Source organism: Streptomyces flavofungini (assembly GCF_014650815.1).
In the GTDB taxonomy this organism is placed as follows: domain Bacteria; phylum Actinomycetota; class Actinomycetes; order Streptomycetales; family Streptomycetaceae; genus Streptomyces; species Streptomyces flavofungini.
This window is the reverse complement of the sequence record NZ_BMVR01000005.1, coordinates 1-57,454: the sequence shown is the minus strand read 5'-3', so window position 1 is coordinate 57,454 and position 57,454 is coordinate 1. Positions and strand designations below refer to the sequence as shown.

Annotated in this window: 53 protein-coding genes and 2 pseudogenes; 35 read left to right on the top strand and 20 right to left on the bottom strand. The window is 71.8% G+C overall.

Features of this window, described 5'->3' with window-relative positions; all coding sequences use genetic code 11:
* Positions 1–120 precede the first annotated feature (120 nt).
* The 11 genes from ygfZ to IE274_RS13595 all read right to left on the bottom strand — a co-directional run bounded on the left by ygfZ (position 121) and on the right by IE274_RS13595 (position 7,748).
* A complete protein-coding gene (gene ygfZ, locus IE274_RS13640; protein ID WP_190115989.1) occupies positions 121–1,086 on the bottom strand; it encodes a CAF17-like 4Fe-4S cluster assembly/insertion protein YgfZ in 966 nt (321 codons plus the stop codon).
* Positions 1,087–1,143: 57 nt separating this feature from the next.
* Positions 1,144–1,599 (bottom strand): Fur family transcriptional regulator, encoded by a 456-nt coding sequence (locus tag IE274_RS13635; protein ID WP_190115988.1) that lies wholly within the window; start codon positions 1,597–1,599, stop codon positions 1,144–1,146.
* 16 nt (positions 1,600–1,615) lie between these two features.
* Positions 1,616–2,188, bottom strand: coding sequence for a heme-binding beta-barrel domain-containing protein (locus tag IE274_RS13630; protein ID WP_190115987.1), 573 nt, complete (start codon positions 2,186–2,188; stop codon positions 1,616–1,618).
* Positions 2,189–2,420: 232 nt separating this feature from the next.
* Positions 2,421–2,678 (bottom strand): DUF3099 domain-containing protein, encoded by a 258-nt coding sequence (locus tag IE274_RS13625; protein WP_190115986.1) that lies wholly within the window; start codon positions 2,676–2,678, stop codon positions 2,421–2,423.
* Positions 2,679–2,760: 82 nt separating this feature from the next.
* Entirely contained in the window at positions 2,761–3,048 is a 288-nt protein-coding gene (locus IE274_RS13620; RefSeq protein ID WP_030362227.1) for a DUF1416 domain-containing protein, read from the bottom strand.
* Positions 3,049–3,123: 75 nt separating this feature from the next.
* Positions 3,124–3,969, bottom strand: coding sequence for a sulfurtransferase (locus IE274_RS13615; RefSeq protein ID WP_190115985.1), 846 nt, complete (start codon positions 3,967–3,969; stop codon positions 3,124–3,126).
* 209 nt (positions 3,970–4,178) lie between these two features.
* On the bottom strand, positions 4,179–4,259 hold the full coding sequence (locus tag IE274_RS40375) for a putative leader peptide (RefSeq protein WP_350893136.1): 81 nt from the start codon (positions 4,257–4,259) through the stop codon (positions 4,179–4,181).
* 220 nt (positions 4,260–4,479) lie between these two features.
* Positions 4,480–5,232, bottom strand: coding sequence for an LmeA family phospholipid-binding protein (locus IE274_RS13610; RefSeq protein ID WP_190115984.1), 753 nt, complete (start codon positions 5,230–5,232; stop codon positions 4,480–4,482).
* Between the two features lie 129 nt (positions 5,233–5,361).
* The gene (locus IE274_RS13605) at positions 5,362–6,615 is read right to left on the bottom strand and encodes a hypothetical protein (RefSeq protein WP_190115983.1); all 1,254 of its coding nucleotides are present in this window, start codon (positions 6,613–6,615) and stop codon (positions 5,362–5,364) included.
* Positions 6,616–6,625: 10 nt separating this feature from the next.
* Entirely contained in the window at positions 6,626–6,880 is a 255-nt protein-coding gene (locus IE274_RS13600; protein ID WP_190115982.1) for a MoaD/ThiS family protein, read from the bottom strand.
* 22 nt (positions 6,881–6,902) lie between these two features.
* Positions 6,903–7,748: an alpha/beta hydrolase gene (locus IE274_RS13595; RefSeq protein ID WP_190115981.1), complete on the bottom strand. Its 846-nt coding sequence runs from the start codon at positions 7,746–7,748 to the stop codon at positions 6,903–6,905.
* Positions 7,749–8,074: 326 nt separating this feature from the next.
* Here IE274_RS13595 and IE274_RS13590 point away from each other — a divergent pair, with 326 nt between their 5' ends.
* The 8 genes from IE274_RS13590 to abc-f all read left to right on the top strand — a co-directional run bounded on the left by IE274_RS13590 (position 8,075) and on the right by abc-f (position 17,691).
* Positions 8,075–8,911, top strand: coding sequence for a response regulator transcription factor (locus tag IE274_RS13590; RefSeq protein WP_190115980.1), 837 nt, complete (start codon positions 8,075–8,077; stop codon positions 8,909–8,911).
* A gap of 23 nt (positions 8,912–8,934) precedes the next feature.
* Positions 8,935–9,978 (top strand): LacI family DNA-binding transcriptional regulator, encoded by a 1,044-nt coding sequence (locus IE274_RS13585; protein WP_190115979.1) that lies wholly within the window; start codon positions 8,935–8,937, stop codon positions 9,976–9,978.
* A gap of 95 nt (positions 9,979–10,073) precedes the next feature.
* A complete protein-coding gene (locus tag IE274_RS13580) occupies positions 10,074–11,444 on the top strand; it encodes a M14 family zinc carboxypeptidase (protein WP_190115978.1) in 1,371 nt (456 codons plus the stop codon).
* A gap of 55 nt (positions 11,445–11,499) precedes the next feature.
* Positions 11,500–12,102, top strand: coding sequence for a TetR/AcrR family transcriptional regulator (locus tag IE274_RS13575; RefSeq protein ID WP_190115977.1), 603 nt, complete (start codon positions 11,500–11,502; stop codon positions 12,100–12,102).
* Between the two features lie 302 nt (positions 12,103–12,404).
* Positions 12,405–13,520, top strand: a complete 1,116-nt coding sequence (locus IE274_RS13570; protein ID WP_190115976.1) for a S1C family serine protease — start codon at positions 12,405–12,407, stop codon at positions 13,518–13,520.
* A 129-nt stretch (positions 13,521–13,649) separates the two neighbouring features.
* Positions 13,650–14,408 carry a response regulator transcription factor gene (locus tag IE274_RS13565; protein ID WP_190115975.1) on the top strand — a complete coding sequence of 253 codons (759 nt, stop codon included), beginning with the start codon at positions 13,650–13,652 and terminating at the stop codon, positions 14,406–14,408.
* The gene (locus tag IE274_RS13560; RefSeq protein WP_190115974.1) at positions 14,405–15,820 is read left to right on the top strand and encodes a sensor histidine kinase; all 1,416 of its coding nucleotides are present in this window, start codon (positions 14,405–14,407) and stop codon (positions 15,818–15,820) included. Before IE274_RS13565 ends, IE274_RS13560 begins: the two co-directional genes overlap by 4 nt.
* A gap of 182 nt (positions 15,821–16,002) precedes the next feature.
* A complete protein-coding gene (gene abc-f, locus IE274_RS13555) occupies positions 16,003–17,691 on the top strand; it encodes a ribosomal protection-like ABC-F family protein (protein WP_372446996.1) in 1,689 nt (562 codons plus the stop codon).
* Between the two features lie 13 nt (positions 17,692–17,704).
* On the opposite strand, the gene IE274_RS13550 is transcribed toward abc-f, so the two are convergent.
* A complete protein-coding gene (locus IE274_RS13550; protein WP_190115972.1) occupies positions 17,705–18,928 on the bottom strand; it encodes an LmeA family phospholipid-binding protein in 1,224 nt (407 codons plus the stop codon).
* A gap of 91 nt (positions 18,929–19,019) precedes the next feature.
* Entirely contained in the window at positions 19,020–20,855 is a 1,836-nt protein-coding gene (locus tag IE274_RS13545; RefSeq protein ID WP_372446997.1) for a bifunctional metallophosphatase/5'-nucleotidase, read from the bottom strand.
* Between the two features lie 186 nt (positions 20,856–21,041).
* Between IE274_RS13545 and mshD the strand changes: the two genes are divergently transcribed.
* The 12 genes and pseudogenes from mshD to IE274_RS13485 all read left to right on the top strand — a co-directional run bounded on the left by mshD (position 21,042) and on the right by IE274_RS13485 (position 34,861).
* Entirely contained in the window at positions 21,042–21,977 is a 936-nt protein-coding gene (gene mshD / locus IE274_RS13540; RefSeq protein WP_190115971.1) for a mycothiol synthase, read from the top strand.
* A 138-nt stretch (positions 21,978–22,115) separates the two neighbouring features.
* Entirely contained in the window at positions 22,116–22,598 is a 483-nt protein-coding gene (locus IE274_RS13535) for a GntR family transcriptional regulator (RefSeq protein WP_190115970.1), read from the top strand.
* A pseudogene (locus IE274_RS13530) lies at positions 22,595–23,534 on the top strand (ATP-binding cassette domain-containing protein). The gene IE274_RS13535 and the pseudogene IE274_RS13530 overlap by 4 nt, the downstream one beginning before the upstream one ends.
* Positions 23,531–24,505 carry an ABC-2 membrane transporter-related protein gene (locus tag IE274_RS13525; RefSeq protein WP_190115969.1) on the top strand — a complete coding sequence of 325 codons (975 nt, stop codon included), beginning with the start codon at positions 23,531–23,533 and terminating at the stop codon, positions 24,503–24,505. The pseudogene IE274_RS13530 and the gene IE274_RS13525 overlap by 4 nt, the downstream one beginning before the upstream one ends.
* 97 nt (positions 24,506–24,602) lie before the next feature.
* Positions 24,603–26,996, top strand: coding sequence for an RNA degradosome polyphosphate kinase (locus tag IE274_RS13520; RefSeq protein ID WP_372446998.1), 2,394 nt, complete (start codon positions 24,603–24,605; stop codon positions 26,994–26,996).
* Entirely contained in the window at positions 26,977–28,188 is a 1,212-nt protein-coding gene (locus IE274_RS13515; RefSeq protein ID WP_372446999.1) for a CHAD domain-containing protein, read from the top strand. The genes IE274_RS13520 and IE274_RS13515 overlap by 20 nt, the downstream gene beginning before the upstream one ends.
* Positions 28,185–28,613, top strand: a complete 429-nt coding sequence (locus IE274_RS13510) for an NUDIX hydrolase (RefSeq protein ID WP_190115968.1) — start codon at positions 28,185–28,187, stop codon at positions 28,611–28,613. Before IE274_RS13515 ends, IE274_RS13510 begins: the two co-directional genes overlap by 4 nt.
* 351 nt (positions 28,614–28,964) lie before the next feature.
* A complete protein-coding gene (pstS, locus tag IE274_RS13505; RefSeq protein ID WP_190115967.1) occupies positions 28,965–30,086 on the top strand; it encodes a phosphate ABC transporter substrate-binding protein PstS in 1,122 nt (373 codons plus the stop codon).
* 104 nt (positions 30,087–30,190) lie between these two features.
* The gene (gene pstC, locus IE274_RS13500) at positions 30,191–31,216 is read left to right on the top strand and encodes a phosphate ABC transporter permease subunit PstC (RefSeq protein ID WP_190115966.1); all 1,026 of its coding nucleotides are present in this window, start codon (positions 30,191–30,193) and stop codon (positions 31,214–31,216) included.
* Positions 31,213–32,292 (top strand): phosphate ABC transporter permease PstA, encoded by a 1,080-nt coding sequence (gene pstA, locus IE274_RS13495; RefSeq protein WP_190115965.1) that lies wholly within the window; start codon positions 31,213–31,215, stop codon positions 32,290–32,292. Before pstC ends, pstA begins: the two co-directional genes overlap by 4 nt.
* A 56-nt stretch (positions 32,293–32,348) precedes the next feature.
* Positions 32,349–33,125 carry a phosphate ABC transporter ATP-binding protein PstB gene (pstB, locus tag IE274_RS13490; protein ID WP_190115964.1) on the top strand — a complete coding sequence of 259 codons (777 nt, stop codon included), beginning with the start codon at positions 32,349–32,351 and terminating at the stop codon, positions 33,123–33,125.
* Positions 33,126–33,421: 296 nt separating this feature from the next.
* The gene (locus IE274_RS13485; RefSeq protein ID WP_190115963.1) at positions 33,422–34,861 is read left to right on the top strand and encodes an FG-GAP-like repeat-containing protein; all 1,440 of its coding nucleotides are present in this window, start codon (positions 33,422–33,424) and stop codon (positions 34,859–34,861) included.
* 107 nt (positions 34,862–34,968) lie between these two features.
* On the opposite strand, the gene IE274_RS13480 is transcribed toward IE274_RS13485, so the two are convergent.
* Together IE274_RS13480 and IE274_RS13475 are read right to left on the bottom strand one after the other, a co-directional pair.
* Entirely contained in the window at positions 34,969–35,967 is a 999-nt protein-coding gene (locus tag IE274_RS13480) for an inorganic phosphate transporter (protein ID WP_190115962.1), read from the bottom strand.
* A gap of 9 nt (positions 35,968–35,976) precedes the next feature.
* Positions 35,977–36,597, bottom strand: coding sequence for a DUF47 domain-containing protein (locus IE274_RS13475; RefSeq protein WP_190115961.1), 621 nt, complete (start codon positions 36,595–36,597; stop codon positions 35,977–35,979).
* Positions 36,598–36,764: 167 nt separating this feature from the next.
* Between IE274_RS13475 and IE274_RS13470 the strand changes: the two genes are divergently transcribed.
* A complete protein-coding gene (locus tag IE274_RS13470; RefSeq protein ID WP_190115960.1) occupies positions 36,765–37,133 on the top strand; it encodes a metal-sensitive transcriptional regulator in 369 nt (122 codons plus the stop codon).
* 83 nt (positions 37,134–37,216) lie between these two features.
* On the opposite strand, the gene IE274_RS13465 is transcribed toward IE274_RS13470, so the two are convergent.
* A complete protein-coding gene (locus IE274_RS13465) occupies positions 37,217–37,414 on the bottom strand; it encodes a hypothetical protein (protein WP_190115959.1) in 198 nt (65 codons plus the stop codon).
* Positions 37,415–37,523: 109 nt separating this feature from the next.
* Positions 37,524–38,354, bottom strand: a complete 831-nt coding sequence (locus IE274_RS13460) for an SCO4651 family lipoprotein (RefSeq protein ID WP_190115958.1) — start codon at positions 38,352–38,354, stop codon at positions 37,524–37,526.
* Positions 38,355–38,477: 123 nt separating this feature from the next.
* On the opposite strand from IE274_RS13460, the gene IE274_RS13455 reads away from it, so the two are divergent.
* Both IE274_RS13455 and IE274_RS13450 read left to right on the top strand, forming a co-directional pair.
* The gene (locus IE274_RS13455) at positions 38,478–38,636 is read left to right on the top strand and encodes a hypothetical protein (RefSeq protein WP_190115957.1); all 159 of its coding nucleotides are present in this window, start codon (positions 38,478–38,480) and stop codon (positions 38,634–38,636) included.
* Between the two features lie 78 nt (positions 38,637–38,714).
* Positions 38,715–40,292, top strand: a complete 1,578-nt coding sequence (locus IE274_RS13450) for an FAD-binding oxidoreductase (RefSeq protein ID WP_190115956.1) — start codon at positions 38,715–38,717, stop codon at positions 40,290–40,292.
* 58 nt (positions 40,293–40,350) lie between these two features.
* Here IE274_RS13450 and IE274_RS13445 read toward each other — a convergent pair whose 3' ends face one another.
* Both IE274_RS13445 and IE274_RS13440 read right to left on the bottom strand, forming a co-directional pair.
* Positions 40,351–41,058 (bottom strand): phosphatase PAP2 family protein, encoded by a 708-nt coding sequence (locus tag IE274_RS13445; RefSeq protein WP_190115955.1) that lies wholly within the window; start codon positions 41,056–41,058, stop codon positions 40,351–40,353.
* Between the two features lie 546 nt (positions 41,059–41,604).
* A pseudogene (locus tag IE274_RS13440) lies at positions 41,605–42,606 on the bottom strand (C40 family peptidase); the annotation flags it as partial.
* Positions 42,607–42,768: 162 nt separating this feature from the next.
* Between IE274_RS13440 and IE274_RS13435 the strand changes: the two are divergent.
* The 8 genes from IE274_RS13435 (at position 42,769) to IE274_RS13400 (ending at position 52,859) form a co-directional block, all read left to right on the top strand.
* A complete protein-coding gene (locus IE274_RS13435; RefSeq protein WP_190115953.1) occupies positions 42,769–42,984 on the top strand; it encodes a DUF397 domain-containing protein in 216 nt (71 codons plus the stop codon).
* A 202-nt stretch (positions 42,985–43,186) separates the two neighbouring features.
* Positions 43,187–45,178: a hypothetical protein gene (locus tag IE274_RS40055; RefSeq protein WP_268255571.1), complete on the top strand. Its 1,992-nt coding sequence runs from the start codon at positions 43,187–43,189 to the stop codon at positions 45,176–45,178.
* A 364-nt stretch (positions 45,179–45,542) separates the two neighbouring features.
* A complete protein-coding gene (locus IE274_RS13425) occupies positions 45,543–45,851 on the top strand; it encodes a DUF8827 family protein (RefSeq protein ID WP_030363595.1) in 309 nt (102 codons plus the stop codon).
* A gap of 181 nt (positions 45,852–46,032) precedes the next feature.
* Entirely contained in the window at positions 46,033–46,875 is an 843-nt protein-coding gene (locus tag IE274_RS13420) for a DUF8175 domain-containg protein (protein ID WP_190115952.1), read from the top strand.
* Positions 46,865–48,196 (top strand): hypothetical protein, encoded by a 1,332-nt coding sequence (locus IE274_RS13415; RefSeq protein ID WP_190115951.1) that lies wholly within the window; start codon positions 46,865–46,867, stop codon positions 48,194–48,196. The genes IE274_RS13420 and IE274_RS13415 overlap by 11 nt, the downstream gene beginning before the upstream one ends.
* On the top strand, positions 48,193–49,752 hold the full coding sequence (locus tag IE274_RS13410; RefSeq protein WP_190115950.1) for an SCO6880 family protein: 1,560 nt from the start codon (positions 48,193–48,195) through the stop codon (positions 49,750–49,752). Before IE274_RS13415 ends, IE274_RS13410 begins: the two co-directional genes overlap by 4 nt.
* 28 nt (positions 49,753–49,780) lie before the next feature.
* Entirely contained in the window at positions 49,781–51,211 is a 1,431-nt protein-coding gene (locus tag IE274_RS13405) for an ATP-binding protein (protein ID WP_190115949.1), read from the top strand.
* A gap of 1 nt (position 51,212) precedes the next feature.
* Complete coding sequence (locus tag IE274_RS13400) at positions 51,213–52,859, top strand: type IV secretory system conjugative DNA transfer family protein (RefSeq protein WP_229909523.1); 1,647 nt, start codon at positions 51,213–51,215, stop codon at positions 52,857–52,859.
* 62 nt (positions 52,860–52,921) lie between these two features.
* Here the strand turns inward: IE274_RS13400 and IE274_RS13395 are convergent, their stop codons facing one another.
* The gene (locus IE274_RS13395) at positions 52,922–53,488 is read right to left on the bottom strand and encodes a GNAT family N-acetyltransferase (RefSeq protein ID WP_190115948.1); all 567 of its coding nucleotides are present in this window, start codon (positions 53,486–53,488) and stop codon (positions 52,922–52,924) included.
* A gap of 158 nt (positions 53,489–53,646) precedes the next feature.
* Here IE274_RS13395 and IE274_RS13390 point away from each other — a divergent pair, with 158 nt between their 5' ends.
* From IE274_RS13390 to IE274_RS13375, 4 genes are read left to right on the top strand one after another with little or no spacing between them, the layout of a single operon-like run.
* On the top strand, positions 53,647–54,576 hold the full coding sequence (locus IE274_RS13390; protein ID WP_190115947.1) for an ATP-binding cassette domain-containing protein: 930 nt from the start codon (positions 53,647–53,649) through the stop codon (positions 54,574–54,576).
* Positions 54,573–55,379 (top strand): ABC transporter permease, encoded by an 807-nt coding sequence (locus tag IE274_RS13385; protein WP_190115946.1) that lies wholly within the window; start codon positions 54,573–54,575, stop codon positions 55,377–55,379. Before IE274_RS13390 ends, IE274_RS13385 begins: the two co-directional genes overlap by 4 nt.
* Before the next feature lie 11 nt (positions 55,380–55,390).
* Positions 55,391–56,695, top strand: coding sequence for a sensor histidine kinase (locus IE274_RS13380; RefSeq protein WP_190116453.1), 1,305 nt, complete (start codon positions 55,391–55,393; stop codon positions 56,693–56,695).
* A complete protein-coding gene (locus IE274_RS13375; RefSeq protein WP_190115945.1) occupies positions 56,692–57,378 on the top strand; it encodes a response regulator in 687 nt (228 codons plus the stop codon). Before IE274_RS13380 ends, IE274_RS13375 begins: the two co-directional genes overlap by 4 nt.
* Positions 57,379–57,454 lie beyond the last annotated feature (76 nt).

Sequence of the window (57,454 nt, the reverse complement as noted above, 5' to 3'; positions counted from 1 at the left end):
ATCGGCCTGCGGCCTCGTCCTCAAACGCCGGACAGGCTGGATCTTTCAGCCTGTCCGGCGTTTGAGGACGAGGCGCGGAGCGCCGATCGGGGGTGGCCCCCGGCTACCCGGGCCCCGGGGTCAGGGGGCGACCACCGGCTCCTGCGCGGCAGCCGTCGTGCCGGCCACCAGCTCCGCGTCCAGGGGGACGTTCCGCTTGATCAGGGCAAGGGCGATGGGCCCCAGCTCGTGGTGGCGTACGGACGTCGTGATGAAGCCGAGCTTGCGGCCTTCGGGCCCGTCCGAGGCCAGGTGGAGGGGCGTACCGTGCACCGGCAGGTGCACCTCGCTGCCGTCGAGGTGGAGGAAGACGAGGCGCCGCGGCGGCTTGCCGAGGTTCTGGACGCGGGCAACGGTCTCCTGCCCGCGGTAGCACCCCTTCTGGAGGTGGACGGCGGTCCCGATCCACCCCAGCTCGTGGGGGATGGTGCGGTGGTCGGTCTCGAAGGCGAGCCGCGGCCGATGGTGCTCGACGCGCAGGGCCTCGTAGGCGAGGAGCCCGGCGACGGGCCCGTGCCCGTCGGCGTAGGCGGAGAGCTCGGCGCGGGGCAGGAAGACGTCCCGGCCGTACGCGGTCTCGCGCACGGCGGCGCCGTCGGGGACGGCGGCGATGGACCCGGCGGGCAGGTGCACGACGGCGAAGTCGGCGGTGCGGTCGGCGACCTCGACGCGGTAGAAGAACTTCATGCTCTCCAGGTACGCGATGAGCGCGTCCTGCGTACCGGGCTCGACGTGCGCCCACATCGTCTCGCCGTCGTCGACGAGGTACAGGGCGTGCTCGATGTGCCCGTTGGCGGAGAGGATCAGGGCTTCCGTGGCCTGGTTCGCCGGGAGGTCGCTGACGTGCTGGGTGAGCAGCAGGTGCAGCCAGCTCAGCCGGTCGGCGCCGGTGACGGTGACGACGCCGCGGTGGGAGAGGTCGACGAATCCGGTGCCGTCGGCGAGGGCACGCTGCTCGCGGAACAGGTCGCCGTAGTGGGCGGCGACGCCTTCGTCCACGCCCTCGGCGGGGACGGCGCCGGGCAGCGACAGCAGGGGGCTCTTCATGTTCACAAAGACTACGACCCGAGGACCGGCACGCTTATTCCGCGGCCCCGCTAGGGCCTATTCCGAAACGGGCTCGGCACCCTCGGCGGCAGCCGCCGCACACCGCTCGCAGCGCCCGAAGATCGCGAAGTGCTTCATGTCCGTCTCGAACCCGAACATCCCCCGCAGCTTCGCGGTGAACTCCGCGGCCACGTCCAGGTCGGCCTCGATGACGTGCGTACAGTCCCGGCACACCAGGTGGATGTGGTGGTGGCGGTCCGCGAGGTGGTACGTGGGGGCGCCGTGGCCGAGGTGGGCGTGGCTGACCAGGCCCAGCTCCTCCAGGAGCTCCAGGGTGCGGTAGACGGTGGAGATGTTGATCCCCGACGCCGTCCTGCGGACCTCGGAGAGGATGTCGTCGGGGGTCGCGTGCTCCAGTGTGTCCACGGCTTCGAGCACGAGCTGGCGCTGCGGCGTCAGGCGGTATCCGCGCTGCCGCAGGTCGCTCTTCCAGTCGGAGTCGGTGCTCACCACACCCCGAAGTCTAGGCCTACTTGAAGAAGGCGATCCCGTCGTCGGGCAGGTCGCCCAGGTTGCGTGCCATCTCGGCGACGTCCTCGGGCGAGACGACCTTCTTGAGCTGCCCGGACATGTACGGCCGCAGCGGCACCTCGGGGGTCTGCTTCTCGCCGACCCACATCAGGTCGCCCTTCACATAGCCGTAGAGGCGCTTGCCGCCGCTGTACGGGCCGGAGGCGGCGGTGCGGGCCACGGCGTCGGTGGCCAGGTCGATCTGCGGCTTCTGGTCGGCCAGCTCGCCGTACCAGACCTCGACGACGCCGTCGTCACGGACCATCACGACCTCGACCTTGCGGTCCTTGTCGATGCGCCAGAAGCCGGACTCCGACTCCAGGGGCTGCACCTTGTTGCCGTCGGCGTCGAGCACCCAGCTGTGCGAGTGGTACTCCAGGAAGTCCCGCCCGTCGTGCGAGAAGGAGACTTCCTGGCCGAAATTCGCCTTCGCGGAGCCGGGGAAGTCGGTGACGCCCGCGCCGGCCCAGTTGCCCAGGAGCCAGGCGAGGGGGACGAGGTCGCGGTGCAGGTCGGACGGGATCTCGATCATGGGGTGCTCAGGAGTCTCTCGGTGGGGGGTGCGGTCAGCGCTGGCCCTGGTACAGCTTCTTCACGGTCAGGCCGGCGAAGGCGAGGACGCCGACGCAGACCAGGACAAGGAGGGCGGAGAAGAAGGCCTCAAGCACGGAAGCTCCTTGGTGAGCGGTATGTAGGGCGGTACAGAGCCGGGTCCCACTCTAGTCGGGCCACGCCGCCCGCTCCCGCCGAGGTGGGCCACCCGGCTAGCGGCGGTGCCTGCCGTCCAGCTCGTCCCACCACTCGTCGGACTTCGGGTCCCCCGAGGGGTCGTCCCACCAGCGGTCCTCGGGACCGCGCCGGTTGGCGGCCATGGCGGCGACCGGCGGGATGACCATCGCCACGACGCACATGCCGACGGCGACAGGGATCGACCAGAGCCGCACGACGCCCCAGGCCAGGACGAACAGGAGCAGGCAGGTGCCCATCATGGCGAAGTACACATGGCGCCGTCGCGCGTACATGTCTCCAGCGTAGAACCGAAGGGCCGCACCCCTCCAGTGGCGTCCAACCCCCGGGGTGCGGCCCTCCGGCCCGTCTCCGCCGTCAGACGGCGATCGCGACCTCCGCGAGGCCGCCCGTCTGCGCGACGACCGTGCGGTCCGCCGAGCCGCCCGGGACCAGCGCCCGTACGGTCCACGTGCCCTCGGCCGCGTAGAAGCGGAACTGGCCCGTGGCGGAGGTGGGCACCTCCGCGGTGAATTCGCCGGTCGAGTCCAGCAGCCGGACGTAACCGGTGACGGGCTCGCCGTCGCGGGTCACCTGGCCCTGGATGGTGGTCTCACCGGGCTTGATCGTCGAGGCGTCAGGGCCACCGGCCTTGGCTCCACACATGTGCGCTCCTATGAAGTCCTACGAGGTCCTGCGAAGAGAGGTCCTACGAAGAGGGGGGGAAGGGTCGGTCGCGGGTTACTTGTTGGCGCCGAGCTCGATCGGTACGCCCACGAGGGAGCCGTACTCGGTCCAGGAGCCGTCGTAGTTCTTGACGTTCTCCTGGCCGAGCAGCTCGTGCAGGACGAACCAGGTCAGGGCCGAGCGCTCACCGATGCGGCAGTACGCGATGGTGTCCTTCGCGAGGTCGACCTGCTCGTCCTCGTAGAGGGCCTTGAGCTCGTCGTCGGACTTGAAGGTGCCGTCGTCGTTGGCGTTCTTCGACCACGGGATGTTGCGGGCGCTCGGCACGTGGCCGGGGCGCTGCGACTGCTCCTGCGGGAGGTGCGCCGGGGCCAGCAGCTTGCCGGAGAACTCGTCGGGCGAGCGGACGTCGACGAGGTTCTTCGCGCCGATGGCGGCGACGACGTCGTCACGGAAGGCGCGGATGGAGGTGTCCTGGGCCTTGGCCTTGTAGTCGGTGGCGGGGCGGCTGGGGACCTGCGCGCCGTCGACCAGGTCGCGGGAGTCCAGCTCCCACTTCTTGCGGCCGCCGTCGAGGAGCTTCACGTCCTGGTGGCCGTAGAGCTTGAAGTACCAGAAGGCGTAGGAGGCGAACCAGTTGTTGTTGCCGCCGTAGAGGACGACGGTGGAGTCGTTCGCGATGCCCTTGGCGGAGAGCAGCTTCTCGAAGCCCTCCTGGTCGATGAAGTCGCGGCGGACCGGGTCCTGGAGGTCCTTGGTCCAGTCGATCCGGACGGCGTTCTTGATGTGGTTCTTGTCGTACGCCGAGGTGTCCTCGTCCACCTCGACGAGCACGACCTTCGGGTCGTCGATGTGGGCCTCGACCCAGTCGGCGTCTACCAGGACGTCGCTGCGGCTCATGCTGTTCTCCTCCGGGGCAGTTACGGCGGGGATGCGGGGAAGTGCGGGTACTCGCGGGGCCTGGATCACACAGTTCACGCGGTTCGCGCGGATTGCACGGTTCGTGCGCGTATGGGTACGCGGGGAGGCGCCGGTCATACGGCACGGGTGGCGCTGTTGGCCGTCAAGAGGTCAACAGGCCCGGGGAACACGGGAGTCGGGGGTCCCGTTCAGAAAGTGCGACAGAGCATGGCGGCGACGCGGCACAGGTCCACTGCCCGCCGCTTCGTGAGGTCCGCCTGTCGGTGCATGCGTCCGATCGTAGGGACGGTAGGGCAGCCGTGTCACCGGCGTGTCGAATACTGAGACGTTTTCGTCCAAGATGTGAACACGAGTGTGGTTTCGCACCGCCGCGCGGGATCCGCCGGGCCCCGGACGCGGCACGGGCGCCCGCCCACCATCTGAGGGACGGACGCCCGCGTCTCGTACTACGGACAACTATCGGCCGGGGGGCCGGTCAGCCGGAACCGATCAGGACACCAGGTCCACGTTCTCGCCCTTCACGGCCACGTCCACGCCGTCCGGGGCCGCCTGCACGGTGTCGAGCTTGATGCCGCCCGGCAGGTCGGTGACCTTCTCCTCGAAGTCGGTGATGTCGCGGGCCATGCCCTCGGGCAGCGGGATCTTCACGCCGAGCACTTCGAGGTTGTCCGGGATGGTGTCGGCGTGCACCTTGATCGTGTCGCCCTCGACGCTCAGGGAGCTCAGGACGTGCACGGGCTCGGGGAGCTTCGTGCCGCCCTTGCTGACCTCGACCTCGACCTTGATCTTGCCGTCGCCGCCGTCGGAGAGGCCGACGACCTCGCCGGTGGCGCCGAGCGGCAGCTTCACCGGCTCGGCCTTGGCGGCCTTCAGGAGCTCGTCGTAGGAGATCCGGGCGACGCCCGCGGCGGAGTCGGCGGTGGCGGAGCTGTAGTCGCTGGAGAAGTCGACGCCGTGCGCGGTGGCGTTGAGGTCGGCGATGCGGATGGTGTCGCCGTCGGACTTGGCGTCGTAGTCCTTGATGCCGATCTCGACGTCGTCGAGCTTGCCGCCCAGGACCTGGGTGAGGAACGGGAAGCCCTTGATGGACACGTCGGGCGTGCTGCTCAGGCCCTCCTGGGACTTGATCTTCTCCGCCGCCTCGCTCTCCGCGAAGGACACCGCGAACCGGTCGGCCGCGACGAAGAGGCCCCCGAGGACCACCACGACGATCAGGAGTATGCGTATCGCGCGCTTGCTCATGCCTGCTGTTCCCCGTCCCCCGCCTCGGCTGTTCCGTTGCCGCGAGCCTAAAGGACAGGTCCCCGGCCGCTGTGCCCGGCCGGGGACCTGTAGATCGACTGTGACGCGGCGGGCGGCTCCCGCCCGCCCTCAGCCGAGGGCGCGCCCCAGCAGATACACGGCGGGCGCGGCCGCCGCGAGCGGCAGCGCGACCCCGGCCGTGAAGTGCACGAACCGCGACGGATAGTCGTACGAGGCGACCCGGTGCCCGATCACGGCGCACACGCCCGCGGCGAGCCCGAGCAGCGCGCCCGCACTCCCGAAGTCCGTCGCCCCGCCGACCGCGATGCCCGCGCCGGCCGCGGCCAGCAGCGCCACGACCACCGAGACGGGCGTCGGCAGCGGCAGCGCGCGGGCGAGCACGGCCGCGGCGACAGCGACCCCGCCGACGATCGCGGCGTCGTCCACGGCGGCGAGGTGCCCGGCCGCGATGATCGCGAGGGCGCTGGCGGCGAGCGTGGCCATGAGCCCGGCCATCCGCTCGTCCGCACCGGCGCGGCTGCGCAGCTGCAGCACCAGGACGAGCAGCACCCACACGCCGAGGGTGCCGAGGATCGCGGCCGGGGCGTTGCCCTCGCCGGTGGCCAGCAGCGCGACGTCGGCGGCGACACCGCCGAGGAACGCGAGCGCGATGCCCTGCCGGGCGGGCCACATCCCGTTCAGCCGGAACCATCCCGCGGCCGTCACGCCCTGCAGGATCACCAGCGGCACGAGCAGCCCGTACTGACCGACCGCGGCCCCACCGGCGAGCAGCAGCCCCAGCACCGCGGTGAGCAGCGCGGGCTGCATCCCCGGCTCTATGATCGGCGACCGCCCTTCGGCACGGGCCCGCTGGGCGTCGGTGACGCGGGGGTTGCCGGTGACGGTGGCGGGGCCGTATCCGGCAGCGGAGTCGGGCGCGGGAGCCCGGGGAGGGGCGGGCACAGCACCGGCGGCGGGCTCCTCCGGGTACGACCCCGGGTCCGGGTACGACCCCGGGTGGTCCGACGCGGACGCCTGGGCCCGGTACGCCTGCGGCGGCTCCGCGTAGCCCTGCGGCGGCAGATACGCGGTCTCGGTCACGTCGACGGCAGGCAGCGGCGCGGACACCTGCGTCTCCCAGGTCTGCCCCTCCCACTGCTGCGTGGCGTACTGCTGCTGCGCGTAGGGCTCCTGATACCCCCACTCACCCTGCCCCTGCGGATACCCCTGCTGGGCGACGGGCTCCTGCGGGTACTGCCCGTACTGCGGGTCGTAGGGCTGCTGCTGGGCCTGGTGGGGATGCTGACCCGGGTGGCCCTGGTACTGCTGCGGCTGCGGCTGCTGCGGGTACTGCTGATAAGGGTCGTACGGTTCGTTGCTCATCGCGTACGGGTCATCCTCCTGCGAACGGCGGGAGCACCTCGACCGTGCCGCCCTCGGCAAGCCGTACGGTCTCATGGGCGCGGGTCCCGACGGGGTCGCCGTCGATGAGGAACGAGCAGCGCAGCAGCACGCGGTCGAGTTCTCCGGGGTGTCGTGCGCGGGCCGCGCTGAGCGCCTCGGCCAGCGTGGCCTCGGCGTACGGCTCCTCGGCGATCCCCGCGGCGGCCTTGGCAGCGGCCCAGTACCGAATGGTCCCAGTAGCCATCCCGCCCCTCCTTTCGCTCAAGTCACTCGGCGGTTGCCGACGTCCATGATGCCGTGGCCCAGGCGCCGATCCGCGCCAGCAGCTCGTCGTCCGCCGCGTGCTCGGCGTGCCCCATGCCGGGTTCCAGCCACAGCTCGGCCGTGCCGCCCGCGGCGGCGGCCAGCATGCGTGGATGGTCGACGGGGAAGTACGGGTCCTGGTCGCCGTGGACGATCAGGACGGGCGTGGGGGCGATGAGCGGCACGGACTCCGTGGGCGACAGCGGGACGGGGTCCCACTCGTGCGGGTGGATCCGGGTGCGCAGCCCGAGCCGCCCGACGAGCCGCCCCACCGGCCGCGTCACCACCCAGTGCAGCCGCCGCATCGGCGCCGTACCCCGGTAGAACCACCGGGCCGGCGCGCTGACCGACACGACCGCGTCGACGCGCGCTTCCGTGCGCCCCCCGTGCAGCGCGGCGTGCCGCAGCACCACGGAGCCGCCCATGGAGAAGCCGACCGTGACCACGCGCGTGTGCCCGAGCGAGCGCGCCCACTCGACGGCGGCGGCGAGGTCGAGCACCTCGCGGTCGCCGACCGTGGACTGTCCGCCGGATCCGCCGTGTCCCCGGAACGAGAACGTGATCACGGCCGCACGCTGCGCGAACACCGTCGCGGCCCGGCGCACGTGCGGCCGCCCCAGGTCCCCCGTGAAGCCGTGCGCGAGCACGATCGCGGGCCCGCCGACCGGCCCCGGACCGGGGTCGTACGCGGCTTCGATCCGCACCCCGTCCGAGGTGAGGAGCGTGGAACGCGACATGGCGCGCGGCTGAACGCGAGTGAGCGGCTGCACAGAAGATCGCGCCGTTTGACCTGCCGGACCGGAACTCATGTGGGCTATTCTGCTGCGCAGAGGATCCGGGCAGCGAAGCCCCCGGGTCCTTTCGTGCTTTCCGGCGGACTCGTATACGAAGCCCCACCAAGGCCCCGTAAACGAAGTCTCAAGAACGGCGCGCACGGCCACCACCCAGGGCGCGGGAGGTGTACGACGGGTATCAACCAGCGCGAAGCAGTACAAACGCGAAGCAGTACGAAGCAGTGCCGCATACGTCCTCGCAGGGACCGAGGAGGAACCGACGTAATGGGCGAGCGAAACGTGCACCACAGTCAGAAGAAACAGCCGACGAACCAGCAGGCGACCCAGGCAGGTGGGCCCCGATGAGTTCTCTGCTGCTCCTGACCAACGCCCTCCAGCCGTCGACGGAGGTGCTCCCCGCACTCGGCCTGCTGCTGCACAACGTGCGGGTGGCCCCCGCCGAGGGCCCGGCCCTGGTCGACACCCCCGGTGCCGACGTCATCCTGATCGACGGGCGGCGCGACCTGCCCCAGGTCCGCAGCCTCTGCCAGCTCCTTCGCTCCACCGGCCCCGGCTGTCCGCTGGTCCTGGTGGTCACCGAGGGCGGCCTCGCCGCCGTCACCGCGGACTGGGGCATCGACGACGTCCTCCTGGACACCGCGGGCCCCGCCGAGGTCGAGGCGCGCCTGCGCCTGGCCATGGGCCGCCAGCAGATCACCGCCGACGACTCCCCCATGGAGATCCGGGGCGGCGACCTCTCCGTGGACGAGGCGACGTACAGCGCGAAGCTGAAGGGCCGGGTCCTGGACCTGACCTTCAAGGAGTTCGAGCTGATCAAGTACCTCGCGCAGCACCCCGGCCGGGTCTTCACCCGCGCCCAGCTGCTGCAGGAGGTCTGGGGCTACGACTACTTCGGCGGTACCCGGACGGTCGACGTGCACGTACGGCGCCTGCGGGCCAAGCTCGGCGTCGAGCACGAGTCGCTGATCGGCACCGTGCGCAACGTCGGCTACCGCTTCGTGGTCCCGGAGAAGGTCGAGCGGGCCGAGAAGGCGGCGCGCGAGGAGGCGGAGAAGGCGGCGCGCACGGGCGACTCCGACGGCGCGCGGGCGGCCGCCGCGAAGCCCGCGGCCGGGCGGGCGCCGGAGGCCGCCGCCGAACGGGCGAAGGAAGCCGTCGCACGCCCTGCTCAGGGTTGAGTCCATCCGCGTAGACTGCGCGCGTGGCCAAGGTGACGCGGGACGATGTGGCGCGACTGGCGGGTACTTCGACCGCGGTCGTGAGCTACGTCATCAACAACGGACCCCGGCCGGTCGCCCCGGCCACGCGCGAGCGGGTGCTCGCCGCGATCAAGGAGCTGGGCTACCGCCCGGACCGGGTCGCGCAGGCCATGGCGTCCCGGCGCACGGACCTCATAGGCATGATCGTGCCGGACGCGCGCCAGCCGTTCTTCGCGGAGATGACGCACGCCGTCGAACAGGCCGCGTCCGAGCGCGGAAAAATGGTGCTCGTCGGCAACACGGACTACGTCGCGGAGCGGGAGACGCACTATCTGCGCGCCTTCCTCGGCATGCGGGTCTCCGGCCTGATCCTCGTCAGCCACGCGCTGACCGACGGGGCGGCCGCCGAGATCGACGCCTGGGACGCGCGCGTGGTCCTGCTGCACGAGCGGCCCGAGGCCATGGACGACGTCGCCGTCGTCACGGACGACGTGGGCGGCGCCCAGCTCGCCACCCGGCACCTGATCGAACACGGCCACACGGCCGTGGCCTGCGTCGGCGGCACCGCCGAGACCCCGATCGTCGGCGACCCCGTCTCCGACCACGTCGAGGGCTGGCGGCGCGCCATGCACGAGGCCGGGCTCCCGGTCGAGGGCCGCCTCTTCGAGGCCCCCTACAACCGCTACGACGCCTACCAGCTCGCCCTCGGCTTCCTCGCCCGCCCCGACCGCCCCACCGCGATCTTCTGCTCCACCGACGACCAGGCGATCGGCGTCCTGCGGGCCGCCCGCGAACTGCGCATCGACGTCCCCGGCGAGCTGGCCGTCGCCGGCTTCGACGACGTCAAGGAGGCCGGGCTCACCGACCCGCCCCTCACCACGGTCGCCTCCGACCGCCCGGCGATGGCCCGCGCGGCGGTCGACCTGGTCCTGGACGACGGGCTGCGGGTGGCCGGGTCGCGGCGCGAGCGGCTGAAGGTGTTTCCCTCGCGGCTCGTGGTGCGGCAGTCGTGCGGCTGCGGGCCTGCGGCCGCGGCTGATCTCTAGGGTTCCCGTGCCGGGGACGTGGCGCCCCCGGCCGACCTCTGCCACAGTTCCGTAATCTCAGTTATCTTAATAATCCAGATTACGGAAGGAACGGCATGACGACGACCCTCCCTCTGGGTGGCGCGCTGCCGGACATCGACCGGTTCTGCACCGTCGACGAGCTGCACGCCGACATCGAGCGGCTCGCCGCGGAACGGCCCGACGTCTGCCGACTGCGCCGCGTCGGCAGCTCCCGGCTCGGCGAGCCCCTGCGGCTGCTCTCCGTCGGCGACGGCCCCCGCAACGCACTGATCGTCGGCGGCCCCCACCCCAACGAGCCCGTCGGCCTGCTCACCGTGCGCCACCTGGCCCGGCTCGTCGCCGCCGAGCCCGCCCTGCGCTCCGACTTCACCTGGCACTTCCTGCCCTGCCTGGACCCGGACGGCGCCCGCCTGAACGAGGCCTGGCTCGACGGCCCGTACACGATCCGCCGCTACCACTCCCGCTTCCACCGGCCCGCCTTCGCCGACCAGCCCGAGTGGACCTTCCCCGTCCTGGACGAACGCGCCTACTTCGACCGCCCGCTCCCCGAGACCCAGGCCCTCGCCCGCCTCATCGACGAACTGCGCCCCGCCTTCCAGTACTCCCTCCACAACGCGGACTTCGGCGGCGCCTTCTTCGTCCTCAGCCACGCGGCGCCCGGCCTCGCCGCGGAACTGGGCGCCCTCACGGAACGGCACGGCGTCCCGATGTCCCTGGGCCCCGTCGACACCCTGGGGTGGCCGGAGGCGGGGCCCGGCGTGTACGTGCTGCCGGGCGCGGAGGAGCTGATCGCGGCGCGGGCCGGGGCGGGCGACGCGCGCGGGGGCGGGTCCAGCGCGCACTACGCCTCCCGGCACGGGACGCTCACACTCATCGCCGAGGTGCCGCTCTGGTACGACCCGCGGGCCGCGGACGGCTCCGACTCCGGGCAGCCGTACGCGACCGTGCTGCGCGCCGGAGCGGAGCGACTGCGTGCGGACGCGGCCGAGTTGAGCGACGTGCACGACGCGGTGCTGCCGCTGCTCGCGGTGGCGACACCGATGCGGGCCGCGGTCACGGACACGCTCGCCGGCGCGCGCGCCGTCGCGGACGCCCACGACGCGGTGGCCGCGGCCGTCGGGGAGCGGACGGCCACGGTGGCCGAGGAGTTCGGGGCGCGGTGCGTCCCACAGATGATGCGGCTGCGGGCCGCCGGGCTGCTCCGCCGCCAACTCGCCGTCGAGCTCGCCTCCGGCAACCAGCCGCCCGCGCTGCGCCGCGCCGCGCGGGCGGCTGGACGGCTCTTCGACGAGCGGTGCGGGGAGGCGGAGCGGGAGCTGCCGGGGGCGGCGTTCCCGCTGCGGCGGCTGGTGGGCGTGCAGGTGGAGGCGGCGTTGGTGGCTGTCCGGGGGTTGGGTGGGGGCGTGTCGGGTCGGGACGTGGAGAAGGGTGAGTGGGATGGGTGACGGGTCGGGGGTCGGTGCCTCGGGTGGGGAGCGGCGAGGCGTCGGGGTCACGCGGATGACTCGGGCCGAGCGGCGCGGCGAGAACCGGGCGGCGTTGGTCGATGCCGCGCTCGCCGAGATGGGTGCCCGGGGGTATCGGGCGGCCCGCCTTGAGGACATCGCCGAGCGGGCCGGGCTGACCACGGGGGCCGTGTACTCGATCTTCGGGAGCAAGCGGAGCCTCCTCGTCGCCGCCGTCGAACGGCTGACGCAGCGGCTGCGGGACGGCCTCGCCGTCGTCCTCGACGACGAGGAACTCACCCTCGGGGAGGCGCTGCGGGCCTTCGGCCGCGTACTGCACGGGCTCGCCGGGGACGAGCGGGCGCCGCAGTGGTTCGCCTTCGAGCTGGAGGCGGCCGTGGTGGGGCTGCGGGACGCGGAGCTCGGGCGGACCCTGGACGCCCACGCGGAGGAAGTCGCGGAGCTGTTGCGGCAGGTGTTCGCCGGGCGGGTGCTCGCCGGTGGCGGCCGGAGCACGGACGAGGACGCGGCCCGGCTCGCGCCCGCCGCGCACGCGTTGGCGGCGGGGTTGGCGCAGCGGGTGGTGCGGGAGCCGGGGGCGTTGGGCGCGGAGTATGTGGCGGATGCGGTGGGGGCGTTGGAGGGGTTGGTGGGGTGAGGGGGGCGTGGGGTGCGGGGGCTCAGGGCTGAGAGCGGCTCGGCGGCTCGGCGGCTCGGCGGCTCGGCGGCTCGGCGGCTCGGCGGCTCGGCGGCTCGGCGGCTCGGCGGGGTGAGGTTGCTCGGCGGGGTGAGGTTGCTCGGGGTGGCGGCGGTCGTTGTGGGGGCGGTCGCTGTGGGGGGTGGTGCTGGGGGTCTGTGGGGGCTCGTGCGGGTGGGCTTTATATCGGGCGAACGCGGTTCTGGTGGGGTTCTCAGGGCGTCCTCAGGGGGCTCTCATGTACGGGCCACACGATCGAAGACATGACAGAACCCTTCCGCCAGCACGGCGAGTACCCGCCTCCGCCCGCATTCGACCCGCCCCAGGCGATGGGCACGCCCGCGCAGGGCGCGTTCTCGGCTCCGGCGCCGGATCCGGCTTCGATGTCGGCCTCGGGTCCGGCCCCCGGTGCAGGTCCGGCCCCCGGTGCAGGTCCGGCCCCCGGTGCGGGCCCGGCCCACGGTGCGGACCCGGGTCCCGGTCGCGGCAACCGGCGCGCCCGCGGCCCCGTCGCCCTCCTCGCCGCCGTCGCGCTCGCCGCCGCGGCCGTCGGGGGCGGTACCGCGTACGCCGTCCAGACCCTGACCGGCGACGGCAGCGGCAACGGCGGCGCGCGGAACGTCAACGGGACCAGCGTCTCCGCCGGCAGCAAGGGCACCGTCGCCGGGGTCGCCGCCGCCGTCTCCCCGAGCATCGTCGAGATCAACGCCACCACCGGCTCCGGCAAGTCCACCGGGTCCGGGGTCATCATCACCTCCGGCGGCGAGATCGTCACCAACAACCACGTCATCTCCGGCGCCACCGACATCACCGTCCAGACCAGCGACGGCAAGACCTACAAGGCCAAGACCGTCGGTACCGACAGCAAGAAGGACCTCGCGCTGATCAAGCTCGAAGGGGCTTCCGGGCTGAAGGCCGCGAACCTCGGGGACTCCGACGACGTGCAGGTCGGGCAGGAAGTCGTCGCCATCGGGTCGCCCGAGGGGCTGACCGGGACCGTCACCAGTGGGATCGTCTCCGCGCTCGACCGGGATGTGACCGTGTCCGCCGATCCCGGGCGGGGGCAGGAACAGCAGGGGCAGGGACAGGGGCCTGGTGGGGGGTGGCCGTTCGAGTTCGGGGGTGAGCAGTTCAACGGGGACACGGGGTCCTCCAAGACCACGTACAAGGCGTTGCAGACCGATGCGTCGCTCAATCCCGGGAACTCGGGGGGTGCGCTCATCGACATGAACGGGAACATCGTCGGGATCAACTCGGCGATGTACTCCGGCAGTTCGAGTGGGGCTTCCGAGTCGGGGAGTGTGGGGTTGGGGTTCGCGATTCCGATCAACGCGGTCAAGGCGGACCTGGGGAAGCTGCGGGCCGGGGCCGACGGTTAGCCCTGCGGAGTGGTGGGTGTCCCGTGCGAGTGGGATGGGGAAATGCCCCGCAGGGCCCGCCCCCGCCCCCCGTGCGACGCTGATACAGGCTCCGCCCCACCCCGCACCCCACCAGAAAGCCGACCTCCCATGACCCCCGCCGAAGGCGACCAGCATCCGCAGGCGCAGCAGCGCGTCCTGATCGTGGACGACGAGCCCGCCGTGAGGGAGGCCCTGCAGCGCAGCCTCGCGTTCGAGGGCTACGGCACGGAAGTCGCCGTGGACGGCGCCGACGCGCTGGAGAAGGCGGCGGCGTACCGACCCGACCTGGTCGTACTGGACATCCAGATGCCCCGGATGGACGGCCTGACGGCGGCCCGGAGGCTGCGCTCGGCGGGTTCGACGACGCCGATCCTGATGCTGACGGCCCGGGACACGGTCGGCGACCGGGTGACGGGCCTGGACGCGGGGGCGGACGACTACCTGGTCAAACCGTTCGAGCTGGACGAGCTGTTCGCACGGATCCGCGCCCTGCTGCGCCGCAGCACGTACGCGACGGCCGCCGGTCAGGCCGCCGCGGCGGACGACGGCCTGACCTTCGCGGACCTGCGCATGGACCTGGCGACCCGCGAGGTGACGCGCGGCTCGCGCACGGTGGAGCTGACACGTACGGAGTTCACGCTCCTGGAGATGTTCCTGGCGCACCCCCGCCAGGTCCTGACGCGCGAGCAGATCCTGAAGGCGGTGTGGGGCTTCGACTTCGAGCCGTCCTCCAACTCCCTCGACGTGTATGTGATGTACCTGCGACGGAAGACCGAAGCCGGCGGCGAACCGCGCCTCGTGCACACGGTGCGCGGCGTCGGCTACGTGTTGCGCGCCGACGCCGCGGGATCCGGCGGCGGCGCGTGAACCGTCTCGTCCGCCGCTACCGCGCGCTCCCCCTGCGCTCCCGGCTCGCCCTGCTCGTCGCGACGGCGGTCGCGGTGGCGGTCGCGACGGCGGCGGTGGCGTGCTGGTTCGTCGTACGGAACGTGCTGGTCAGCTCGTTGGACGACGCGCTGCGGAGCAATCGCCCGGCGGATTCCGACGTCATCGAGCAGATCGACGTCCAGGGCGGACGGTGTCTGCGCACCTTCCCCAGCAACCCGGACCTGTACAAGCAGACCATCCAGGTCGTCTTCGCGAACGACGCGAGCTGCGTCATCATGGGGCGGCAGAAGATCGACATCAAGGAGTCCGACCTCGCCGTCGCCCGCCAGGAGTCGGCGGAGACGTACCACAACACGCGTGCGGCGAACGGCGTCGAGTACCGCGTCTTCACCTATCCGCTGCGGGGTTCGACGCTCGCCGTCTCCGTGGCCCGTCCTCTCGACGAGGTCAGCGACACCCTCAACAACCTCGTCCTCGTCCTCTCCCTCGTCGCCGGTGTGGGCGTCCTGGGCGCCGGGGCCGCCGGGCTGTGGGTCGCCCGCACCGGCCTGCGCCCCGTCGACGAACTCACCGCCGCCGTCGAGCACGTGGCGCGCACCGAGGACCTGAACCTGCGCCTGCCCACCGACGAGGACAGCGACGACGAGATCGCCCGGCTCTCCCGGTCCTTCAACTCGATGACCTCCGCCCTGGCCTCCTCCCGGGACCTCCAGCAGCAGCTCATCGCCGACGCCGGTCACGAGCTGCGGACGCCGCTGACCTCCCTGCGCACCAACATCGAGCTGCTCGCCCGCAGCGAGGAGACCGGGCGCGCCATCCCGCCCGACGACCGCCGCGCCCTCCTCGCCTCCGTCACGGCACAGATGACCGAACTGGCCGCCCTCATCGGCGACCTGCAGGAACTGTCGCGCCCCGACGCGGCCCAGGGCGGCGGCAAGGTGCAGGTGGTCGCCCTGCACGACATCGTGGACGCGGCCCTGGAACGGGCCCGGCTGCGCGGCCCCGAGCTGGCCTTCGAGGCCGACCTCACCCCGTGGTTCGTACGCGCGGAGCCCGCGGCCCTGGAGCGCGCCATCGTGAACGTCCTCGACAACGCGGTGAAGTTCGGCCCGGCGGGCACGGTCATCGAAGTCGGCCTCAAGGCCGGGGAGCTGACGGTACGGGACCACGGCCCCGGCATCCCCGCCGACGAACTCCCGTACGTCTTCGACCGCTTCTGGCGCTCCCCCACCGCCCGGGGCCTGCCCGGCTCCGGGCTCGGCCTGTCCATCGTGGCGCGGACGGTGCGCCAGGCGGGCGGCGAGGTGGCGCTCGGACCCGCGGACGGCGGCGGGACGGTGGCGAGGGTGCGGCTGCCGGGGGCGGGAACACCGCCGCCCGCAACGCCCTGAGCAGCGCGAATCGCCTCAGAGAACCGCGAGCCACCTCTGACGAGACGCTGCGTCTTGCATTGACGGCTCACGGGCGCTACGGTGGGCCCATCGCTCGCGAGACGATACGTCTCGTCAGTGACGAGGAGCGGATGCTCCACGCACTCGCCCCCACCCACCGTCGCCCACGAAAGAAGCCCCACTTGTTCCGTGCCCCAGCAGCCCCCACCGCCACCACCGCCACCACCACCCCTGTCGCCACCTCCCCCGCCCCCGTCTCCCAGCTGACCCTCACCGACGTGACCAAGCGCTACGCCGACCACCTCGTCCTCGACCGGGTCCGCCTCACGATCCGGCCCGGCGAGAAGGCCGGGGTCATCGGGGACAACGGTTCGGGCAAGTCCACGCTGCTGCGGCTGCTCGCCGGGCGGGAGCGGGCCGACAACGGCACCGTCACCGTGGTCGCCCCGGGCGGTACCGGACACCTGGCCCAGACCCTGGACCTGCCCGACTCCGCACGGGTCGGGGACGCCGTCGACCTCGCGCTGGCCGAACTGCGGTCCCTGGAGCGCCGCATCCAGGTCGCGGGGGCGGCCCTGGACGGCGCCGACCCGGGCGCGTACGACGACTACGCCGCGCTGGTCGCCCGGTTCGAGGCGCGCGGCGGCTACGGCGCCGACCGGCGCGTCGATGTCGCCCTGCGCCACCTGGGCGAGCACACCGGGCTCGACCGTGCACGACGACTCGGCACCCTCTCCGGCGGACAGCGTTCCCGCCTGGCGCTCGCCGCGACCCTCGCCTCCGCCCCCGAACTGCTCCTGCTCGACGAGCCGACCAACGACCTCGACGACGAGGCCGTGGCGTGGCTGGAGGAGCGGCTGCGCGCCCACCGCGGCACGCTCGTCGCCGTCACCCACGACCGGACGTTCCTCGACCGGGTCACCGACACGATCGTCGAGGTGGACCACCTCACCCGCGCCGTGCACCGCCACGGCGACGGCTACGCGGGCTATCTGACCGCCAAGGCCGCCGCACGGGCCCGGCACGAGCGGGAGTACGAGGAGTGGCGGGCCGAAGTGGCACGGCAGTCCCGGATCGCCGACTCGGGGATCGGGCGCCTCGACGCCATCCCGCGCAAGGGCGCGCGGGGCTTCAGCGGCGCGGGCGCCTTCCGGGCCCGGTCGCGGGCGCACGGCGCGATGAGCCGCATCCGCAACGCCCGCGAACGCCTTGGCCGCCTCACGGAGAACCCGGTGCCCGCGCCGCCGGAGCCACTGCGGTTCACGGCGGGCATCGAGGGGACGGCCGACGGCGCCGTCGAGGTGGCCGACCTGCGGGTGCCGGGGCGCCTCGCCCTGGACTCCCTGCGGGTACCGCCCGGCGGCCGCCTCCTGGTGACGGGCCCGAACGGCGCGGGCAAGTCCACGCTGCTGCGGGTGCTCGCGGGCGAGGTCGAGCCGGAGCCGGGCGCCACCGTGCGCCGACCCGCCCGGGTCGGGCTCCTTCGGCAGGTGGCGGCGCCCATGTCCCGTGCGGAGGGCGCGCGTTCACTGCTCGCCGCCTTCGGCGTGGACCGGGCCGACGAGCTGCTCGCCCTCGGGCTCTTCCGGCCCGAGGACCTGCGTCGCCCGGTCGGCACCCTGTCCACGGGCCAGCGCCGCCGCCTTGAACTGGCCCGCCTGGTCACGCGCCCGTACGACCTGCTCCTCCTGGACGAGCCGACGAACCACGTCTCGCCCGCGCTGGTGGAGGACCTGGAGGCGGCGCTCGCGACGTACGCGGGGACGCTGATCGTGGTGACGCACGACCGGCGGCTTCGGGAGGGGTACCGGGGCCCGGCCCTGAACCTGCCGGGCCAGTCGGCGCGTTCCGCCCCACCCGCACCCCGCTAGCCCGTCGTGGGGCCTACGTCCCGAACCCGATCCCGTACCCCTCGACCCCCACCCGGATCCCGTCCTTCTCCACCTTCACGCCCTGCAGCCGCATGGCGCCCTCGCCCGGCAGCTTCGGCAGCTGGAAGGCCAGCGAGAGCCGGTCGACGAGGACGGGCCGGGTGAGGTCGTCGAGGCCCTTGAGCAGGGCGGGGTCGAGGCCGAGCCGCTTCAGGAGGGCGGGGTGGCCCGCCGCCACGTCGATCAGGTTCAGCCGCATCACGTCGTCGACGAACTCCGGCGAACCGGTGACGTCGTTGAGCTTGGCGTCGCTGCGCAGCGCCTCGCGCACGGCCGCGTCCGGCACCCCCAGACGCCGGGCGATCTCGGGCACCGCGAGCAGGGCCTTGGCCTGGGACGACTCGTCGGCCACGCGGCGCGCGCCCGTGCGGCTGAGGTGCAGGCCCTCGGACTCCCGCGCACCCGGCCGGTAGGTCGCCATGTCGCCGATGTCGAGGCGCATCCGGTCGATGTCGGTGGCGACACCCCGCTCGCCGTTGCGCTCGATCCGGGCATCCGCACGGACCTTCAGATCGTGCCCGGCGACGGGCAGGGTCCCGCGGGCGTACACCTTGTCGCGCCCGTGCCCGGTGAAGGTGACCTGGGAGGCGCCCAGTTCCCGGTTGAGATCGTCGAAGGACAGCAGCACCTCGCCCCGCATCCGCCCGATGACGGCCCCGGTCAGGGAGGTGGGCCCGTCCCCCTTCATGGTCACGTCCGTCGCGGTCGCGGAGACCTTCGCGAGCGAGACCCGGTCGGCGGCGACATCGGGCACGGTCACCTTCACCTCGTCGAGCCGCTGGTCGAAGACCTGGGTGAGGAAGGGGAAGCCCTCGATGTCGACTTCGGGCGCCGCGCTCAGATCGAGCTGGTCCTTGAGCTTGTCGGCGGCCTCGTGCTCGGCGTAGAGGAGGGCCCACCGGTCGACGAGGACGAGGAAGGCGGCGCCGACGGCCAGGGCGACGAGGACCTTCGCGGCCAGCGGCAGCCCGGCGAACCGATTGCGCCGCCGACGGCTGCCGCGCCGGTGGTTGGGCGGCTGCCAGGGAGTCTCGGCGTCGTCCTCGGGGTCCTCCTGGAGGAAGTCGTCCAGGGGGTGGGGCGCGAGGGCGCCGAGCTCTTCGTACGGATTGCGGAGAGTTGTCTCTTCGAACGGGGCGGACGGTTCACGTGCGGCTATGCGGTGGGGGGAACGCATCAGATGATCTCACCATACGTTCACACCCCACCCCAAGCTTGTTCGCCGGAGAGCTACTTCACAGTGCTAAGCGCTAGAGCGAACGCTCTACTTAGCGCACCACGGAGATCCGGTCGGCCTTCGGCGGCGCGATCGGCTTGTCCGCCGAGGAGTTGGCGGCGAAATAGTCGTTGAGCGCCTTCAGGTCGTCGGCGCCGACCAGCGGCTTCGCGCCCTTGCCGAGTTCGGCGAAGCCGTCGCCGCCGCCCGCGAGGAAGGAGTTCAGGGCGACGCGGTAGGTGGCGTTCGGGTCGAGCGCCTTGCCGTTCAGCTTCACGGTGTCGGTGACGATCCGGTCGGCGCCGGACTTCGTCATGTCGAGCGTGTACGTGAAGCCGTCCGAGACCTGCAGGATCTTCGGGGAGGCTTCGTTCGAGCCGCTGACCTGCTGGCGCAGCGCGGTGAGGAGCTGCGCGCCGGTGAGGTCGACGAGGTTCACGGTGTTGCTGAACGGCTGCACGGTGAACGCCTCGCCGTACGTCACGACCCCGTCGCCCTCGCCGCCGCTCGCCTTGTGGACGAGGTCGGAGCGGATGCCGCCCGGGTTCATCAGGGCCAGGTCGGCCTCGGGGTCGAGGGACTTGGCGTGCGCGAGCTGCGCGTCGGAGATCAGGTCGCCGAGCGGGGACTCGGGCGAGGTGGCGCCGCGGCCGGGGATGTCACCGGAGATGAAGCCGACGGGCTTGCTGGCGATGGGCGCGGCCAGCTTGTCCCAGCGGCCGATGAGGCGCGTCATGTCGGCGGCCTTGGGCTGCGTACGGCTGACGACGTGGTTCGCGGACTTCACGCTCGTGCGGACGATGTCCTTGGTCTTGCGGTCGTACGTGAGCGTGGTGTCCGTGTAGAGCTTGCCGTACGAGGACGCCGAGGTGACCATGCGCGGCTTGCCCGCCGGGTCCGGGATGGTGCAGACGTACGCCTGGTGGGTGTGGCCGGTGACGAACGCGTCGACCTTGGGCGAGGCGCCCTTGGCGATCGCCGTGATCGGTCCGGAGATGCCGTCGCCCGCGCCCGGGGAGTCACAGTCGTAGTTGTACGCCTGGCTGGCCGGGGAGCCGCCCTCGTGGATGAGGGTGACGATCGACTTCACGCCCTGCTTGTCGAGGATCTTCGCGTACTTGTTGATCGTCTTGATCTCGTCGTGGAACTTCAGGCCCTTGATGCCGTCCGCCGAGACGATGTCCGGGGTGCCCTCCAGGGTCAGCCCGATGAAGCCGATCTTCACGCCCTTGTGCTTCCACACCGAGTAGGGCTTGAGGAGGGGCTTGCCGGTCTTCTCCTGGGTGACGTTCGCCGTGAGGTAGGGGAAGTCGGCGCCCTTGAACTTCTTCGGCTTGCCGTGCTTGTCCTTCTCGTAGCAGCCGTCCTTGGGGTGGCAGCCGCCGTTCTGGATGCGCGCCAGTTCCTTGGCGCCCTCGTCGAACTCGTGGTTGCCGACGCTGGAGACGTCGAGGTCCATCTTGTTCAGGGCCTCGACGGACGGCTCGTCGTGGAAGAGCCCGGAAAGCAGCGGGCTGCCGCCGATGAGGTCGCCGGCCGCGGCGGTGACGGAGTACGGGTGGCCCTTGCGGGCCGTGCGCAGGGACGTCGCCAGGTACTCGGCGCCGCCCGCGTCGATCTTCTTCTCCGTGCCGTCCGGCTGCTTCTCCGTGACCTGCCCGGAGGAGCCCGCGGGCGGCTGGAGGTTGCCGTGGAAGTCGTTGAAGGACAGCAGCTGTACGTCCACCGTGCGCTTCTTGTCCTTCGCCGCGGCGCCGCCCGGCGCGTCCTGCCCGGCGTTCGCGGGCAGGGCGACGGCGAGCGCCCCGACGGTGGCGACGCCCGCCGCGACGGCGAGGACGCGGGTGGCTCGGCGCCTGGGCCTTCGGTGCTTAGCTATGGCGGACACGTTTCCCCCGGGGGTGCTGTGGACGACTTGGGCCGTCGGGAAGCCTAGGGTCAACGCGCGTAGCGCAACAGGGGCCCGCTGGTTACAGGCTGGTTGCCTTTCGTCGGCGGAGGCGCCTCGGGTCGGCGTCATCGCGCTGACGCGCTCGATACTGCCCAGCCTCTCCGTCGCCGTACCCTCGGACCCATGACTGACGACCAGGCCCCCGCCCCCCTACGCCAGATCGACACCCTCGCCGAGCTGACGGCCGACCAGGCCGCCGACGTTCTCGGGCTGCTCGCCGACGCGGCCCGTACCGACGGGCAGCAGGCCGTGTCCGAGCAGGGGCGGCTGCAGTTGCGCGGCGGGGCCCGGGAGGGCGTACGGCATCTGCTGCTGACCGTCGGCGGCGAACTGGTCGGCTATGCGCAGCTCGAGGACACGGACCCCGTCGAGGCCCCGGCCGCCGAGCTGGTCGTGCACCCCGCGCACCGCGGGCACGGGCACGGCCGGGCGCTCGGCACCGCGCTGCTCGCGGAGTCGGGGCGGCGGCTGCGGGTGTGGGCGCACGGCGGGCACTCCGCGGCGCGCCACCTCGCTCAGGTCCTCGGCCTCAGCCTGTTCCGCGAACTGCGGCAGATGCGGCGCCCGTTGGCGGACCTGGACCTGCCGGAGCCGGTGCTTCCGGAGGGGGTGCGGGTACGCGCCTTCGTGCCCGGCGAGGACGACGCCGCGTGGCTCGCGGTGAACGCCGACGCCTTCGCCCACCACCCCGAGCAGGGCTCCCTCACCCAGCGCGACCTCGACGACCGCAAGGCCGAGCCGTGGTTCGACCCGGCCGGGTTCTTCCTCGCCGAGCGCGACACCGGCAGCGGCGGCGCCGAGCTGATCGGCTTCCACTGGACGAAGGCGCACGCGGCGGAGCGGCTCGGCGAGGTGTACGTCGTCGGGGTGCGGCCCGGCGCGCAGGGCGGCGGGCTCGGCAAGGCGCTCACCACCATCGGCCTGCGGCACCTCGCGGCGGCCGGGCTGCCGACGGCGATGCTGTACGTCGACGCGGACAACAAGGCGGCGGTGAGCGTGTACGAGCGGCTCGGGTTCGTGACGCACGAGACGGACCTGATGTACCGCACGGAGTCATAGGGAAGCACCTCGGCCGCGAGGCCGCGCGCGCAACGGCCCGGCCGCGCGCAACAGCCCAGGGGGCGGCGTCACTTGACGCCGCCCCCTCTCTTGCACCACCCTTTCACTACTCAATTAGTGAAAGGGTGGTGCTAGGCAGTGGTCGAGTACCGCATCGACCGGCGCAGTGGCGTCGCCACCTACCTCCAGATCGTCCAGCAGACCCAGCAGGCCCTGCGCCTGGGCCTGCTGGAGCCCGGCGACAAGCTGCCCACCGCACGCGAGGTGGTCGAAGCCACCGCCATCAACCCGAACACGGTCCTGAAGGCCTACCGGGAGCTGGAGCGCGAGGGCCTGGTCGAGGCCCGCCGCGGCCTCGGCACCTTCGTCCGCAAGTCGCTGGGCGGCGCGCCCGCCGACTCCCCGCTGCACGGCGAACTCCTGGAGTGGGCCGCGCGCGCCCGCGCCGCGGGCCTCGACCGGGACGACGCGGCCGCGCTGTTCACGGCCGTACTGGAGGAGAAGTTCCCGCAAGCGCAGTCCGTACCGCACGGCACGACCACCGCGCGGTCCGCACGGCACGGCACGACCGCCGAGCGGTCCGCACCGCACGGATCAACCACCGGAGGGGACCCCGCATGACCGACACCGCCATAGAGGGGGCCGACCTCACCCTGGCCTACGGTCGCCGCCGCGCACCCGCCCTGCGCGGCTGCTCCTTCCGCCTCGCCGCAGGCCGCGTCTGCGCCGTCGTCGGCCCCAACGGCGCCGGGAAGTCCACGCTGCTCGCCCTCGCCGCGGGCCTGCTGCGGCCCACCTCCGGCAAGCTGACCGTGCTCGGCACCGCCCCGGCCGCCGCCCGCCCCAAGGTCGCCTACGTCGCCCAGGCCAAGCCGCTCTACCCGCGGCTCACCGTCACCGAGACCCTGCGGCTCGGCGCCGAGCTCAACCCGGAGCGCTGGGACGCCGCACTCGCCGCCCGCGTGGTGGCCGACGGCGACCTCGACGACCGCGCCCGGGTCCGCTCCCTCTCCGGCGGCCAGCGCACCCGCGTCGCGCTCGCCCTCGCGCTCGGCAAGCGGCCCGAACTCCTGCTCCTGGACGAGCCCATGGGCGACCTCGACCCTCCCCCAAGCTCTTAAGGAGCAGGGGGGACCCCCTTCCCGCCACCAGCTCATGGGCACCCTGATGGCCGAGGCCGCCGAACACGGCACCACCGTCGTCATGTCGTCCCACATCGTCGGCGAACTGGCCGACGCCTGCGACCACTTGCTCCTCGTCTCCGGCGGCCGCATCCGGCTCGGCGGCGGCATCGACGACCTCGTCCACGCGCACGCCCTGGTCACCGGCGCCCGCCCGCTCACCGACCTCGCGGCGCACACCGTCGTCGAGTCGCACGCCACCGGCCGCGGCCTCACCGCCCTCGTCCGCACCGAAGGACCCCTCCGCCTCGACACCGGCTGGGACGTCGAAGAACCCTCCCTGGAGGAGCTGTTGCTCGCCCATCTGCGCACCCCCGAGACGACCGACCTGCTCACCCCGGGCGCGAACCCCGCCGACCGCGAGGTGGCGGCATGACGACCGCGTCCCTGACCCCGCCCGCGACCGCCCGCACCCCGCTCCTGCCCGGCGCCCACCGGTCCGTCCTGCGCCTGCACCGGACCGTCCTGTGGTCCGCCCTCGCGCTCGCCGTCCTCGCCGTGGCCGTGACCGGCTATCCGTACCTGGCCGCCCAAAGCCGCCCGGGGCTCATCGAGTTCCTCGGCGTCACCAACGAGGACGACCTGCTCTTCACCTACATGGAGCGGGCCGGCCTCGCCCTGCTCCTCGTGCCGCTGGCCGTCGCCGCGTTCACCTCGGGCCCGCTCGTCGCCCGTGAACTGGAGGCGGGGCTGCACCAGTTCGCGTGGCCCCAGGGCGACTCCCCCGCCCGCTGGCTGGGCGCGCGCCTCACCGTGGCCGGCGGGCTCGCCGTCGCCGCGGGCCTCGCCACCCTCGGGGTGTTCCGGCTCGGCAGCTCCGGCCTGGTGACCGCCCACGGCGGCCTGAGCTGGGCCGACAGCGCCAACTACCTGGCCACGGGGCCCGCCGTCGTCGCGTACTGCCTGCTCGCGGCCGCCGTCGGCGCGCTCGCCGGGGTCCTGGTGCGGCGCACCCTGCCCGCCATGTCCGCCGCGGGCGCCGTCACCGGCGCCGTCCTGTGGCTCCTCAGCAGCGCCCGCTGGCACCTCCTTCCGGTCAGCACCGTCGTCGACTCCAGCGCCCGCGCCCGCGCGGCCTGGTTCCCCGGCGGCGTCCCGGAGAACGCGCACGTCATGGACCAGGGGGCCGTCAACGCCGCCGGGGAGCGCTTCGTACCCGGCCAGTGCCTGCCGGACCTGCCCGACCCGTCCTGCCCCGCCGACACCGTCGTCATCCAGGCGTACGTGGACTTCCACCCCCGGTCGCATTTCTGGTACGTACAGCTCATCGAGTCCGGGATCGTCCTGGCCCTCGCGGCCGGGGCGGCGTACACGGCATTCTGGGTGCTGCGCCGTCGCACGCCCTGAGACGGTCGGTCCGTATACGCCTGGGGGTTCCCATGCGACCCCCCAGGCGTCATGTCGGCGTAACCATTGATTCAGACAGCCTTGCGACGCTCAGGCAATGCAGCCCCCCACCGTGCCCGATCCCGCGCCGGACGGAGCGCGCCAGAACGGCCAGATCCGTCTCGCGCCCGAGGCCTTCGGCGCGCCCGGAGCGGGCACCGCGCGGAACAATGGGCGCATGAGCGAGCCCACCGCGCAGTCCGACAGCCAGCACGCCGACGTCCCCCGAGTGCGCCACGCGCAGCCGTCCGTCGGCTCCCTCGCCGCCCACCGGCCGCACACCATCGCGGCCACGGTCTCCGATCTGGACCCCGACATCGACGCCGACCTGGACGGGTACGACGAGGACGCCCAGGCGGGGTACGGCGGGGAGGAGCTGCCGCAGGGCCGGTTCCTGGACCGGGAGCGCAGCTGGCTCGCCTTCAACGAACGCGTCCTGGAGCTCGCCGAGGACCCGAACACGCCGCTCCTGGAGCGCGCGAACTTCCTCGCGATCTTCGCCTCGAACCTGGACGAGTTCTTCATGGTCCGGGTGGCGGGCCTGAAGCGGCGCATCGCGACCGGCGTCGCCACCCGTTCGGCCTCGGGCCTGCAGCCCCGGGAGGTCCTGGAGCTGATCTGGTCCCGCTCCCGCGAGCTCATGGCCCGGCACGCCGCCTGCTACCAGGAAGAAGTCGCCCCGGCCCTGGCCGACGAGGGCATCCACGTGGTCCGCTGGAACGAGCTGACCGACAAGGAGCAGTCCCGGCTCTACACGCTGTTCATGCACCGGATCTTCCCGGTCCTCACTCCCCTGGCCGTGGACCCCGCGCACCCCTTCCCGTACATCTCGGGCCTCTCCCTGAACCTCGCCGTGGTGATCGAGAACCCGGTCACCGGGCACGAGCACTTCGCGCGCGTCAAGGTCCCGCCGCTCCTGTCCCGCTTCCTGGAGGCATCCCCGCAGCGGTACGTCCCCATAGAGGACGTCATCGCCGCGCCCAAGCACCTCCAGGAACTGTTCCCGGGCATGAACATCAAGCAGCACCACATGTTCCGCCTCACCAGGAACGAGGACCTGGAGGTCGAGGAGGACGACGCCGAGAACCTCCTCAAGGCCCTGGAGAAGGAGCTCATGCGGCGCCGCTTCGGGCCGCCGGTGCGCCTGGAGGTCGAGGAGTCCATCGACCGCAAGGTGCTCGACCTGCTGATGCGGGAGCTGAAGATCGGCGAGTCCGAGGTGCACCCGCTGCCCGGCCCCCTCGACCTCACCGGGCTCTTCTCCATCGCGGGCCTGGACCGGCCCGAGCTGAAGTACCCGAAGTTCGTCGCGGGCACCCACCGCGACCTCGCCGAGGTCGAGTCGGCGTCCGCGCCCGACATCTTCGCGGCCCTGCGCGGCGACCACGACGTGCTCCTGCACCACCCCTACGACTCGTTCTCCACGTCCGTGCAGGCCTTCCTGGAACAGGCCGCCGCCGACGACAACGTCCTCGCCATCAAGCAGACGCTGTACCGCACCTCCGGCGACTCCCCGATAGTGGACGCCCTGATCGACGCCGCCGAGTCCGGCAAGCAGGTCCTCGTCCTGGTCGAGCTCAAGGCCCGCTTCGACGAGCAGGCCAACATCAAGTGGGCCCGCAAGCTGGAGGAGGCCGGCTGCCACGTCGTGTACGGCCTGGTCGGCCTGAAGACCCACTGCAAGCTGTCGCTCGTGGTCCGCCAGGAGGGTGACAACCTTGTCCGTTACTCCCACGTGGGCACCGGCAACTACCACCCCAAGACCGCCCGCCTCTACGAGGACCTGGGGCTGCTCACCGCCAACCAGGAAGTCGGCGCGGACCTCTCGGACCTCTTCAACCGGCTGTCCGGCTACTCACGCCGCGAGACCTACCGGCGCCTCCTGGTCGCCCCCAAGTCCCTGCGCGACGGCCTGATCACCCGCATCAACCGGGAGATCCAGCACCACCGCGCCGGGCGCCCCGCCTACGTCCGCATCAAGGTCAACTCGATCGTGGACGAGGCCGTCATCGACGCGCTGTACCGGGCCTCGCAGGCCGGGGTGACGGTGGACGTGTGGGTGCGCGGGATCTGCGCGGTACGGCCGGGGGTCGCGGGCCTGTCCGAGAACATACGCGTCCGCTCCGTGCTCGGCCGCTTCCTGGAGCACTCCCGGCTCTTCGCCTTCGGCAACGGCGGCGAACCCGAGGTGTGGCTCGGCAGCGCCGACATGATGCACCGCAATCTCGACCGCCGCATCGAGGCACTGGTCAGGGTGATGTCCCCGGCACACCGGGCGACCCTGAACCGGCTCCTGGAGACCGGCATGTCGGACACCACGGCCTCGTGGCACCTGGGGGCGGACGGCAACTGGACGCGGCATGCCACGGACCCGGACGGCCAGCCCCTGCGGAACGTACAGGAGATGCTCATAGACGCCCGGAGGCGCCGGCGTGGCACAGCAACACCATGAGATGACGGCGGGCGAGACGCTGTCGGTCTACCTGCAGGACCAGGCGACCGACTTCCTCCGCTCGCTGCGGCTGCACCGCGAGTCCTCGACGGATGCGCACGGCGCCGAGGAGTCCCTGGCGGCGGCCCGCGCCCTGCGGCGCGCGTCCCGCCGGATCGGCGCCACGCTGCACACCTTCCGCCCCCTCCTCGACCCGGACTGGACCGAGTCCCTCCGCCCCGAACTCTCCTGGCTCTCCGGCACCCTGGCCCGCGAACACGCCTACGCCGCCCGCCTGGAACGCCTCCTGGGCGCCCTGCACCGCCTGTCGACCCCACCGCCGACCCCGGCCCCCCTGCCGACCCCGTCGGCCCCGCCGCTGCGCGGCGGCGGCTTTCCCGCACCCGCCGCTCCTGCCGCCGCCGGCGCTGTGGGCAGGCGTTCCGCAGGGCGCTGGGGGTCACCCCGCCCAAGCGAGGCCGAGAGCGGGGGCGGGTGGACACAGCCCCCGGCCGAGGGTGCCGATGCGCCCAGGTCCCGCCAAGGCGCCCTCCCGGCGCAGGCCCCGGGCTCCGGCCCCGCCAAGAAGCCCACCGGCCCCCTCGCCGTGGGCGCGGCCAAAGCCGCCGCGCTGCTGGAGCGCCAGCTCACCCTGGCCCGCACCCGAGCCCACTCGGCCGCGCTGCAGGCCTTCGGCTCCTCCCGCTTCCACGCGGTGGCGGACAACGTGGCCGTCCTCGCCAGCGAGGTCCCCCTGCACCCCACCCCGGACGCCGACCTCAAACCCCTGGCCGCGACGGCCGAGCAGCACCTGGCGGAGGCGGTGGCGGTGCTCCCCCTGATCAGGGCGGGCCACCCGTACAACGCGGAGGCCCTGGTCCACGGCCTCGCGGCGGACACCGCGCCGGAGGCGCAGGACGCCCCCTGGCTGCAGGTCCGCTCCCTGCTGCGCCTGCACCGCTACGCCCAGGAGGTCCTCCTCGGCGAGGCCCCCCTGGACCCCCGCATCCTCCAGGCGGGCCAGGCCCTGGACCTGCACCGCGAGGCCGCGGACGCGGCGGCGGCCGCCGCGGCGGCCGCCCGCACCCCCCGTATCGCCCCGGCCACCGCGTACGCCCTGGGCGTCCTGCACGCCGACCAGCGCCACGAGGTGGAGGCGGCGCGGTTCGCCTTCCAGCGGGCCTGGCTGCGCGAGGCGGTCACGGCGCCATGACGGGCCCGCCGGACCTGATCCGCGCGGCGGGCTGCGTGCTGTGGCGCCACGCGCCGGTACCGGGCGGCCTGGAGGTCTGCGTGGTGCATCGGCCGAAGTATGACGATTGGTCGCATCCCAAGGGCAAGTTGAAGCCGGGCGAGGCCGCACTGGCCGCAGCCGTACGCGAGGTAGAGGAAGAAACCGGCCACCAGTGCGTGCCGGGTCCACCCCTGCCCACGGCCCGTTACCGGACGAACGGCCGCCCCAAAGTGGTCCACTACTGGGCGGCCGAGGCCACCCACGGCCACTTCACCCCGAACCGCGAGGTGGACCGCATCCGCTGGCTCCCCCCGGCCGAGGCCCGCACCCGCCTCACCCAGCTCCGCGACCGCGAGCTCCTGGACGCCCTGCTCACGACGCCGCACCCGGCGGACGAGTCCTGACGGAAGTGCGCCGGTCGGGCCCGAGCCGGACACCGGGAGTGCCCGTTCACGCACGAAGAGTCACACTTTCCTGGTCGGCGGCACGCCACCCCGGGGGCGCGCTCGGCCTCGCGCGCGCCCCGCGACGTAATCCGACCGTGACCTAACCACAACGTCCGCGTAGGTTCACCGCGCGTTCACTTACGGCCATCGGTCACTTCACCTGATCTGCCTAATTTCGGCCCTACGTGATGCGTGGCGCGATCGCACAGACCGCCCGGGCAGCACGCGCTCGGCCCACGGCCACCCATGGCCACTCGTACAGACCTCGCACGCCGCCGGTCCGGCGGCTCCCGGAAGGAACTCCCGACAGTGAAGCTTCAGCGCATGAACCGGCGGGCCCTCACCCTCGGTGCTCTCGCCGTCTCCGGCGCCCTGGCCCTCACGGCGTGCGGCTCCGATGACACGGGCGACAAGGACGGCGGCAAGAAGTCGAACGCCGCCAGCAAGATCAGCTGTGACGGCGCCAAGGGCCAGCTGATGGCCTCCGGCTCGTCCGCGCAGAAGAACGCGATCGACGCCTGGGTCGCCAACTACCGCTCCGCCTGCAACGACGTGCAGCTGAACTACAAGCCCGACGGATCCGGCGCCGGCATCACCGCGTTCCTCCAGGGCCAGACCGCCTTCGCGGGCTCCGACTCGGCGCTGAAGCCCGAGGAGATCGAGAAGTCGAAGAAGGTCTGCAAGTCCAGCCAGGCCATCGACCTGCCGATGGTCGGCGGCCCGATCGCCGTCGGCTACAACGTGCCGGGTGTCGACAGCCTCGTCCTGGACGCCAAGACGCTGGCCGACATCTTCAACGACAAGATCAAGACCTGGGACGACAAGGCGATCGCCAAGCTCAACCCCGACGCCAAGCTCCCCGGCACCAAGATCCAGGCCTTCCACCGCTCGGACGAGTCCGGCACCACGGACAACTTCACCAAGTACCTCAAGGGCGCCGCCCCCGCCGCCTGGCCGCACGAGCCGGGCAAGAGCTGGGAGGCCAAGGGCGGCCAGTCCGCGCAGGGTTCCTCCGGTGTGGCCCAGCAGGTGAAGCAGACGGCCGGCGCCATCTCGTACATGGAGCTGTCGTACGCCAAGGAAGGCATCAAGACCGTCGACCTGAAGACGGGCGCCAAGGAGCCGGTCAAGGCCACCGTCGACAACGCCTCCAAGGCGATCTCCGAGGCCAAGTCGGTCGGCAAGGGCAAGGACCTCGCCCTGGAGCTGAACTACAAGCCGACCGCCGAAGGCGCGTACCCGATCACCCTGGTGACGTACGAGATCGTCTGCGAGAAGGGCAACAAGGCCGACACCCTGGCCACCACCAAGTCCTTCCTGACCTACATCGCCAGCGAGGACGGCCAGGCCGTGCTCAAGGACGAGGCCTACGCCCCCATCCCGACCGAGATCAACGCCAAGGTCCGCGAAACCATCAAGGGCCTGAGCTGACCTAAGCGCGCGGCCCGCCATCCGGCGGGCCGCGCCGTCCGGTGCACCGCCGCCAGGAGCCACCACCCGCACGGGCAGATGGCTCCGCAGACCGGAGAACCCCCATGGACATACCTACCGACACCCCGCCCACGCCTGCCCCCGCCGACGACGCCAGGCCCACGACCACCGAGCAGAAGCGCACCGCCCGCGGCGCCACCCGCCCCGGCGACCGGATCTTCCTCGGCCTCTCCCGCGGCTCCGGCATCGCCCTCCTGGCGATCATGGCCGCCGTCGCCGCCTTCCTGGCCTACCGCTCGTCCGTCGCCCTCGCGGACAACACCGGCAACTTCTTCACCACCTTCGAGTGGGACCCCGCCGGCATCTCCTCCGACGGCAAGCCCGTCTTCGGCATCGCCGTCCTGGTCTTCGGCACCATCGTGAGCTCGATCATCGCGCTCGTGATCGCCGTGCCCGTGGCCATCGGCATCGCGCTGTTCATCTCGCACTACGCACCCCGCCAGCTCGCCACCCCGATCGCCTTCGTGATCGACCTGCTGGCCGCCGTGCCCTCGATCGTCTACGGCCTGTGGGGCGCCATCGTGGTCGCCCCCAACCTGACCGGCCTCTACAGCTGGCTCGACGACTACTTCGGCTGGACCGGCATCTTCGAGTACGAGGGCGGCGCCCCGCGTTCCCTCATGACCGTCGGAATCCTGCTCGCGATCATGATCCTGCCGATCATCACCAACGTGAGCCGTGAGGTCTTCCTGCAGGTCCCGAAGATGCACGAGGAGGCCGCGATCGCCCTCGGCGCCACGCGCTGGGAGGTCATCCGGATGTCGGTGCTCCCCTTCGGCCGCTCCGGCATCATCTCCGCCTCGATGCTCGGCCTCGGCCGCGCGCTCGGCGAGACCATCGCCGTCGCCACCGTGCTCTCCCCCGCCTTCCTCATCAAGGCGTCCGTGCTCGACTACGGCGGCGGCACCTTCGCGCAGAACATCGCCAGCAAGTTCAGTGAGGCCGACGAGTACGGCCGGGACGCGCTCATCGCCTCCGGCCTGGTGCTGTTCGTCATCACGCTGCTGGTCAACGGCGCGGCCCGCATGATCATCGCGCGCCGCAAGGAGTACTCGGGGGCCAACGCATGAGCATCACGACCGTCAAGCCCACCGGTACCCCCGGCGGCAAGTCCGGCCCCTCCGAGCTCCAGGGCGCCCGCCTGCCCCGCTGGTCGCCGTACGTCATCGCCGTCGGCTCGCTGGCCGTGGGCTGCGGCATCGGCCTGGCCGCGGGCCTCGACTCCCGCATGCAGTGGGGCCTGATCGCGGCGATCCTCTTCGTCGCCGTCTCCTACGGCCTCTCGGCCACCGTCGAGGGCACCCGCCAGGCCAAGGACCGCCTCGCCACCTCGGTGGTGTGGGTGATGTTCCTGCTCGCCGTGGTCCCGCTCGCGTCCCTCATCTACGAGACGGTCAAGCGCGGCTCGAAGGTCTTCGACGGCTACTTCCTGTCGCACTCCATGGGCGTCGTCGCGGACGACGAGGCCGGCGGCGGCATCTACCACGCCATCATCGGCACCCTGGAGCAGGTCGGCCTCGCCTGCCTGATCGCCGTGCCGATCGGCCTGCTCACCGCGATCTACCTCGTCGAGTACGGCCGCGGCAAGCTCGCCAAGGCCGTCACCTTCTTCGTCGACGTGATGACGGGCATCCCGTCGATCGTCGCGGGTCTGTTCGTCCTCAGCTTCTGGATCCTGATCCTGGGCTTCGACTTCTCCGGCTGGGCCGGCGCCATGGCGCTGTCGATCCTGATGATGCCGGTGGTCGTGCGCTCCACCGAGGAGATGCTGAAGCTCGTCCCGAACGAGCTGCGCGAGGCGTCGCTCGCCCTCGGCGTACCGAAGTGGCGCACCATCCTGAAGGTGGTCCTGCCCACCGCGATCGGCGGCATCACGACCGGCGTCATGCTGGCCGTCGCCCGTATCGCCGGTGAGACCGCGCCCGTGCTGCTCCTGGTCTGGACGACCCCCTTCATCAACACGAACCCGTTCGACGGTGCCCAGGGCTCGCTGCCGCTGTACATCTACCAGCAGTACCAGTCGGGCAACCAGGCCGGTTACGACCGTGCCTGGGCGGCGGCCCTGGCCCTCATCGCGTTCATCATGATCCTGAATCTCGTGGCCCGCGGCGTAGCCCGCTGGAAGGCCCCGAAGACCGGTCGCTGACGCGGCCACGTTAGCGACCGACAGCAGCACCCTTTCCGAAAGAAGCAGTGATCCCCATGGCCAAGCGAATCGACGTATCGGGCCTCAACGCCTTCTACGGTTCCCACAAGGCGATCGAAGACATCTCCATGACCGTGGAGCCCCGCTCCGTGACGGCCTTCATCGGCCCGTCCGGCTGCGGCAAGTCCACGTTCCTGCGCACCCTGAACCGGATGCACGAGGTCACCCCCGGCGGCCGCGTCGAGGGCAAGGTCCTGCTGGACGGCGACGACCTGTACGGCTCCGGCGTGGACCCGGTGAACGTGCGCCGCACCATCGGCATGGTCTTCCAGCGCCCGAACCCGTTCCCGACCATGTCGATCTACGACAACGTCGCGGCGGGCCTGAAGCTCAACGGCTCGTACAAGAAGAGTGAGCTGAACGACGTCGTCGAGAAGTCCCTCAAGGGCGCCAACCTCTGGAACGAGGTCAAGGACCGCCTGAACAAGCCCGGCTCCGGCCTCTCCGGCGGCCAGCAGCAGCGCCTGTGCATCGCGCGGGCCATCGCCGTGGAGCCGCAGGTGCTCCTGATGGACGAGCCCTGCTCGGCCCTCGACCCGATCTCGACCCTCGCCATCGAGGACCTGATCGGCGAGCTGAAGGAGCGCTTCACGATCGTCATCGTGACGCACAACATGCAGCAGGCGGCCCGCGTCTCGGACCGCACGGCCTTCTTCAACCTCTCGGCGGTCGGCCAGCCCGGCAAGCTCATCGAGATCGACGAGACGGAACGCATCTTCTCCAACCCGTCGGTCCAGGCGACCGAGGACTACATCTCCGGCCGCTTCGGCTGATCCGGCCGCTCCGGCGCTCCCGCCGGGCACGAGTTCCCCGCGGTGCTGCATGGCGGTGCCACCGCAGGGACGAAGAAGGGCCCGCCCCCTGGCTCCCGGGGGGCGGGCCCGTTTCTCGTTCCGGCCACCGGCTCTCACCCCGTTCCCGTTCCGGCCACCGGCTCTCACCCCGGCCCCGCCCCTGCCGCATCCCGGCGTCACCACAACTATCCGCACCTCCCAGCGGTCAACTCCGGCATCAGGAACACGGCCGGTTCCCGTTCCCGGCCCGGCACACACCCTGGGGGGACCCTCTCTTGCGCAGCACCACCTACCTGACGGCCGCGGCCTGCGCCGCCGCGCTGCTCACCCTCACCGCCCCGGCCCAGGCGGCTCCCACCGCCAAGGCCCCCACCGCGAAGACCGCCTCGGCGAAGCCGGCCGCCGACTTCAACGGCGACGGCTATCCGGACCTCGCCATCGGCGCGCCCAGCGCCAAGATCGACGGCATCAAGCGGGCCGGTCTCGTCTCCCTCGTCTACGGCTCGGCCGAGGGCCTGAAGTACGACGAGCAGCAGCTCGTCAGCCGGGCCACCCCCGGCGTCCCGGGCGAGCCCAGGGCCAACCAGTACGGCTGGGGGCTCCAGGCCGGCCACGGCGACCTCGACGCCGACGGCTACGACGACCTGCTGATCAGCGACGGCCCCGGGATGCTCGTGCTGTGGGGCGGCAAGGACGGCATCTCCGGCGGCACCGAAGTGCCCACCGGCGAGGGCACCACCCAGTCCCCGGCCTTCCGCCAGGCCTGGCAGCGGATCGGCGACGTCAACGGCGACGGCAAGGCCGACATCGTCGGCGCCGCCCAGGTCGGCCCGCAGACACAGGCCAACTGGGGCCTCGGCACGCTGTACGGCCCCTTCGACCGCGGCACCGGCAAGGCGGCCTCCGTCCAGTTCCGCGACACCACCGCCAAGGACGGGGTGGCCGCGACCAGCGCCCAGGTCGGCGACATGACCGGCGACGGCATCGACGACGTGGTGACCATGGGCACCGGCCCCAGCCCGTCCGACGGCTGGCAGGCCCGCGTCCTGAAGGGCACCCGCGACGGCTACGTCCCCGGCGGCAGGCTCGACGCCCGCCACGGCGGCACCTTCGGCGACCTCAACGGCGACGGCTACCAGGACTTCGTCGGCACCCCGCAGGACTACGACACCGACAACAGCGGCGGCATCACCGTCACCTACGGCGGCCCGGACGGCGTGAGCACGACCCTGCCCGGCCGCCGCTACGACCAGGACAGCCCGGGTGTGCCCGGCGTCGACGAGAAGGGCGACCGCTGGGGCACCGACGTGGCCGTCGGCGACCTGGACGAGGACGGCTACGGCGACATCGTCGTCGGCGCCTCCTGGGAGTCCGCCACGGATCCGGCCACGGCCGTGTCCGGGTCGGTCACCATGCTGCGCGGCAGCAGCACCGGCGTCACCACCAAGGGCGCCAAGGTCCTCACCCAGAACTCCCAGGGCATCCCCAGCACCTCGGAGAAGTCGGACCACTTCGGCGAGGCGGTCACCGTCGTCGACGGCGACAAGGACGGCAGGCCCGAGGTCTACGTGGGCGGCATGGGCGAGGACACCTTCGTCGGCCGCACCTGGCAGCTCCCGACCGACGCCACCGGCGTGACCGGCACCGGCGCCAAGAGCTTCAACCTCGGCGGCGGCTACGGCTCCGCCCACTTCGGCGAGTACTTCGCGAAGTAGGCACGTACGCGGAGAGCCAAGGCCGTACGCACGGGCTCGTACGCAAAAAGTGCCCCCGGCCCGGATCACCACGATCCAGGCCGGGGGCACCCCCGCATCCCGCACCCCTACAGGAACGCGAGATTCACGATCCAGAAGCTCAGCGCCGCGACCAGCGCGGCGGCCGGCATCGTGATGAACCAGCCGAGGATGATGTTCTTGGCGACGCCCCAGCGCACCGCGTTCACCCGCTTGGTCGCACCCACACCCATGATCGCGGACGTGATGACGTGCGTCGTGGAGATCGGCGCGTGGAACATGAACGCGGTGGTGAACATGATCCCCGCGCCCGTGGTCTCGGCGGCGAAGCCCTGCGGCGGGTCCAGCTCGATGATCTTGCGGCCGAGGGTGCGCATGATGCGCCAGCCACCGGCGTACGTACCGAGCGACAGCATCACCGCACAGGCGATCTTGACCCAGATCGGGATCGGGTCACCGGCATCCTCGACATCGGCGATGACCAGGGCCATCACCACGATGCCCATGGTCTTCTGCGCGTCCTGCAGACCGTGGCCGAGGGCCATACCGGCCGCCGAGACGGTCTGCGCGATGCGGAAGCCCCGCTTGGCCTTGTGCGGGTTGGACTTGCGGAACATCCACATGATCGCGCACATCACCAGATAGCCGACCAGCAGACCGACGAGCGGCGACAGGAACATCGGGATGACGATCTTCTCGACGACCCCGGACCAGATCACCCCGATGCCGCCCGCGAGCGCCGCGCCCACCAGACCGCCGAACAGCGCGTGCGACGAGGACGACGGCAGGCCGTAGTACCAAGTGATCAGGTTCCAGACGATGGCGCCGACCAGACCGGCGAAGAGGATCCACATCCCCTTCTGGCCGTGCGGCGTCTCGATCAGCCCCTCGCTGACCGTCTTGGCGATGCCGGAGCCCAGGAAGGCACCGGCGAGGTTCATGACCGCGGCCATGGCGAGCGCCGCGCGTGGCGTCAGCGCACGCGTGGAGACGGAGGTGGCGATGGCGTTCGCGGAGTCGTGAAAGCCATTCGTGTACGTGAAACCGAGCGCGACGCCAATGGTCACGATCAACGCGAAGGTGTCCATGGAGGTGCCTCAGGACTCCTTGACCGCGATGGTCTCCACCGTGTTGGCGACGTGCTCGAACGCGTCGGCCGCCTCTTCCAGCACATCGACGATCTGCTTGAGCTTCAGCACCTCCATGGCGTCGTACTTGCCGTTGAAGAGGTGGGCGAGCAGCTTGCGGTGGATCTGGTCGGCCTGGTTCTCCAGGCGGTTGACCTCGATCCAGTATTCGGTGAGGTTGTCCATGGTGCGCAGATGCGGCATGGCCTCGGCCGTCAGTTCGGCGGCGCGGGCGAGCACCTCGATCTGCTGCTCCACGCCCTTGGGGAGCTCCTCGACCTGGTAGAGCACGACCAGGTCGACGGCCTCCTCCATGGCGTCCATGATGTCGTCGAGCGAGGACGCGAGGGAGTAGATGTCCTCGCGGTCGAACGGCGTGATGAACGAGGAGTTCAGCTGGTGGAAGATCGCATGCGTCGCGTCGTCCCCCGCGTGTTCGGCGGCCCGCATACGCTCAGCGATCTCGGCTCGGGCCGAGGCGTCGGCCCCGAGCAGTTCCATCAGGAGCTTGGAGCCGGTGACGATGTTGTCCGCGGATGCGGCGAACATGTCGTAGAAGCTCGTCTCCCTGGGGGTCAGACGAAATCGCACGTGGGGTCCTCGGGGTGCTTTGGATGCGGTCAGGCTGATGCTAGGCGCATCATCCGGCCACGGCTAACCGGCCGGACCCCAGTGTCGCCCATCAGGCACAGTGATCAGCACACCACCCGAGGAATCGGCTACCCTATACCCACCAGGGGTATGCACAGGAGGACGCGATGACGACCACAGAAGCGGCCGCCACGGCCACGACCGAAGCGCCCTCCGGCGAGGACCAGGCGGCAGCGGCGGGCGAGGCCCACCAGACACACGGCTACCACAAGCAGAAGGACGAGCACCTCAAGCGGCTGCGCCGCATCGAGGGCCAGATCAGGGGCCTGCAGCGGATGGTCGAGGAGGACGTCTACTGCATCGACATACTCACGCAGGTCTCCGCCGGCACGAAGGCCCTGCAGTCCTTCGCCCTCCAGCTCCTTGAGGAGCATTTGCGCCACTGCGTCGCGGACGCCGCGGTCAAGGGCGGCGACGAGATCGACGCGAAGGTCGAGGAGGCGACGAAGGCGATCGCGCGGATGCTGCGCACCTGACGCGATGTGACGCTCACGGCACGCGGTGCGGGCGGGGTGGGTGGGGAGCTCCGCCGCGCGGCGGCGGACACGGCGACCAGGGCCTACGGCCGGGACTCGTCCCGGGCCACCCCACCGTCCACCCCGTCGGAGACCCTGAGCACCTCGTCGATCCGGTCGGCGCTGAGCCGCTCACCGCGCGCGGCGGACGCCGCGATGATCAGTTCTCCGCACAGCTCGATCTCGGCGAGGGCAACGTGGTCCTGAACTGCCGTTCCGCCCACCGGGGCCACGTCCACCACCTCTTCCTGACCACACTCGTGCCGGTATCGGCTTCCTAGAGTAGGGAGCGGCCTACGCACCGCGCATGGCACGGACGGACCATATTCCACCCCTCACCCGTACAACGGCTCAGCGCTCGGCGATCTTCCCGGCGAAGAGGTCCGCGTCCTTCGGGAGCCGCACGGCCACCGGCGTCCCGTACCCGTACAGCGACGTCGTCGACACCACCGTCGCGTCGTTGACCTGGAACCGGTGGCGCACCTCACGCAGCCGCCCGCGCCCGTCGAGGTAGGCGTCGAAGGGCACCCCGGACTTGCTGAACCCTTTCTCCACCGCGGCCCCGAGCGCCGGTCGGTGCTCCTTCGAGGCGGCCCGCACGGCCCGCGCGAGGTCCACGACGCCGCGGTAGTGCCGCACGTCGACGCCGTCGATCCGGGTCCGCTCCACGTACGTCACCTCGCCCGCGCCGCGCAGGAGTTCGGCGGCGGCGAACGGGTCGGTGGCGCCGCCGGTGACGAGGTTCCCATCGGACAGGGACGCCGTCTCGATGCGCACCCACTTGTCGGCGGGCACGCCCGCGCCGCGGTTCTTCATGTACAGGTCCCCGCCCGCGAGCAGCTCGGTGACCGGCGGCCTGCGCCCGGCGGAGCTGCCGGCCGGGTCCTCAGGCAGGACCACGTCGAGGCGGCCGACGCGGCGCCGGAAGTCGTACCCGCCGCGGCCCGTGACGGTCACACGGGTGCCGCCGCTGGCCATCTCCATGGCCGTGCGCGCCTTCGAACTCCCGGCGCGCACCAGGGCGTCGGGGGCGGCACGCACCGTACCGACGGGGTCGGCCGCCGCCGGGTCGTCGCTCGCCGCGGCCCCGTCACCGGCGCACGCCGTGGCCAGCGCCATCAGCCCCGCCGCGGCGACCCCGGCGGCCGCTCTGCCCTTGTGCTGCCCGTGCTGCTGCCCCATCGCCCCGTCGACCCCCAGCCTCTCCGTGCGTCGGCCGTCCGGCCCCTTGCCGTTTCGACTAACGACCGGTACGAGGGGTCGTCACGCGGGAGCGGGTTCACCCGGCGGGCGTACCGTGGTCGGGTGGCTGAGCAGCGACCCCCGGAACCGCACCGGACCTCCACCGTCGAGAACGGCCCGTTCTGCGCCGCCCGGTGCACCTGCGGCTGGCGCGGCCCGGCCCGCAGAGCCCGCAGCAGAGCCCGCACGGACGCCGCCGATCACATGACCCAGGCGCTGTAGCCGTTCCCGCCGCCCGTCGGTGGGAACCCGTGGGGCGCCCGCGCCGTCTCGTTGTGCGGGAAGCAACGGGAGGGCCTCATGCAACGACGTACGTTCCTCGGAACGACGACCGCCGCACTCGCGGCGGCCACCACCGCCTGCACCAGCGGCGCGGACACCAAGGCGAGCGGCACCGACACGCCGAAATCGGCGCGCGCCAGCGGCACCACCACCCCCATCAAGACGGCCGCCGCCTCCGCCCCGGCCAGCCTCGCCGCCCTGGCCCGGGACCTGGACGGCACCCTGGTCCGCCCCGACGAGGCCGCCTGGGCCACCGCCCGCCAGCTCTACAACACCCGCTTCGACAACCTGAAGCCCACCGCCGTCGCCTACGTCGCGGGCGTCGACGACATCCGCACCACCCTCGCCTACGCCCGCGCCCACGACACCCCCGTGGCCATCCGCAACGGCGGCCACTCGTACGCGGGTTGGTCCTCCGGCACCGGCCGCCTCGTCATCGACGTGTCGAAGCTGAACCGCGTCCGCTCCAGCGGCACCACCGCCACCATCGGCGGCGGCGCCAAGCTCATCGACGTCTACCGCGCGCTCGCCGCGAAGGGCGTCACCATCCCCGCGGGCTCCTGCCCCACCGTCGGCATCAGCGGCCTGACCCTCGGCGGCGGCCACGGCGTGGTCTCCCGCGCCTACGGCCTGACCTGCGACAGCCTCACCGCCGCGACGATCGTCACGGCGGACGGCAAGCAGATACGGGCCAGCAAGAGCGAGCACAAGGACCTCTTCTGGGCGCTGCGCGGCGCGGGCAACGGCCAGTTCGGCATCGTCACCGAGCTGACCTTCCGCACCCACCCCGCCCCGCAGGCCGTCTCCGCCTACCTGACCTGGCCCTGGTCGAAGGCCGCCGCCGTCCTCAAGGCCTGGCAGGAGTGGGGCCCTTCGCAGCCGGACGAGATCTGGTCGTCGGCGCACCTCGCCGCGGTGCCGGGCGCCACACCCACCATCTCCGTCGCCGCGTTCTCCCTCGGCACCTACGGCTCGCTGCAGAACGCCGTCGACCGCCTCGCCGACAAGGTGGGCTCCCCGGCCCGCAGCGTCTCCCTGAAGCGGCGCTCGTACGAGCAGGCGATGGAGGTGTACGCGGGCTGCTCGTCGTTCGCCTCGGACGCCCAGTGCCATCTGCCGGGTTCGACGCCGGGCCGCACGCCGAGCGGCGCGCTCGGCCGGGAGACGTACGCGGCCCGCTCCGACTTCTTCGACCGCTCGCTGTCCGCCGCCGGCATCCGGGCGCTGCTCCACCAGATCGAGGGCGTGCGGGGCGAGCGCGGCACCGCGGGCAGCATCGCCCTGACCGCGCTCGGCGGCGCCATCAACCGCGTCGACCCGACGGCCACGGCGTTCGTCCACCGCCGCTCACGGATGCTGGCCCAGTACATCGTGTCCTGGCGCGCGGGCACCTCCGGCTCCACGGCCCAGTCCTGGCTGAACACGGCCCACACCGGGATGCGGCGGTACGCGTCCGGGGCGGCGTACCAGAACTACGCGGACCCGACGCTCACCAACTGGCGGGAGGCGTACTACGGGCAGGCGGCGCCGCGCCTGAAGAAGCTGAAGAAGAGTTACGACCCGACGCGCTTCTTCTCGTTCCCGCAGGCGCTGTAGCCGTTCCCCGGGCGGCCCCGCAGCCGTTCCCCGGGCGGCCCCGCAGCCGTTCCGCGGGCTAGGCCGCCAAGTCCCGCTCGTCCGCCCCCGGCGCCGCCTTCTCCTGGTCGGTCAGCGCGGCGACCGGCTCGACGTCACCGGGACCGCGCCACACCAGCCGGGACGCCCTCCCCGAGCGGGCGACGGCCTTGGTGACGGGCGTCAGGAGGGCCATGGCGAGCGGCGAGAGCAGCAGCGCGACCGCCGTGCCGAGCGCGAACCCGCCGACCACGTCGGTGGGGTAGTGCACGCCCATGAAGACCCGGCAGAAGCCCTCGGCGACGGCGAGCGCGATCCCGGCGACGCCGAACTTGCGGTTGGCGACGAAGAGGCCGACGCCGATGGCCATGGCGAGCGTCGCGTGGTCGCTCACGAAGGAGTAGTCGGTCTTGCCGTCGACCAGGACCTCCAGGCCCTGGTGGTCCTTGAACGGCCGCGGGCGTTCCACGAAGCCTCTTATCGGCACGTTCACCAGGACGGCGACACCGGCGGCGAGCGGCGCCCAGACGACGGCGGCGACGGACGAGGCCGCGTCGTCGAGGACCGGGCGGCGGCGGGCTCCCCACCAGCACCACACGACGAGCAGGACCAGGGCGAGCAGGAGTCCGTACTCACCGACGAACTCCATGGTCCGGGCGAGCCAGCCGGGGGCGTCCGCGGCCAGGCCGTTGATGTCGTAGAGCAGGCTGACGTCGGGGTTCGACCCGGAATCATCGAGTCCAGCCATGATGCTGTGGCCCCTTGTCCTCGCACTCGCGAGCGCACGCGGTCGTGCGCCCTTCCCTCAACCCCCGTGGTCAGTGCAGTCGTGCCGCTGGTTCAGTGCTCCCCGCGCTGTTCTTCGCGTACGTGCCGTACCAGACAAGGGAACGCCTGGTCCCCTTCCATACGTTCCACTCTCCACCGAAAGATCACTCAGACGTTATCGAAGAGAGATTCATCGCCGCAGCTCAGGGGGTTGCTCTGACGGAGGGTTCAAGCCAGCTCAAGCGCCGCGCGCGCCGTGCGCGCGCCCTCCGCTCCCCGGCGGGACGGTCGACGGCGCGGGTCCGGGTCAGACCTCGACGCCCTCGTCCGCGGGTCGCCCGGAGGGACGGCCGGTGGGCCCTCCCGAAGGCGAATCGGAAGGTTCCTCGGCGGGTCCGCCTTCGGGATCCACGCCCGAGCCCTCTTCCGGCTTCGTCGACTCGTCAGGTTTCGCAGGCTTCTCTGATTTCTCCGGCTTCTCCGGCTTCTCAGCTTTCCCTCCGGACCGCTCCACGAGCTTCTCCACCGGCTTCTCGGGGATCGCTTTTGCGCCATCTTTGGTGACCCGCGTGGCCCCGAAGTAGTCCGGCGTATCGACCGGGTCGAAGCGGATCACCGCGCCGGGCCGGGGGGCGTCGATCATGTAGCCGCCGCCGACGTAGATCCCCACGTGCCGGATGGCGCGCGAGTTGCTGAGGTCGTCCGAGAAGAACACCAGGTCACCGGGGAGCAGTTCCTCCCGCTTGGGGTGCGGCCCGGTGTTGTACTGGTCGTTGGCCACCCGCGGCAGGTCGATGCCGACACTGCGGTACGCGGCCAGGGTCAGCCCCGAGCAGTCGAACTTGCCGCCCTGGTCGGCGGTTCCGTTGCCGCCCCACAGGTACTCGGTGCCGAGCTTCTTCTGCGCGTAGTAGATGGCGCCCGCCGCCTGCTGCGAGGGATTCACCCGGTCGATGGGCCGGGCGAAACTCTTCTCCAGGGTCGTGATGATCTTGACGTAGTTCTGCGTCTCGCGATACGGGGGCACCCCGCCGTACTTGATCACGGCGTACGCGCCCGCGTTGTACGCGGCGAGCATGTTCTTCGTCGGATCGCCGGGCGCGTCCTTCACGTACTTGGCGAGCTTGCAGTCGTACGAGGCCGCGGACGGGATGGCGTCCTCGGGGTCCCACACGTCCCGGTCGCCGTCGCCGTCGCCGTCGAGCCCGTGCGAGGCCCAGGTCCCGGGGATGAACTGCGCTATCCCCTGCGCCGCCGCCGGGCTCTGCGCGCGCGGGTTGAACCCGCTCTCCTGGTAGAGCTGCGCGGCGAGCAGGGCCGGGTTGATGGCCTTGCAGAGATTGCCCCACTTCTTCACCAGCGGCTGGTACGAGGCGGGCACGGCACCCTTGGCGAGCCCGACGTTCCCGCCGCCCCCCGACTGCTCCGCGAGGCTCCCCGCCGCGACGAAGGTCCCGACGACGAGCAGCATCATGAATCCTATGGACCCGCTGAACGCGACGCCCGCGAGCAACCATGCCTTACGCACCGTCAACCGCCCTTCCGCCACCGGGAGTCCGCCCGGCCTCAGTGTAGGGGCGGGGGCGCCGCCACAGGGCTGTTGAGCACGCGGCCCACGGGAGTTTTCCGGGGGCGCGCACCGGCTCCCGGGCTACGGTGATCCCACCCCGCGTCACCAAGGAGGACGGCCATGCCCGACACCCCCGCCGACCTCGACTGGGTCCGCGCCGCCCCGGCCGGGCCGGACGGCCCGGGCCCCTGGATCGAGCTCGCCTTCGGCCCCGGCGACACGGTGCACCTGCGCACCACCGACAGCCCGGACCGCGTCGTCACGACGACCCGCAGGAAGTGGGACGCGTTCGTACTCGGCGTACAGGCCGGAGAATTCGACCACTTCGCGGAGTAGCCCTCACGCTCATGGCCGAACCCGCCCCGCACCCCGCGCCAGGCGCGCGCCGGAGCGGAAACTGCCCGTGACGGGCGATTGACGCAGCGCCAACTTTGGCGGAATGTAGGGGAGTTGGGTCGACCCATGGGGATGGGGAACGTCGACCCGTACGCACACCCGTGCTCGGTGGTGTGCGTCCTACGGCTGGGGGGAGCCGACCGTGGCAACCGACGGACCGCGCGACGAGCCGAGAGACGAGCCCGGGGACGAGCCCCGGGACCGGCGACCGGAGGACGGCACCGCAGGCCAGACGGCTGACAGCGTCCAGCCTTACGCCTCTGACGCCCCGGTCGACACCTCGGGGAGCACCGCCCCGGGGGCCGACGCCCCGGGCAGCTTCGGTCCGCCCCCGGCACAGCCTCCGGCCGCACCCGCGCAGCCTGCGCCGCCCGCACCGCACGCCCAGCCCGCACCGCACGCCCAAGCCGCACCGCCCGCCCAGCCCGCCTCACCCCCGCCGCCCTCCTACGCCCCGGCCACACCACCCGCACCACCCGCCCCGACTACCCCGGCCGCACCGGTCCCAGCCGCGTACGGCCCGCCCGCGTACGGCCCGCCCCAGCACCCCCAGCCCGCACCCTCGGCCTCGCCCGCACCCTCGCCCTACGGCACCCCCGAACTCCTGGAGCCCCCGGCCACCCCCAGGGCGCCCGCGCCGGACCCCGGTCCGCCGGAGCCGCTGCGGCCGGTCGCCGCCGCGCTGCTCAACCTGACCGGGCTCGGCCTCGGTTATGTGCTCATCCGGGCCTGGGTGCCCGCCGCCCTGTGCTGGGCGGCCACCGCCGCGCTGCTCCTGGTCGCCCTGCCCGCCGACGTGGACGGCGTCCCGGGCGGCGCCCTGCTCGGGTACGCCGTGGTGCTCGTGCTCGCCGCCGCCGACGCCGCCCGCCGGGCCCGCCGCACGCCCATCGGCTGGCGGCTGCGCGCACCCATCGCCGCCGGGCTCGGCATCGTCCTGCTCGCCGTCCCCGCCTCCGGCGCCCTCGCCTACGACTCCGCGCAGGACGAGGCCGTCGAAGAGATGCTGCTCGACCGCCTCGACAAGGCCGACCGGCTCGTCAAGGCGCAGGAGGGCCGCCCGTTCACGGCCACCGAGAGCGAGTACCGCGACGCCCTCGGCACCTACCGCGGCCTCCTCCGCGACCACGCCGGCTCGCGCGCCGCCGACCGCGTCCCCGACCGCCTCGACACGTACTACAAGTCCGTCGCCGCGCCCTACGCCGACCGCCAGTACTGCGAGGCCATCGAGCCGCTGAAGTACCTGCGCACCCTGCCCGACAGCCTCGGCAAGGACCGCCTCGGCCGCCTCGCCAGCTGGCCCGACAACCGCCTCGCCGACTCCTTCTACGCCTGCGGCATGACCTCCCTCGGCAAGACCGGCGGCGGCACCGACCTGCGGGAACTCATGAGCACCTTCCCGACGTCCGCCGCCGCCGCGAAGGTCGTCCCCGGCATCCGCGCCGCCGTCGACGAACGCGCCGACGAACTGAAGGGCCCCGACCCCTGCTCGGCCACCACCGAGCTGCGCGCCATCCGCACCACCGCCGAGACCCTGCCCGGCGACACCGCGGCCCCGCTCCGCGCGAGGACCTCGGCCACCATCCGGTCCGGCAGCTACGCCTGCGGCGTCGACGACTTCAAGGACGGCCGCTACGCGGAGGCCGCCAAGACGCTCTCGGGCTTCGCCGACACGTACAAGGACAGCGGCAAGCGCAAGCGCGCCCGCACCATCGCCATCGCCGCCGAGGTCGCCGCCGCCCGCCCGCAGGCGGGCCACAAGCTGCCCGCGCAGCGCGGACCCGGCTCCGGCCAGGAGTTCGTCATCAAGAACGACGGCCCGAGCACCGTCGAGATCCTCTTCACCGGCCCCGCCACCGGCAGCATCAAGCTCGGCCCCTGCCTCGGCTGCACCACGTACAGCTCCCGGGCCGACGGCCGCGCCAAGGCCTGCAAGGCCAGCGGCCGGAGCTACCCGCAGAAGACCCTGCGGCTGCCCGCCGGCGAGTACCACTTCCTCTACAAGCGCGGCACCGGCGCCGGCAACCTGGTCCGCGACCACAGCGACGGCGCCAAGGTCCAGGGCGGCTACCGCTACACGGACTGCGCGTACGTCGTCCGCGGCGGCCTCGGCGACTTCGAAGGCCTGCGCTGACACCCGCCGCCCCCACGCCGAACACCCGCCGATCGCGCCCCGCCCCCGACCTGACGCCCCGTCTGGAAGCCTCGCCCCGGGCCCGCCTGAGTTGACGTCAGTGGCCACGCCGGACATTCATTGCCCGACGTCACCCCGCGTGATACACAGAGTGACCATACGTTCCTTCGTATAGCGTTCTGCGCCCGCCGCCGAACGCCTACGCGGGCTGCGTACGACGAAACGTGCGAAGTCGGCCAACAAATGACGTCAAGGCGGCACGCGCCGGACCGATTGTCAGCGACAATGAGCCTCGTCCTCTGCACTGGGTAGGCAGAGGCGGGCAGAGGCGCGAGAACAACCCACTAGGGGCGGTGAGTTACACATGCTTATGGCAGCCGAGAAGGGCGACATCAACACCATCATCGGTGGGATCGCCCCCGACTGGGGCCCCTTCGGGAGCCTGGGCAACGAGGCGCGGGTGATGATCGAGGTGGTGATGGCGGTCGCCATCCTGCTGTGCCTCGGCATCGCGATCTGGGGCGCCGCCAAGCAACGCATCGGCGCGACGGCCCTGCGCGACACCTTCAGCGCGGAACAGGGCAAAGGCCTGATCATCGCCGGTCTCACCGGCGTCTTCATCATCGGCTCGCTGGGCACGCTGTTCACCATCGTCTACGGCATGGCGGTCTGACACCCGCTCCCCGGCTTCCACCGGATTCCCCCCCGTCCGACGCGCCCACCGGCTGAGGTTGCAACTCCCTGATGTCCAGTCACCACACCGCGCCCGCGCGGGTGCCGGCCCGGCTACCGTCGTATCGGGTGCACCTGGCGGTTAGCGCGGTCAAGCAAGAGGTTGAGGGGACGTACGCGGCATGAGCGATGACGATGACCTCTTCGGCGGCACGGGCGAGACCCGGACGCGGCTCCCGGAGGGCGACGGCGCCGACGGGTACGGCTCCCGCAGACCAGGACGCGGCGCGGGCCGGTCCCCCTCCCGCAGCGTCGTCACCGTCATCGGCGTCGTCGTCCTCCTCATCGCCGCCATCGCCTTCGCCAACCGCGACGACTCGTCGTCCGACGGGGGCGGGGACGGGGGGCGCGGGGGCGGCAAGGGGACGGAGGCCGCGCCCACGGCTCCTACGGGGGAGAAGCCGGTGAGCGGCAAGGGCGCCACCGGCATCGCCTCGGGGTACGCCAAGAGCCAGCAAGGGGCCCAGAGCGCCGCTGCCAACTACGCCGTGGCGCTCGGCTCCGCCGAGATGTTCGACAAGTCCAAGCGGGACGGCATCCTCAAGGCCATCATGGCCCCGGCCAGCGTGGGCAGGTTCAAGGCGGACCTCGACAAGGCGTACACCGCCGACTTCTTCAAGAACGTGGGCCTGAAGGCGGACGGCAGCACGCCGAGCGGCTTCCAGTTCGTCTCCCGCACCAGCCCGATCGGCACCAAGGTCACCGAGTTCGCCGACGGCAGGGCCACCGTGGCCGTCTGGTGCGGCGGACTGCTCGGCCTGGCCGGTGAGCAGTCCACCAAGCCGGTCACCAGCAGCTGGTTCACCATCACCATGCAGCTGGAGTGGGTCGACGGCGACTGGAAGATCACCACGCACTCCCAGAAGGAAGGTCCCGCCCCCGTCCCGGGCGACGACCGCGCGTCCAACTCCGACGAGATCGCCAAGGCGGTCGAAGGGTACGGAGGGTTCACGTATGCCCGGTAGCCGCCGCCGTCCCGTCCTCACAGTCACCGCCGCCGTCGCGGCCGTGCAGACCGCCGTGCTCCTCTTCGCCACGCGCGCCGCGGCCGCGCCCGACGACGACCCCTGCGCGCTGATCCACGGCCCCGCCAAGAAGTACTGCGAACAAGGCGAAGGCGGCGACAGCGGCACCCCCAAGTCCCCCACCGACGACGGCGCCTTCTCCAAGCTCGACCCCCTCTCCTCCCTCGCCCGTGGCTTCGGCGACGCCGCGTCCTGGATCGTCAACAAGCTCACGGAGTATGTGAACGACACCGCCGCGGTGGACTTCACCAACGAGAAGTTCCTCCAGCAGTACGCCGTGGTGTTCGCCGCCTCGACCGTCCTGACGCTGATCGTGTGGCTGCTCGCCGTCGCCAAGCGCGCGATCCGCGGCGTACCGATGCTCACCGCACTGTCCGAAGCCATCGGATTCCTGTGGCTGACGGTCCTCGCCTCCGCGTTCACCCCGCTGATCCTCGCCACCGTCGTGTCCGCCACCGACGGCATCTCCGAGGTGCTCGCCAAATCGGTGGGCGGCGAGACCGACAAGTTCTTCGGCACGTTCTCGCAAGCCCTGGACAAGGGCACCGACATCGGCGGCGGCCCGATCATGCTGATCGTCGTCTCCGCCGTGTCCATCGCCGCCGCCGGCATCCTCTGCCTGGAACTGGTGATCCGCGCCGCCATGCTCTACGTCGGCGCGCTCCTCGGCACCGTCGTCTACTCCGGCCTCGTCGACAAGAACACCTGGGGCCGCATCCGCCGCTGGGCCGGACTGATGGTCGCGATCATCCTGGTGAAGCCGATCATCGTGATCGTCCTCGGCATCGCGGGCGCCCTGCAGGGAGAAGACGGGCCGGACTCCCTGTCCGCCGTCGTGTCCGGGCTCTCCGTCATCCTCCTCGCCATCTTCGCCAGCGCCTCCATCTACCGCTTCGTCCCCGGCTTCGGCGACGACATCATGGCCACCCGCAACAACCGCCTCATGCGCGGCGCCGAGAACCGCGCCGCCACCGCCCTCAACTCACCCGCCGCCTGGGTCGCCCAGGGCATCCGCACCCACAGCGCGCGCTCCAACGGCAAGGCTGGCGGCGGCAAGGCGGGCGGCGGCGACGCCCCGCCCCAGCCCGCCACCGCCAACGCCGTCGGCAGCGGTGTCTCCACCCACGGCCACCGCTCCGGCTCCCCCAACGGCGGCGGAACTGTCCCCTCCGCCGCACCCCCGCCCCGTACCAGCCCCTCCAACACCCCCCACGCGGGCAACCGCGGCCGTCCGAACAGCACTGGAGGTGAAGGGCGTTGACGACCCAGTCCCATGTGTCCCCACCGGTCACGCCCCGCCGCACCTATCTGATCGGCCGCGCCCGGCCGAACGCCATCATCGGCCGCAACCGCGAGACCGGCGAGATCGCCCTCATCATCGGCGGCGCCTTCCTCGGCATGATGTGCGGCATCCTCATCCCCTTCCTCCTCCCACGCATCCTGCTGCTCATGGGCTTCCCCCTGATCGCGATCGCGGCCGTGTACCTCCCCTTCAAGGGACGCACGTTCTACAAGTGGTTCGAGATCAACCGCAGCTACAAGCGCTCCCTGCGCCGCGGCACCACCTACCGCTCGTCCGTCGCCGAGGCCGGAGTGCGCCTCGACGGACGCGAGGTCGAGATCGGCCCGCCGCCCGGCATCGGCCGCATCAACTGGCTCGCCGCGCCCTTCGGCCCGGACGAGATCGCCGTACTCCTGCACGCCGACCGGCGCACCGTCACCGCCGCCATCGAGATCGAGGGCCCCGGCGTCGGCCTGCGCGACAGCGAGGACCAGGAAGCCCTCGTCGACCGCTTCGGCACGCTCCTCAAGCACGTCGCCAACGGCGACGGCTTCGTCACCCGCATCCAGATGCTGGCCCGCACCCTGCCCGCCGACCCCGACGCGCACGCCAAGGACGTCACCAACCGCGGCGACGACCGGGCCCTGCCCTGGCTCCAGCACAGCTACGAACAGCTCCAGTCCATGGTCTCCACCAGCAGCGAGCAGCACCGCGCCTACCTCGTCGCCTGCATGCACTACTCCCGCGACCTCGCCGCCGAGGCCCAGGCCATGGCCCGCGCGTCGCGCCCGCACGGCGGCAAGAAGCTCGACAAGGACGCCGGGCTCGCCGTCGTCATGGCCCGCGAGCTCACCGACATCTGCTCCCGCCTCCAGGAAGCCGACATCCGCGTCCGCCAGCCCCTCGGCCAGGGCCGCCTCGCCTCCCTCGTGCACTCCATGTACGACCCCGACCACCCCATCGACCACCTCCAGGCCATGACCAAGCGCAACGCCTGGCCCGCCGAACTGGACGCGATGGAGCCCACGTACCTGCAGGCGAAGACCCGCGAGTCGTCCACCCGCGCCCCCTGGTGCCACGCCACGGCCTGGGTGAAGGAGTGGCCCATGACCCCGGTCGGCGTGAACTTCCTCGCGCCCCTCCTGGTCCACACCCCCGACGTCATCCGCACCGTCGCCGTCACCATGGACCTGGAACCCACCGAGGTCGCCATCGAGCGGATGCTCACGGAGAAGACCAACGACGAGGCCGAGGCCAGCCGCCAGGCCAAGATGAACCGCACCGTCGACCCCCGCGACATCGCCTCCCACTCCCGCCTCGACCAGCGCGGCGAGGACCTGGCGAGCGGCGCCGCGGGCGTCAACCTGGTCGGCTACATCACGGTGTCGTCCCGCTCCCCCGAAGCCCTCGCCCGCGACAAGCGGACCATCCGGGCTTCGGCCGGAAAGTCGTATCTGAAGCTGGAGTGGTGCGACCGCGAGCACCACCGGGCATTTGTGAACACGCTGCCGTTCGCGACCGGCATCCGGCGATGAACCTCAACGGTAGGGGTGTGAAGGTGCGATGCGGGACCCGCTGACCGTCCTCACGGACGCGTTCACGTCCTTCCTGTTCGGCAAGGTCGAGACGACCCGCCTCCCGGTGCGTACGTCGACGGGCCAGGCCCAGGCGGTCTACCTGCCGACGGCCGCGCCCGGCCTCGGCGACTCGGGCGTGATCATCGGCCGTGAGGTGTACTCCGGCAAGGGCTACATCTACGACCCGTTCCAGCTGTACGGCCAACAGCTCCCGGCACCGCACTGGCTGGTGCTCGGCGAGTCCGGCAACGGCAAGTCCGCCCTGGAGAAGACGTACGTCCTGCGGCAACTGCGGTTCAAGGACCGCCAGGTCGTCGTCCTCGACGCACAGGGCGAGGACGGCGTCGGCGAGTGGAACCTCATCGCGCAGGAGCTGGGGATAACCCCCATCCGGCTCGACCCGACGGCCGCCCTCGACATGGGCATCCGCCTCAACCCCCTCGACCCCGCGATCACCACCACGGGCCAGCTCGCGCTGCTGCGCACCATCATCGAGGTGGCGATGGGGCACGGCCTGGACGAGCGCTCCGGCTTCGCGCTCAAGGTCGCGCACGCCTACGTCAACGAGACCATCGTCGACCGCCAGCCCGTCCTCACCGACATCGTCGAGCAACTCCGCCACCCCGAACCGGAGTCCGCCGAGGCCATGAACGTCGCCATAGACGACGTCCGGGCCTGGGGTCTGGACGTGGCCCTCGTCCTCGACCGGCTCGTGGACGGCGACCTGCGCGGCATGTTCGACGGCCCCACCACCGTCGGCATCGACCTCGACGCCCCCCTCATCGTCTTCGACCTCTCCCACATCGACCGCAACTCCATCGCCATGCCCATCCTCATGGCGATCGTCGGCGTGTGGCTGGAGCACACCTGGATCCGCCCCGACCGGAAGAAGCGCATCTTCCTCGTCGAGGAGGCCTGGCACATCATCAACTCGCCCTTCGTGGCGCAGCTCTTCCAGCGCCTGCTGAAGTTCGGCCGCCGCCTCGGCCTGTCCTTCGTCGCCGTCGTCCACCATCTCTCCGACGTCGTCGACGGCGCCGCCGCCAAGGAAGCCGCCGCCATCCTCAAAATGGCCTCGACCCGCACCATCTACGCCCAGAAGGCCGACGAGGCCCGCGCCACCGGCCGCGTCATCGGCCTGCCCCGCTGGGCCGTCGAGATCATCCCCACCCTGACCCCCGGCATCGCCGTCTGGGACGTCAACGGCAACGTCCAGGTGGTCAAACACCTCATCACGGACACGGAACGCCCCCTGGTGTTCACCGACCGCGCCATGACGGAGTCCGCGAGCGACCTGCTCGCCGACGACGCCCTCGCGGCGGCCGAACGGGAGGCGGAGGAAAGGGCCGCGTACATGGAACAGCAGATGGGCGACGGGCCCGCCGGGTCCTCCGGCTCCCGGTCGACGGTGGCGTGACATGACGCAGGATCGGCACGGGCAGGGGCCCGGCGGCCACGGCCACGGCGGGCAGGGGACGGGCGGGCGCGGCGGCGTACCGGACGGCCTGCTCGTGGGCGGCCTCGCCTTCGTGCTCGGCATGGTCGTCCTGATCTGGTCGTCCACGGGCATCGCGGCCTGGTGGGCGCACGGCGAGTGGCCGGACGGGGTGACCTTCGGCAAGACCCCGCCCGCGGTACGCCACCTCGCCCAGGAACCCCACGACGTCCACGGCGCCTGGCCCGAAACCCCCGCCACCCAGCTCTCCGGCTACGGCCTCCTCTGGGGCTTCCTCATCGGCCAGGTCATGGTCCTCGTCGTCCTGACGGTCTTCGTGATGGGAACGGTCACCCGCTTCAGAGCGGTACGAAGGGCACGCCGAGCGGAAGCCCAGAAGGCAGCGACAAGCGATCCCACGCCGCAGGAGCAGCCTGCCCCACCCGCTGTGGGCAGCGCCGATACTCCGCTACCCGCTGTGGGCAGCTGGTCCGCCCAGAGGGCGATAGGGGCATCCCCTGCTCGAGCGAAGCCGAGAGCTTGGGGAAGGGTGGGCACAGCCCAGGCCGACGGCGCCCCGACGGAAACGGCCACCCCGCCCGCCCCGGCGGCAGAGTCCGACGCCGCGGCGACGACAGCCCCCACCCCGGCACCCCCGGCGTCCCCAGACATCGACCTCACCAAAACCCCCACGGTCCCCACCCCCCGTACCCCCCTGGTCCTGGGCACCCCGGAAACCCGCCGCCCCCTGGCGGCCCAAGCCATCGCGGACGCAGAATCCGCAGCCCTGATCATCACCTCGGACCCCACCCTCTGGGAGGAGACCAAGGACGCCAGAGCGAAGCTCGGCCCGGTCCTGGTCTACGACCCCTCCCACCTCTGCGACACCCCGGCCCGCCTCCACTGGCCCCCCACCACCGGCTGCGAGGACAACCAGACAGCCGCCCACCGGGCCAGTTCCCTCCTCGCCCCCATCAGACCCAGCGCCAAACTGGACACCGCGGTGGCCGACACGGCGGAAACCCTGCTCCGCAGCTTCCTGCACGCCGCGGCCATCGACGGCCGCAACATCAAGCACGTGCACCGCTGGGCCCAGGGCACCCAGGTCCAGGACGCGGTCCGCGTCCTGCGCACCCACCCCAAGGCGGCCCCGGGCGCGGCGGGCGAACTGGAGTCGGCCCTCACCGCGCACACCGAACGCCGGGACATCGCCCAGGAGTTGACGGCCCGCGCCCTCGCCGCCCTGTTCACCGTCAACGTACGGGAATCCTGCACGCCGAACCGAACTGACGCCCTCACCCTGGATTCCTTCATCGATGAAGGGGGCACGCTTTTCGTGGTGGGCGAGGCCATCGAGGACCCCAAGACGAACCCCGGCGCGATGCCTCTCCTGACGGCACTCGCCTCCAGCGTGGTCGAGCACGGCCGGCGCATGGCCGAACGGTCATCCTCCGGTCGGCTCGACCCACCAATCACCCTCGTCCTGGACGACGTGGCCGCGGTCGCCCCGCTCCCGCAACTGCCGGAGCTGCTCGCCACCGGCCCGGAGCGGGGCATGCCCACCCTGGCCCTGCTCCGCTCCCGCGAGCAGGGCCGCGCCCGCTGGCCCCACGACGAACTGGCCGGCTGAACCACCATCGCTACTAAAACGAGCGTTCTACTCAGCCGAACAGGAGGTACCGAGCCAGGGGTTCAGGCGACCGCCCGCTCCAACACCATCTCCCGCTCCCGCGCCCCCGGATCCCCCGGCACCGGCACGACCTCCCCGCTGGGCACGAACCCGAACTTCCGGTAGAACGCCTCCGCGCGCGGATTGTGCTCGTGCACGAACAACCGCACCCGCTCCACCCCGGCCCCCTCGCCCTCCGCGGCCCGGGCCCACTCGACGGCCGCCGAGAACAACGCCTCGGTGACCCCCGTACCCCGGTACTCGGCCCGGACGAAGACCCCCACGAGATGCGCCTGCCGCACCGACGAGCCCGCCCCGAACACCCCCTGCGTACCCGGCTCCTCGATCAGCACGGTCACCGAACCCGCCCAGACGCCGTCCGGCCCCTCCGCGACGAACTGCCGCACCGGTCCGCCCGGCGACGCGCCGCCCTCGGCCCGCTCCTGCCAGAACTCGTCGGACTTCATGGCGGCGTTCTCGTACGTCTCCAGGAAGGCGACCGGCGCCGCCGGGTCCTGCAGAGCGAGGAGCCGCAGCTCACGGACCTGTCGCCATTCGTCGGCGCGCACGGGGCGTATGACGTGTTCCATACACCGATCTTGAGCGGACGGCCGACCCGACGCAACGCCTTTCACCCGGCGCCCCCCACGCCGACCGTCGACGCCGTCGTACCCCGGTACTACTCCCCGCCCGACGAAGAGACCCCGGTCCGACGCGCCCGACCCCGCCCCGACGCGACCATCGACCCATGATTCGGGCACACGGACTCACCAAACGCTATGGCGGGAAGAACCCCAAGACCGCCGTCGACGACCTCTCCTTCGAGGTCCGCCCCGGCACCGTCACCGGCTTCCTCGGCCCCAACGGCGCGGGCAAGTCCACGACCATGCGCATGCTCCTCGGCCTGGACGCGCCGACGTCCGGGCGCTGCACCGTCGGCGGCCGGGCGTACGCCGGACACAGCGCGCCCCTCACAGAGGTCGGCGCGCTCCTGGAGGCCCGTTCGATCCACCCGGGCCGCTCCGCGTACCACCACCTGATGGCCCTCGCCCACACCCACGGCTTCCCGCGCTCCCGCGTCGAGGCCGTCCTCGGCACGACCGGCCTCTCGGACGTCGCGGGCCGCCGCGTGAAGGGCTTCTCGCTGGGCATGGGCCAGCGCCTCGGCATCGCGGCCGCCCTGCTCGGCGACCCGGCGACGCTCATCCTGGACGAGCCGGTCAACGGCCTGGACCCGGAGGGCGTGCTGTGGATCCGCAACCTCCTCAAGGCACAGGCCGCCGACGGACGCACCGTCCTCGTCTCCTCGCACCTGATGAGCGAAATGGCCGTGACCGCCGACCACCTCATCATCGTCGGCCGCGGCAAACTGCTCGCGGACACCACGGTCGAGCGCTTCGTACGGGACTCCGGCACCGGCTCCGTCAAAGTCGTCTCCCCCGCCGCCGCCCACCTCGCCGAACTCCTCGCGGGCCCCGCCGTGACCATCACCAGCGACACCCCCGGCACCCTCGACATCCGCGGCACCGACGCCGAGCACATCGGCCGCACCGCCGCCGCCCACGCCGTCCCGCTGTTCGAACTCACCCCGCACAGCGCGTCCCTGGAGCAGGCCTTCATGGACCTCACCCACGACTCCGTCGAGTACGTCACGCCCCTGGAAGGAGCCGCGGCATGACCACGGACACCCGCACCCCGCCCGCGCCCGCGCCCGCCCGGAGCCCGTACCGCGTCACCACGGCCCGCGTCCTGCGCTCCGAGTGGCACAAGCTGTGGACGCTCCGCACCACCTGGATCACCCTCATCGCCGCGGTCGCCCTCGTCCTCTCCGTCGGCATCACGATGGGCTCCACCTACGACGGCGACGACTCCGACGTGGACACCGTCGTCTTCGTCCTCTTCGGCACCCAGCTCTCCCAGATCTGCTTCGCCGTCCTCGGCATCCTCGTCACCGCGGGCGAGTACGCGACCGGCATGATCCGCGCCTCCCTGACCGCGGTGCCGCGCCGCCGCCCCGTCCTGTGGTGCAAGACCGCCGTCTTCGCCACGGTCGCCTTCACCCTGTCCCTCGTCACGAACATCGTCACGTTCCTCGTCGCCCAGATCTGGCTGTCCGGCACCGACAAGGAGCTGTCCCTCACCGACTCCGGCGTCCTCGGCGCCCTCACGGGCAGCGCCGCCGCCATCACCCTGCTCAGTCTCATCGCCCTCGGCATGGGCGCGCTGCTCCGCTCGGTACCCGGCGGCATCGGCGCCTTCGTCGGCGCCGTCCTGGTCCTGCCGGAAGTCATCGGCACCCTCCCCCTCGACGCGGTCGACACCGCCGTCAAGTACTTCCCCGCCCAGGCCTCCGCGTCCCTCGGCTCCCTCACCCGCGTCGAGGACACCGTGTCCGCCGGCACCGGCCTGCTGACCCTCGCCCTCTGGGCGGCGGCGATCCTGGTCGCGGCATCGGCTCTGCTCAAGCGCCGGGACGTGTGAGTACCGAGCACATGTACGAGATCCAGTACGTGTACGAGGATGAGCCGGTGACCCAAGACGTGGACCAGCACCCGCTCACCCGGCACATGCAGCGGCTGACACAGCGGGCGCGCGCCTTCGACGGGCGCCGCCCGCTGGTCTGGGACCTGCTCGTGACGGGGTTCTTCGTCGTGGCGGCGGGCATCGACTACCTGGGCGACGGCTGGCGCAACATCGCGCAGAACACGGACCTCCCCGGCTGGCTCGTCGCCGTCCTCACCCTCGGCATGTCGCTGCCGCTGCTGTGGCGCCGCACCCGGCCGATGGCGGTCCTCACCGTCATGGTGGGGTTCGGCGTGGTCAACAGCGCGTCCGGCGCGATGCTCCAGATCGCGCTGGTCCAGCTCATCGTCCTGTTCAACATCGCGCTGCGGCTGCCCCTGAAGACCCTGGGGTGGGCGGGTGTGCTGATGCTGGTGCCCCTGGTGGTGGGCACGGTCCGCTATCCGACGGGCAGTTGGGACCAGCAGATCGTCCCGCAGGTGTGGGCGTACACCCTGGTCGCGCTGCTCGGCATCGCGGTGCGCTCCCGTCAGGACTACACCCGCGCCCTCGTCGAGCGCGCCCGCCAGCTCGAGGTCGAACGCGACCAGCAGGCACGGCTCTCCGCCGCCGCCGAACGCACCCGCATCGCCCGCGAGATGCACGACATCATCGGCCACAACCTGTCCGTCATCACCGGCCTCGCCGACGGCGGCAGGTACGCGGCCGCCAAGTCCCCCGAGCGCGCCGCCCAGGCCCTCGACGCCATCGGCTCCACGAGCCGTCAGGCCCTCGACGAACTGCGCCGCCTCCTCGACGTGCTGCGCGAGGAGACCCCCGAGGCCGCCGGAACGCCCGAGGCCGCCGAGCTCGCCCCGCAGCCCGCCCTCACCGACCTGGACCGCCTCATCGACGGCGTCCGCGCGGCGGGCCTGCCCGTCCGCAGCACCTTCCACGGCCGCGCCGACTCCCTCCCCCAGGGCCAGCAACTCACCGTGTACCGCGTGGTGCAGGAGGCCCTGACGAACACGCTGAAGCACGCGGGGCCGGGGGCGACGGCCGCGGTCGAGGTCTCGTACGCGGCGGACGGCGTGCGGGTGACGGTCACGGACACGGGGCAGGGCGGGGCGCTCTCCGACACGGGCCGCGGCCTGACCGGCATGCGGGAACGAACCGCCTTGTACGCGGGGACACTTGAGGCCGGCCCGCGTCCGCACCCCGAGCCGGGCTGGCAGGTCCGTCTCCGACTCCCCCGCGCCACCGCTCCCCTCTCGCTTAAGGAATCCGCTCAGTGACGACCGTCCTCATAGTCGACGACCAGCCCTTGCAGCGCTTCGGCTTCCGCATGCTCCTGGAGAGCCAGGACGACATGACGGTGGTGGGGGAGGGCGGCCATGGCCAGGACGCGGTCCGCATGACGTCCGGCCTGCGTCCGGACGTGGTCCTGATGGATGTGCGCATGCCGGACATGGACGGCATCGAGGCGACGCGTCGCATCGTCGCGTCCGGGTCGAGCGCTCGGGTCCTGATCCTGACGACGTTCGACCTCGACGAGTACGCGTATGCGGGGCTGCGGGCGGGCGCGTCGGGTTTCCTCATCAAGGACGCGCTGCCGGAGGAGCTGCTTTCGGGGATACGCGCGGTGGCCACGGGGGACGCGGTGGTGGCGCCTCGCCTGACGCGCCGCCTCCTGGACACGTTCGCGCACCAGCTGCCGTCGGGTACGGGCGCCGAGGCCGCCTCCGCTTCCGCCGACCCGGCGAAGCATCCGCTCCTGTCTTCCCTGACGGATCGCGAGCTGCAGATCCTCACGGTGATCGGCCAGGGCTGGACGAACACGGAGATCGCCGCCCGGCTGCATCTCGCGGAGTCGACGGTGAAGACGCATGTGGGCCGCATCCTGGCGAAGACGGGCGCACGGGATCGGGTGCAGGCGGTCATTCTGGCGTACGACACGAAGCTGGTGCGGCCGTCTTAGGCCGGGCCACCGCCTTACTGCCCCTAAACGCAGAAAACCCCCGCACCAAAGGTGCGGGGGTTTTCTCTAAAATTAG

Bases quoted from the DNA above. Each gene is read 5' to 3' on its own strand.
- ygfZ (WP_190115989.1), bottom strand. From the start codon at position 1,086: ATGAAGAGCCCCCTGCTGTCGCTGCCCGGCGCCGTCCCCGCCGAGGGC.
- IE274_RS13630 (WP_190115987.1), bottom strand. From the start codon at position 2,188: ATGATCGAGATCCCGTCCGACCTGCACCGCGACCTCGTCCCCCTCGCC.
- IE274_RS13625 (WP_190115986.1), bottom strand. From the start codon at position 2,678: ATGTACGCGCGACGGCGCCATGTGTACTTCGCCATGATGGGCACCTGC.
- IE274_RS13620 (WP_030362227.1), bottom strand. From the start codon at position 3,048: ATGTGTGGAGCCAAGGCCGGTGGCCCTGACGCCTCGACGATCAAGCCC.
- IE274_RS13615 (WP_190115985.1), bottom strand. From the start codon at position 3,969: ATGAGCCGCAGCGACGTCCTGGTAGACGCCGACTGGGTCGAGGCCCAC.
- IE274_RS40375 (WP_350893136.1), bottom strand. From the start codon at position 4,259: ATGCACCGACAGGCGGACCTCACGAAGCGGCGGGCAGTGGACCTGTGC.
- IE274_RS13610 (WP_190115984.1), bottom strand. From the start codon at position 5,232: ATGAGCAAGCGCGCGATACGCATACTCCTGATCGTCGTGGTGGTCCTC.
- IE274_RS13605 (WP_190115983.1), bottom strand. From the start codon at position 6,615: ATGAGCAACGAACCGTACGACCCTTATCAGCAGTACCCGCAGCAGCCG.
- IE274_RS13600 (WP_190115982.1), bottom strand. From the start codon at position 6,880: ATGGCTACTGGGACCATTCGGTACTGGGCCGCTGCCAAGGCCGCCGCG.
- IE274_RS13595 (WP_190115981.1), bottom strand. From the start codon at position 7,748: ATGAGTTCCGGTCCGGCAGGTCAAACGGCGCGATCTTCTGTGCAGCCG.
- IE274_RS13590 (WP_190115980.1), top strand. From the start codon at position 8,075: ATGAGTTCTCTGCTGCTCCTGACCAACGCCCTCCAGCCGTCGACGGAG.
- IE274_RS13580 (WP_190115978.1), top strand. From the start codon at position 10,074: ATGACGACGACCCTCCCTCTGGGTGGCGCGCTGCCGGACATCGACCGG.
- IE274_RS13575 (WP_190115977.1), top strand. From the start codon at position 11,500: ATGACTCGGGCCGAGCGGCGCGGCGAGAACCGGGCGGCGTTGGTCGAT.
- IE274_RS13570 (WP_190115976.1), top strand. From the start codon at position 12,405: ATGACAGAACCCTTCCGCCAGCACGGCGAGTACCCGCCTCCGCCCGCA.
- IE274_RS13565 (WP_190115975.1), top strand. From the start codon at position 13,650: ATGACCCCCGCCGAAGGCGACCAGCATCCGCAGGCGCAGCAGCGCGTC.
- IE274_RS13550 (WP_190115972.1), bottom strand. From the start codon at position 18,928: ATGCGTTCCCCCCACCGCATAGCCGCACGTGAACCGTCCGCCCCGTTC.
- mshD (WP_190115971.1), top strand. From the start codon at position 21,042: ATGACTGACGACCAGGCCCCCGCCCCCCTACGCCAGATCGACACCCTC.
- IE274_RS13525 (WP_190115969.1), top strand. From the start codon at position 23,531: ATGACGACCGCGTCCCTGACCCCGCCCGCGACCGCCCGCACCCCGCTC.
- IE274_RS13520 (WP_372446998.1), top strand. From the start codon at position 24,603: ATGCAGCCCCCCACCGTGCCCGATCCCGCGCCGGACGGAGCGCGCCAG.
- IE274_RS13510 (WP_190115968.1), top strand. From the start codon at position 28,185: ATGACGGGCCCGCCGGACCTGATCCGCGCGGCGGGCTGCGTGCTGTGG.
- pstC (WP_190115966.1), top strand. From the start codon at position 30,191: ATGGACATACCTACCGACACCCCGCCCACGCCTGCCCCCGCCGACGAC.
- pstA (WP_190115965.1), top strand. From the start codon at position 31,213: ATGAGCATCACGACCGTCAAGCCCACCGGTACCCCCGGCGGCAAGTCC.
- pstB (WP_190115964.1), top strand. From the start codon at position 32,349: ATGGCCAAGCGAATCGACGTATCGGGCCTCAACGCCTTCTACGGTTCC.
- IE274_RS13480 (WP_190115962.1), bottom strand. From the start codon at position 35,967: ATGGACACCTTCGCGTTGATCGTGACCATTGGCGTCGCGCTCGGTTTC.
- IE274_RS13470 (WP_190115960.1), top strand. From the start codon at position 36,765: ATGACGACCACAGAAGCGGCCGCCACGGCCACGACCGAAGCGCCCTCC.
- IE274_RS13460 (WP_190115958.1), bottom strand. From the start codon at position 38,354: ATGGGGCAGCAGCACGGGCAGCACAAGGGCAGAGCGGCCGCCGGGGTC.
- IE274_RS13450 (WP_190115956.1), top strand. From the start codon at position 38,715: ATGCAACGACGTACGTTCCTCGGAACGACGACCGCCGCACTCGCGGCG.
- IE274_RS13445 (WP_190115955.1), bottom strand. From the start codon at position 41,058: ATGGCTGGACTCGATGATTCCGGGTCGAACCCCGACGTCAGCCTGCTC.
- IE274_RS13435 (WP_190115953.1), top strand. From the start codon at position 42,769: ATGCCCGACACCCCCGCCGACCTCGACTGGGTCCGCGCCGCCCCGGCC.
- IE274_RS13425 (WP_030363595.1), top strand. From the start codon at position 45,543: ATGCTTATGGCAGCCGAGAAGGGCGACATCAACACCATCATCGGTGGG.
- IE274_RS13420 (WP_190115952.1), top strand. From the start codon at position 46,033: ATGAGCGATGACGATGACCTCTTCGGCGGCACGGGCGAGACCCGGACG.
- IE274_RS13415 (WP_190115951.1), top strand. From the start codon at position 46,865: ATGCCCGGTAGCCGCCGCCGTCCCGTCCTCACAGTCACCGCCGCCGTC.
- IE274_RS13405 (WP_190115949.1), top strand. From the start codon at position 49,781: ATGCGGGACCCGCTGACCGTCCTCACGGACGCGTTCACGTCCTTCCTG.
- IE274_RS13400 (WP_229909523.1), top strand. From the start codon at position 51,213: ATGACGCAGGATCGGCACGGGCAGGGGCCCGGCGGCCACGGCCACGGC.
- IE274_RS13395 (WP_190115948.1), bottom strand. From the start codon at position 53,488: ATGGAACACGTCATACGCCCCGTGCGCGCCGACGAATGGCGACAGGTC.
- IE274_RS13390 (WP_190115947.1), top strand. From the start codon at position 53,647: ATGATTCGGGCACACGGACTCACCAAACGCTATGGCGGGAAGAACCCC.
- IE274_RS13385 (WP_190115946.1), top strand. From the start codon at position 54,573: ATGACCACGGACACCCGCACCCCGCCCGCGCCCGCGCCCGCCCGGAGC.
- IE274_RS13380 (WP_190116453.1), top strand. From the start codon at position 55,391: ATGTACGAGATCCAGTACGTGTACGAGGATGAGCCGGTGACCCAAGAC.